Below are 57,671 nucleotides of genomic sequence, written 5' to 3' on the forward strand. Positions count from 1 at the left end.
GAAATGCACATGCATTTCTTTTTTGTCGGCTCTGTTAAATTCTATTGTTGATCGTTTAACAGAGCATTTTTGTTAAATATTAACGCCAAACTCTTTTTTAGTGAGAAGTAACTCTTTCCATACTTTCTACCTGTTCTTGCATACGAAGGCGGTCTCTTTCTAAAATCGGCTTTAAATATTTTCCTGTATACGATCCATCTAGATTTGCAATTTCTTCTGGTGTTCCTGCACCTAAAATGGTGCCTCCTTTGTCTCCGCCTTCTGGACCTAAATCAATAATATAGTCTGTTGCTTTAATAACATCTAAATTATGTTCGATTACCAACACGGTATCTCCATTTTCCACTAATCGCTGCAGCACAACTAACAGCCTGGAAATATCGTCTACATGCAACCCAGTTGTTGGTTCATCTAAAATATAAAATGATTTACCTGTTGAACGGCGATGCAGTTCAGAAGCAAGTTTTACCCGCTGCGCTTCCCCACCGGATAAAGTAGTCGCAGGTTGTCCTAGTTTCACATACCCTAATCCTACATCCACAATTGTTTGCAGCTTCCGATGAATTTTTGGGATGTTTTCAAAAAAGGAAACAGCATCTTCGACTGTCATTTCCAACACATCGGAAATATTTTTCCCTTTGTATTTTACTTCTAATGTTTCCCGATTATATCGTTTGCTATGACATACTTCACACGGTACATACACATCTGGAAGAAAATGCATTTCAATTTTAATAATACCATCGCCTCTGCATGCTTCACATCTTCCGCCTTTTACATTAAAGCTGAATCTTCCTTTTTTGTATCCGCGGACCTTTGCTTCATTTGTCGCAGCAAACACATCGCGAATATCATCAAATACACCTGTATAAGTTGCAGGGTTGGACCTGGGTGTACGGCCGATTGGCGACTGATCAATATCAATGACTTTTTCCAAATGCTCGATGCCTTTTATTTCTTTATGCTCTCCAGGTTTTGCTTTGGCACGATTTAGCTTTTGCGCTAAGCTTTTATGGAGAATTTCATTAATTAACGTACTTTTCCCTGACCCAGATACTCCTGTTACTGCCGTAAATACACCTAAAGGTATTTTGACATCTACATCTTTTAAGTTATTTTCATTTGCTCCGATTATTTCAATATATCTGCCATCATGCTGTTTTCTTTCTAACGGTAATGGAATAAACTTTTTACCGGATAAATATTGTCCTGTAATAGATTTTTTATCTTTCATCACTTGCTTCGGTGTGCCGGTGGAGATAATTTGTCCGCCATGCACTCCTGCTCCTGGTCCAACATCAATCAAATAATCAGCTTCCATCATCGTATCTTCATCATGTTCTACAACGATAAGCGTATTTCCAATGTCCCTCATATGCTTTAATGTTTCGATCAGCTTGTCATTATCTCTTTGATGAAGCCCAATAGATGGTTCATCTAAAATATATAATACTCCTGTTAAACGAGAGCCAATTTGTGTTGCCAATCGAATTCTTTGCGCTTCACCGCCCGAAAGAGTTCCTGCTGACCTGCTTAACGTTAAATAATCTAATCCAACATTGATTAAAAACCCTAAACGCTCTGTTATCTCCCTTAAGATAAGATTAGCGATTTGTTTTTCTTTATCCGTTAACGTTAAACTGCTAATAAAATCATTCGCTTCGACAATGGACTTTTGTGTTACTTCCCCAATATGTATTCCATTTACATGAACTGCCAACGCTTCTTTTTTGAGACGATACCCTTTACATGCTGGACAATGCTGCTGGGCCATGTATTTTTCCATTTGTTCTCTTACATAATCTGAACTTGTCTCTTTGTAGCGTCTTTCTATATTTCTTATGACCCCTTCAAATTGGATGTCATTTTCTCTAATTTGTCCAAATTCATTTTCATATCGAAAATGAATTTTTTCTTTTCCGGATCCATATAAAACCTTATCTAACAGATGTTTTGGAATATCTTTTACTGAAATATCCCTATCAATTCCATAATGATTACAAACACTTGCTAATAATTGGGGATAATATTGAGAACTAACCGACTCCCATGGTGCAATCGCATTTTCATTTAATGTCAGCTGCTGATTAGGAATGACTAAATCTAGGTCCACTTCGAGTTTTGTTCCAAGCCCATCACAGTCTGGACAAGCACCAAATGGACTGTTAAAAGAGAATAATCTAGGTTCTAATTCTCCGATTGAAAAACCACAAATTGGACAAGCATGGTGCTCACTAAACAGCAATTCTTCTTGCCCTATTACGTCAATGATCACTTTGCCTTCTCCAAACTGCAAAGCGGCTTCTAAAGAATCAGCAAGTCTTGCTGCAATCCCATCTTTTACTACAAGACGGTCAATTACAACCTCAATATTATGCTTTTTATTTTTCTCAAGGGTAATGTCATCCCCTATTTCATACATTTCTCCATCAATACGAACCCTTACATAGCCTTGCTTTTTTATTTCCTCTAATACTTTTACATGGGTGCCTTTTCTTCCAGAAATAACGGGAGCCAACACTTGCATTCGCGTTTTTTCTGGATATTCCAATATACGGTCCACCATTTGTTCAATTGTTTGAGAGCTGATTTCGATGCCGTGTTCTGGACATGTCGGTCTACCAACTCTTGCATACAACAACCGTAAATAGTCGTATATTTCCGTTACCGTTCCAACTGTTGACCTAGGATTCCGACTTGTCGTTTTCTGATCAATCGATATGGCAGGAGAAAGGCCTTCAATCGAATCTACATCCGGCTTATCCATTTGTCCCAGAAATTGACGTGCATATGCTGATAATGATTCTACGTATCTTCTTTGTCCTTCTGCATAAATGGTATCAAATGCAAGAGAAGATTTACCTGATCCAGACAGCCCTGTAATGACTACTAGTTTGTCTCTTGGAATGGTTATATCAATATTCTTTAAATTATGTGCTCTTGCACCTTTAACAATTAATTTATCTTTTGCCATTCTTTCACCCCTCTGCTTTTAATTCTAAGAGTAAATCACGCAACTCTGCTGCCCGTTCGAAATTCAGCGCTTTTGCCGCTTCTTTCATTTCTGATTCCATTTGCGCAATCATGACATCTCGTTCTTTTTTGGTCAACTTTTCCAGTTTCACACTAGTTTCATATTCGTCTGGAACTTCCGCTACTTGTGTTGCGCGGATTGATTCGCGAATGCCTTTTTGAATCGTTTGTGGAATAACTCCATGTTTTTTATTGTATGCCTCTTGAATTTCACGGCGGCGTTTCGTTTCACTAATTGCCAACTCCATAGAGTTGGTTATTTTGTCGGCATACATAATCACTTGGCCATTTGCATTTCTCGCTGCACGTCCGATCGTTTGAATTAAAGAACGTTCCGAACGTAGGAATCCTTCTTTATCGGCGTCTAATATCGTCACAAGAGAAACTTCTGGAATATCCAATCCTTCTCTTAACAAATTTATTCCAACGAGTACATCATATTTTCCAACTCTCAGTTCTCTAATTATTTCAATTCGTTCTAATGTTTTCACTTCCGAATGCAAGTATTGCACTTTTATCCCTATTTCTTTTAAATAGTCCGTCAAGTCCTCTGACATTTTTTTCGTTAATGTCGTCACTAATACTCTTTCATTTTGTTTAATTCTTTCCTGGATTTCTCCAATTAAATCATCTATTTGACCTTCAATTGGACGAATATCAATGGTTGGATCCAGCAAACCTGTTGGCCGGATAATCTGCTGTACCATTTCAGGTGTATGTTCTAACTCATAAGGGCCTGGCGTCGCAGAAACACAAATCATTTGGTGGATATGCTTTTCAAATTCGGTAAATGTTAATGGTCTATTATCTAAAGCAGACGGTAAACGGAAACCATGATCCACCAATACATTTTTCCTTGCCTGGTCGCCATTATACATTCCTCTAATTTGTGGAAGCGTAACATGTGACTCATCGATTACAATCAAAAAATCTTCAGGGAAATAATCCAATAACGTATATGGAGTAGATCCTGGGGGCCGCAAAGTTAAATGTCTGGAATAGTTTTCAATCCCAGAGCAAAAACCCATTTCCCGCATCATTTCTAAATCATAACGAGAACGCTGCTCTAAGCGCTGTGCTTCTAATAATTTATTATCCTCTCTTAATTTAGCGAGCTGTTCTTCTAATTCTTTTTCAATGTTTTCAATTGCCAGCTTCATTTTTTCTTCTCTTGTAACGAAGTGGGAAGCTGGAAAAACAGCAATATGATTGCGGTCGCCTATTATTTCACCCGTTAGTGCATCTACTTCACGAATTCGATCGATTTCATCGCCGAAAAACTCTATTCTTACACAATGTTCATCACGAGAAGCCGGAAAAATTTCAACAACATCCCCTCTAACTCGGAATGTACCGCGTTTAAAATCGATATCATTGCGGTCATATTGAATATCCACTAGTTTTCTTAGTAGCTGGTTTCTTTCCAGCTCCATGCCTGTTCGTAAAGAAACAACCATTTCTTTATATTCTTCAGGAGAACCTAAGCCGTAAATGCAAGAAACACTAGCAACAATAATGACATCTTCTCTTTCAAATAGCGACGATGTTGCAGAATGTCGAAGTTTATCGATCTCATCGTTAATACTTGCATCCTTTTCAATAAAAGTATCCGTCTGAGGAACATATGCTTCTGGTTGATAATAATCATAATAGCTGACGAAATATTCAACCGCATTATTTGGAAAAAACTCTTTAAACTCACTGTATAGCTGACCTGCCAATGTTTTATTGTGGGCAATGATTAAAGTTGGTTTTTTTACTTCTTTTATTACATTGCTTATCGTGAAAGTTTTCCCGGTACCAGTAGCACCAAGCAAAGTTTGAAGTTTTTTGCCCGATTGAATGGCTGAGACTAACTCCTTGATTGCCCTCGGCTGATCTCCTTGTGGAGAATAATTGGAAACTAAATCAAATTGCTGACTCACGTTAAACATCCTCCCATTTTATCCCTTTAAATAAAAATAAGAACCATACAGACTGTTGACAACTATCTTTGGTGGTTCCGTTATCCACTTTCTAAAAAACAGAACGCTCTTTTCGTATAGATTGTTGTTATTTACCCCGTAGCCTGAATACACTTCGCTTTCCGCGGACGAGTGCCGAGCCTCCTCGTCGCTATGCTCCTGTGGGGTCTCGTCTTTCTCGCTTTTCCCGCAGGAGTCTACGTGTATTCAGGCTGCTCAGTGCTTCTGCCACGTTTATTATTTATTCAAAAACAACAACTTTTAGAAAACAGCCAAACAAAAAAATGAATCCTTCTATGTACTTACAAACACGCTTCTTTTTATACTGCTTAAAGCATTTAACTTCTGCGGAGTTAACCTATCGTTTTGCTTAAAGAATTCTCCTTAAGCCTTCTATCAATATATTTCCATTCTACCACAAACAAAGGATTTCAAACCAGAAAAACGAACGAATATTCGTTTTTTACTAAGTGGTTGGTTTAGAGAAGCTTATCACTCGCCCCAAGGAAAGCGATAAGCTTCGGAAAACCCCTTTAAACAGAGCATATTTTCAAGGTAGCCACCCATGCAACAAAATTCGCACCATGGCGCATGAAAAGAAGCAGTCTCCCTATTTTTTAGCGCAGAGCAGCCGGCATACACGAAGACTCCTATGGGATTAGCGGGACAGCCGAGACCCCGCAGGAGCGCTAGCGACGAGGAGGCTCGACGCCCGGCCCCATGGAAAGCGAAGTGTATGCCGGCTGCGGACTACTCACAAGAACACCACACTTTTCAGGGTAGCCTTTCAAAAAAGAATGACTGATCAAACCACACTGTCCTTTAACAGCACTGTTCGATCAGTCATTCTAAATGGATTATTTCTTGATAATGTAAACAAATTTTTACTACTGTTTAAGTTTGGAAGTACTAATTTCGATTTCGGTATTATTTTGCTAACAAGCAAATTTGAAAGAAAGGAGATTTATTTAGGGGCTTCTATTTAGAATAGTAGTTATTTAACAATACAGTGGTTTAAATTAGTAAATATGTATGACGTTTTCTAGTAAGTTAGTAGGTTTTCTTGTTCATTTTTCTAAGGTAATATTTACAAAAAGATTATTTTCAGGAAAAAAACATTTTTTAAAGGGGAACATTAAATGGATATGGAAAATACAACAGCCGATATAATCGGGAATCCACTAAGCAGAGATATCTTTTCAAATTCCATACAAGGTCTTTTATTATTAAAAAAAGGGACTATTTTAAATCAAACACATATAAAATTACTCGAAAAACATCATGTAGATCCTTCTATCATTATTTCACCTTTTTCTTCCAATTCTATTTCTATTGAAAAAATGTATCCTACTCTATTACATGAAGTAAAAAAAGTATTTCAACATATCCTCCAAAAAAAAGAGGAAGGGCTAGACCAGCTTCTTTCGCATTTTACCATACTAATGGAGCTATGTTTACAAGACTTTTCTGCTTTAGAAATTATTCATAAGAATGCTTCTCAATCGGATTATATTTACCAGCATAGTATAAATGCAGGCATCATCTCCGCTATGATTGGAAAAATATTAGGTTATTCGAAAAAAAATTGTGAGCTCCTTGGACAAATGGGGTTATTCCATGATATCGGGATGTTATCTATTGATCCGGCTATTGTGAAAAAAAAGGGAAAATTAACTCAAAAAGAATATAAAGAAATGCAAAAGCATACGGTACTAGGAAAAAGCATCCTTTTCCCATTAACAAAATTAGATATCCTTATCTCAAGAGCCGCTCTATTACATCATGAAAAAATTAATGGAAAAGGCTATCCATGCAACCGTTTAGAAAAAGATATCCCTTTTATGATTCAAATTGTCTCTGTTGCAGATATCTTTAATAGTATGTGTACTTCTAATACATATAAGGAGAAGAAATCTTATTTTGAGGCGATTAACGAATTAATAAGTGAAGCATATGGCAACACATTAAACCCTGCCATAGTTATTCCATTTACACAATTTATTATGAGAAAGCAGCTTTTTAAAAAGGTGAAATTAAACAATAATGAAACAGCAGAGATTATTTTTATCCATGCCAACGAACCGCATTTACCACTCATTCGTTTAAAAAATAAGTATATTGATTTACGAAGGGCTGCTCCATTAAAAATTACTAGTTTCGCGTAGTATTCTTTTATGCAAAAGGCTCAGTTAAAAGATATTGTTATTTTTGTCTATATTTGAAGCACCGAGCAGCAGGAATACACGAAGACTCCTACGGGAAAAGCGAAATAGGCGAGACCCCGCAGGAGCGAAGCGACGAGGAGGCTTGGCATTCGCCCGTGGAAAGCGAAGTGTATTCCTGCTGCGGACCTTCTTTTAACATCAACAATAAAAATTAACAAAGCCATGCAAAAAAACGAGGGGGGGCTACTCCTCGTTTTTTTTGCATGAAATTTAGAAACAATCAGATTAAACGCCTTTAAATGCTTTACGATAAATATCAGCCAACTCTGAAACAAGTGGTAACTTAGGGTTTGCAGTTGTACATTGATCCTCAAACGCACGGTCTGCTAAATATTCTACTTTTGCTTCAAAATCTTTTGCATTAACGCCGTTTGCTTCAATGCTCATTGGAATATTTAATTCTTTAGCAAGACGAACAACCGCACGTATAAAGCTTTCTACTCCTTGTTCCACTGTATTTGCAGGCAAACCTAATATTCTTGCTAATTCTGCATAACGTTCATCTGCTTTAAAGTGTTCATATTTAGGGAATGCAGTGAATTTCTTTGGTTTTTCTGCATTATAACGAATAACATGCGGCATTAAGATTGCATTAGAACGTCCATGCGCAATATGGAATTCAGCTCCTAATTTATGTGCCAAGCTATGGTTGATTCCTAAAAATGCATTGGCAAATGCCATTCCTGCAATCGTAGATGCATTATGAACTTTTTCGCGCGCTTCTTCATCTGCTCCGTTTCGATACGCTTTTGGCAAATATTCAAATATTAATTGAACTGCTTTTACTGCAAGCGCATCGGTATAATCATTTGCCATAATTGACACATATGCTTCGACAGCGTGTGTTAATACGTCCATTCCAGTATCTGCTGTAACTGCCGGTGGTACGGTCATAACAAACTGCGGATCAATTATCGCTACATCAGGCGTTAATTCATAGTCTGCTAAAGGATATTTTACGTTTTGCTCTTTATCTGTAATTACAGCAAAAGATGTAACTTCAGACCCTGTTCCAGAAGTAGTTGGAATGGCAACAAACTGTGCTTTCCCTCCTAAACTTGGATATTTATAAATTCTTTTTCTTATATCCATGAATTTTTGTTTTAAGCCAAAGAAATCTTCGTCTGGATGTTCGTAAAATAACCACATTCCTTTTGCAGCATCCATCGGTGATCCACCGCCAAGTGCGATAATGCAATCTGGCTGAAACTTCGCCATCATTTCTGTTCCTCTTGCAACCGTATCTAATGATGGATCTGGCTCTACATCAGAGAATACTTCTACTTGTACTAAGTTTTCTCTTTTTCTTAAATGATAAAGCAATTTATCCACGTATCCGAACTTCACCATATATGGATCAGTTACAATAAACACTCGAGAAATATCGGTCATTTTTTGTAAATATTGCACAGAATTTTTTTCGAAATAAATTTTAGGCGGAACTTTAAACCATTGCATATTATTATTTCTCTTCGCTAATTTTTTGACATTTAATAAATGAACATCCGTTACGTTAGTAGATACAGAGTTTCTGCCATAAGATCCACAGCCAAGTGTTAAAGACGGCATATAAGCGTTATAAATATCGCCGATTGCCCCTTGAGAAGATGGAGCATTGTTGATAATGCGGCATGCTTTCATACGTAATGCAAATGCTTTTGTTACTTCTTCATCCTCAGAATGAATGACTGCAGAGTGTCCTAATCCACCAAACTCTAGCATTTCTTCTGCTCGTTTGATTCCTTCTTCCGTTGAATTCACTTTATAGCAAGCTAGAACTGGACTTAGTTTTTCTCTTGAAAGCGGGTAAGCAGGACCAACGGCTTCTAATTCAGCAATTAATATTTTTGTATCTTCCGGCACTTTTACTCCTGCTAGATTCGCAATATAGTGTGCAGATTTACCAACAATATTAGGGTTGACTGCACAAGTATTTTCATTGATTACTAGCGTTTCTACTTTCTTTTTCTCTTCTTCATTTAAGAAATAGCAATTATTGCGCTGAAGCTGATTTTTCACTTCATCGTAGATCTCTTTATCAATAATTACTGCTTGCTCAGAAGCACAGATCATACCGTTATCAAATGTTTTAGAAAGGATTAAATCATTTACTGCTCTTTTTACTTTTGCTGTTTTTTCAATATAGCATGGAACGTTCCCAGCTCCTACTCCAAGAGCAGGCTTGCCACAGCTGTATGCAGATTTCACCATTCCCGGACCTCCAGTAGCAAGTATTAACGAAATTCCAGGGTGGTTCATTAACGCTTGTGTTGTATCAATAGACGGTTTCTCAATCCATTGGATGCAGTTTTCAGGTGCGCCTGCTTTTACAGCAGCATCCCTTAAGATTCGAGCAGCTTCACTGCTGCATTTTTGTGCAGATGGATGAAAGGCAAACACAATTGGGTTGCGTGTTTTAATGGCAATAATCGCTTTAAACATCGTCGTTGATGTTGGGTTTGTAACTGGGGTAACACCAGCAATCACACCAATTGGATCAGCTATTTCTACTACACCATTTACTTCATCATCATTAATAACGCCAACGGTACGATCATATTTTATATTGTGATAAATATATTCTGTTGAGAAAATATTTTTAATGATTTTATCTTCATACACGCCTCTTCCTGTTTCTTCTACAGCAAGCTTCGCTAAATGCATATGTTTATCTAAACCAGCTAATGCCATTTCTTTTACAATATTATCAACTTGTTCTTGATCTAATTGATAAAATTCTTCTAATGCTTTTTTTCCTTTTGCTGCTATTTCATCAATAATGGCGTTCACGTCTTTTTTTGCTTTTACATCTTTTTCAACAACTGACATCTTAAATCCCTCCATTTTTCATTACAGAATGAATTCCAAAAAATAACTTTGTGAAACAATTCACAAGTATATCCTAAAGAAAAACTACTTGATTAGTAGCTATTTTTCAGGGATGACCACATCCTTTTCTATAGAATTATAGAATAAAAAATGTATGATGGCTTAACACTGCTGCAATAAATAAATATGGTAATATATTGCTTTTATACCAAATTCATCTTTATTTCTCTTTACACCCTTATCATATACTGGATTGAAATAAGCATCAATAGTTTTAATGAAAATTTGCTCAGTATTTCACAAACTTGTTCACATTTTGTTCACAATTACATATTTCTATCTTCTTTTAAACAATAAATCGAGAGTACATGTTCATGTTTCGCCATATTAACAGGAAACGGGACATGCTGATTTTATCAACATGTCCCGTTTTTTTTATTTGGCTGTTTTCTCAAAGTTTGTTGTTTTTTACGTAAAAAATTGGGAGAAGCAATACTCAGCAGCCTGAATACACGTAGACTCCTGTGGGAATGTGAGAAAGACGAGACCCCACAGGAGCGTATGCGACGAGGAGGCTCGACGCTCGCTAAACGGACGAAGTGTATTCAGGCTGCGAAGTTTAAAAGTAACAATCTATACGAAAACAGCCTTTTATTTATATAATTAACGAATAGTCCAATTATTGTATAGTATCTACTTCTCTATTACCAAATAGCTACACTGCCATCTGTACGGGATTCTGTTCCGCCGTAATACACACCTGTTTCTGGATCTCGCCAAATGATTTGCGCTCTTCCACATTCATTCGAATCGATGGACATCGTAATTTCATGTCCTTTTCTTCCTAACCCTTCAATAATATGACGAGGAACATTTGTTTCCAGCATAATTTTTTTGTCGCCAAACCATTGCCAACGAGGGGCATCAATAGCCGCTTGTGGATTTAATCCGAACTCAATCATGTTCATAAGTACTTGCACTTGTCCTTGCGGCTGCATAAATGCTCCGATTACCCCAAAAGGACCAATCGGTGTATCTCCTTTTGTAATAAAGCCTGGAATAATCGTATGATACGTTCTTTTACCAGGTTTTAAACAGTTCACATGATTAGGATCCAAAGAGAAATTATGGCCTCTATTCTGCAGTAGAATGCCCGTTCCAGGAACAACCAAACCAGAACCAAAATCTCTGTAGTTGCTTTGAATAAAGGAAACCATATTCCCTTCATCATCAGCAGCTGCGACATAAACAGTACCGCTATGCTGCGGTTTTCCAGCTTGCGGAAGACTTGCTGTATCTTTAATCTGCTTTCTGCGTTCATCTGCATACTCATCTGATAGCAGCTCTTCCAGTCTTACTTTCATATCTTCCTTTTCGGTAATAAATTCTTTTCCGTCTGTAAAAGCCAATTTCATTGCTTCTAATTGAGTATGATACGTATCGATTTGCTCTTTTTCATGAAACGTATAGCCTTTTAGAATATTTAATGCCATAAGGACAACTGTACCTTGACCGTTAGGCGGGATTTCCCAAATATCATAGCCTTTATAGTTTGTAGAAACAGGCGTTACCCATTCTGGATAAAAATTAGCTAAATCTTCTTTTCTAATCTTACCGCCATATTCTCTTGAAAATTGGTCTATTTTCTCGGCAAGTTCTCCACGATAGAATGATTCTCCATTGCTTTCAGCAATACTTTCTAAAGTAGTGGCAAAATTCTCCGATTTCCAAACTTCCCCTATTTGTGGAATTCTTCCATTTGGTGCAAACGTTTCAAAGAAAGCTTCATGTGCTTCACCTTTTAATTCTTTTTTTAACTTATTCACACCGTTCATCCAGTTTCTTCCTGCAGTTGGAGACAGTGGGAAACCTTCTCTTGCATAAGTTATTGCCGGCTTAAGAACTTCACTTAGGCTTAATTTTCCAAATCGTTTCGAAAGGGCAGCCCACGCAGATGGTGCTCCTGGAACAGTTACTGGAAGAAATCCTCTTTCAGGTACAGAAGAAAAACCAGCTTCTTTCACTGCTTCTACTGTTGTTTTCATTGGAGCAGGTCCACTTGCATTTAAACCATAAAGAGAATTATTCATCCAAACGATTGCAAAAGCGTCTCCGCCAATTCCATTAGAAGATGGCTCCACAACGGTTAAACAAGCTGCTGATGCAATAGCTGCATCCACTGCATTTCCACCCATTCTTAATATTTCCATCCCCGCCTGTGCAGCTAACGGCTGCGAAGTCGCAACCATCCCCTTTTTTGCAATAGAGCATACGCGCTTCGAAGAATACGGATAGGTTAAAAAATAATCATTCATGCTATAAACCCCTCTCTTTATGGCTAAATTGTAAAGTAAAGGCTGCATAGTTTTCTTCGTACTATTACTTACCTTTTGTGTAAATATCTAATGATGCTTGAATTCCTTCGCCTTTGTTCACTTTCACACCATGTCTAATTAAGCATGCTTCTAGACTTGCTAATGCAAATAGAACATTTTCTTTGCGGCAGCTGTATCCCATTGTACCAATTCTCCAAATTTTACCGTGAAGTGGTCCGAAGCTGCTTGCTATTTCTACTCCAAACTCTTGAAGCATCATATTACGAACTGAATCTGCATCAATTCCATCAGGAACGTTAATACAAGTAACAGTTGGCAGCTTATGGCGACTGTCGCCAAATAATTCTAATCCCATTGCTTCTAAACCCGCAACAAGTGCTTTTTCATGGAATTTGTGACGGGCAAATCTTTGCTCTAATCCTTCTTCCAAAAGAATTCTTAAACCTTCATGCAATGCATATAACATAGACGTTGTTTCTGTATGATGATTTAGTCTTCTTGGGCTCCAATAATCCTGCAATTGACTTAAATCCAAGTAATTAGTTCGAATCGGATGGTGGTACGACTTTTCTAGTTCTTGCTCCGTTGCAATACCTCTTTCTACCTTTTTACGTTGTAGAAGAATTTTTTCAATGCGGTCATTGTACGTAAGTGGTGAATTTCCAGATGGAACAGAAATACATTTCTGATTTCCGCCAATCGCTGCATCAATATACCAATTATCTGTTTGAACATCAGCACCGCCAATTGTTGCAACAGCATCGACAACAAATAGAATATCTTGTTCTCTACATGCTTTTCCGATTTCTTCTAATGGCTGCATACGACCTGTTGATGTTTCACCATGAACAATTGCTACGATTTTCGGATTTACTTTTTTGATTTCCTTAATAACTACTTCAGGATCAAAAACTTCTCCCCATTCACATTCAAGTAAATGGATATCTGCACCGTATCTTTCAGCAATTTCTGTTAATAAATGACCGAATCTTCCGTATATAGGGATAAGTACTTTATCACCTGGCTCGATGATACTGCCTAAAACAGCTTCCAACCCAGATCTTGATGTACCATCAACCGGAAATGCCCATTTATTTTTCGTTTGGAATAATTCTTGAATCATCGTCATTACCGTATTCATAATGGAAGTGAATGCAGGATCAAACTGGCCAACTATTGGTGTACTCATTGCTCTTAATACTCTTGGATCTACTTCTACTGGTCCTGGTGTCATAATCGTTCTTAACGGGGTATTAAGTTCTTTATAGCTCATATTTGTTCATCCTCTCTATTAATATGCCATTTTATATAACATTTCGATTAAAACAATTACTCCATTCTTTAAATCTTCTGGTTTTGTATATTCTAATGGAGAATGACTAATGCCATTTTTACTTGGTACAAAGAAAAGGGCTGTTGGACAATATGTTCCAAACATTTGGGAGTCATGTCCTGCTCCACTAATCATTTTACGATATGGGATATCCATATCTTTTAAAAGATTATCAGAAATATTGATTAAATCGGGATCCATTTTCACCGGCTTTACATTTACCCATTGCTCTATATCTAAACCAGTCTCTTTTTCCTCGCAAAAAGCATGAAAATAAGAAAATATTAGACGACAATACTGATCTAAAACAGCCTCTTCATGATGACGTACATCTAGTGTAAATATCACTTCATTTGGAATGACATTAGGAACATTAGGAGAAACCGTTAGCTTGCCGACAGTAGCTACTAAACTTTCATCTATTTCCGAAGCTTTCTTTAATGTGTATGCTATTAACTCTGCAGCAATATGCATACTGTCTTTTCGGTAGGACATCGGCGTCGTACCAGCGTGGTTGCTTTCGCCGGAAATCTTTATATTAAACCTTTTTTGTCCTACTATATGTGTAGCAATGCCGACCGACTGCTTTTCCTTCTCCAGAACTGCACCTTGTTCGATATGAACTTCTATAAAACTAGCTATATCATCGCGTACAGCTTGCCCGCCTGAAGGAGAAAAACCCGCTTGTTCCATTGCTTGATGAAATGGAATTCCATTAGCATCACTCAGCTCTTTACTATCGTTCATGTTGAATTTGCCTGTAATAGAACCTGATCCCCAAAATGCTAATGGGAATCGACTGCCCTCTTCTTCACATAAAGAAACAACTTCAATTGTTTTTTTCGGCAGTCCATAATGTTTATATAAATATTGTACCGCAAGTAAACTTGCAACCACTCCATAGGCTCCGTCGTACTTGCCGCCATCCACGACTGTATCAATATGGGAACCAGTAAGGATTACTCTTTCTTTTTCTTCCGTTCCAGTTAATCTGCCAAACAAATTACCAACGCTGTCAAAATAAGATTGCAACCCAGATTCATCCATTTTCGTTTTTAATGCTAATTGAGTTTTTTGCCAAGTATCATCATATAATAGTCTTGTGACCCCATCATTAGCTGTTTTGCCAAACCCAGCTAACCATTCGACCCACTGTTCCACCTCAGCTGTTTCCATATTAATTGTTGTTTTCATTCTAAATCTTCCTCTCGATGAAGGTATGTGCTGAAACCACCTTTAATTATATATAATACATAACAATTTCGTCCTGTTTTTGATTCGATCTTTTCTGTTATATTTTATAACATTTACTTCCTATTTTAATAAGAATAAATAAACATTTCATTAGAAAAAACGTTAGAATTAGCGAATTTTTTTGTGCAAATTAACCAAGACTACCGTTATAATAAAAATAACATATTTAATTATGTAACTTTTCTTAACACGAACGGAGGATAAAATGAAAATAAACAGCATCCTTAATAAGCCATTTTTCCACAATGTAAAAGTAATCGCAGGAGAATCTGGACTAGATAATGAGATAAAAAACATTACGATGATGGATGCACCAGATATCGTTCATTTTCTTCATCCCAATGATTTTCTTATTACTACTGCCTATCACTTAAAAGATGACCCTAACAGTATTGTTGAACTAATAAAAAATATGCATAAACAGAAATGTGCTGCTTTAGGGATTAAAACAAAACGATTTTTATCTGGCATTCCAGAAGAAGCGATTCAGTTTGCCAATGAGTTTGGGTTTCCAATCATTGAGATTCCATTAGAAACTTCGCTAGGCGAATTTGTAAACGCAACATTAAATTACATTTTAGATCAACGGACAACGGATTTAACAAATGCCTTTGAAATACATCGGAAATTTACACAGGATATTCTAAAAGGAAAAGGCATAAAAAAACTGATAGAAGAATTATCGAATATAATTGGCCAAAAAGTTATTTTATTTGATCAGCATATTCAAATCCATGCATCTTCTTCATCGAAATACCCGATCGAACGTTTTCTTACGCAATTATACTCGGAAGGCTTCCAAATGTTATTGGAAAATACAACGCACACTTGTTTTACTATAAGACATACGGAGGAAACCGTTTGTGTATTTCCTGTTACAACCCATATAGGAAAACCAGCCTATTTAGTCGTTCTTGGCAATATTCCAATAGATGATAAAAGCATTCTATTAATTATCGAACAAGCAATCAATGTATTATCCTTTGAATTAATGAGAGAAAACACATTAAAACAATACGCAAGACGTGCCCGCAATGAATTTTTTATTAATTTTGTGGAAGGTACTTTCACTTCAAAAGAAGAGATTGAAAATAGAGCAAAGGAATTTCAGTTAAAAAGCGAGCAGCCTACCATTACAATCATCGGAAAAATAGATCAAGATGAAAAACGAAAAAGCTTCACCCAATATCAGCTAGAAACAGATTATATTTATGAATTTTTAGAAATGGAAATTACAAAAGCACCTTTTCCTGTTCATTTATTTCTAAAGGGTGATATGTGCATTCTTATGATGGAAGCACCTGAACAAAGTTTCGATATCGATGCTTTCATTATTCCGTATTTAAAGAAATTGCAGGCATACATTAAAAACATCTTTAAAAAAACCATTTCATTTGGCATCAGCAACATCGGGCACAATCTGTTTAATGTTCCAAATATGTATAAAGAAGCAGTAAGCGCCATTCATACTGGCCAGTTGTCTGGCAATGTGCAATTTATTCAAGTGCACCGCCCGAAAGATGTATCCGAAATGCTTCGAATCATTCCAATAAAAGACTTGCAGGAGTTTTATGATCATACCTTTCAAGGATTTAATGTTAATCAAGAAGAAGATGAGGAACAAATACTGCTTACTACTTTATCCGTTTATTTAGAAACCCACTGCCAAATTTCCGAAACAGCCAAAAGGCTGTTTGTTCATCGTAATACTGTCATCTATCGATTAGAAAAATGTGAAGAGTTATTAGGCAGAAGTTTAAAAGATGCAGATATTACGTTTCACTTAAGGTTAGCATTTCGGATAAAGACTATTCTGCAAACAAAATAGCATATACCTTAACAAAATTAGCAAAATATACTATATTTTCTAAAAATTTTGTTTAGTATAACTAATGACAGATTAATACCCTGGATTTTATGATGTTATTAAACCTAACTTATTATGTTAGATAAGTTAACATCACTAAAAAGGGGAGATTTCTAGTGAACAATCAACACGGGGGTATGAAAATTTTTTCTTTAGGCCTACAGCATGTCCTAGCCATGTATGCAGGAGCAATCTTAGTTCCATTATTAGTAGGTAGAGCATTAAACTTAACAGCAGAGCAGCTAGCTTATTTAGTTGCCATCGATTTATTAACATGTGGAATCGCAACACTGCTGCAAGCACGGAAAAATAAATATTTAGGAATTGGACTTCCAGTCGTTCTCGGCAGTTCGTTCGTTGCAGTTACACCGATGATGTCCATAGGAGCTAAATATGGGGTAACTACCATATATGGGGCAATCATTTTCACCGGTATCTTTATTGTCTTATTTGCACCATTCTTTAGTAAAATCACCAAGCTTTTTCCTCCAGTCGTAATCGGGACTGTGGTTACGATGATCGGGTTGTCACTTATTCCAACAGGGATAAGGAATATGGCTGGCGGTGTTGCAAACCCAAACTTCGGAGCGCTGGAAAACCTTGCACTTTCCTTTGGAGTATTGCTATTTATTTTACTTCTTAACCGTTTTGCAAAAGGTTATTTCCAATCCCTATCCGTTCTGATTGGAATTATCTTTGGTACAGTTGTCGCTGCTATTTTCGGAAAAGTGAATTTTGCCGCTGTTGCAGAAGCAAGCTGGTTTCATCTTCCAAAAGCATTTTATTTTGGGACTCCAACATTCGAGGTTGGGCCTATTATTACAATGTTAATAGTTGGAATTGTAATTATCATTGAATCAACAGGTGTATTCTTTGCCCTTAGCAAAATATGTGATACCCCTCTTAACGAAAAAGATTTAACAAGAGGATATCGTGCAGAAGGATTAGCGATTACACTTGGAGGAATTTTCAACGCATTCCCATACAATACATTTGCACAAAACGTTGGGCTCGTTCAGCTTTCTAAAGTTAAAACGCCAAATGTTGTCGTTGCTGCTGGAGGTATTTTAGTATTTTTAGGACTTATTCCAAAAGTAGCTGCTTTTGCAACCATTATTCCAACACCTGTATTAGGGGGAGCAACGGTTGTTATGTTCGGTATGGTTGTTGCTTCAGGAATTAAGATGTTAAGCACTGTTGACTTTAATAATCACGCTAACTTGCTTGTCATGGCTTGTTCCATTTCTATCGGATTAGGAGCTACTGCTGTTCCAGATTTATTTGCACAACTTCCACCAAGTATTCGCATTATCGTAAGTGATGGAATTATTACTGGAAGCTTAGTTGCCATCTTATTAAATTTATTATTTAATGTAAAATCAAGTAAAAAAAGCGCTTCCCAATCAACAGAATCATTTGTAAAAACAAACTAAAATCAAAGCGGAAGCGCCTTGTTCAGCCCCGAAGAAAAATGTTCATTTGACGCCAAAAGTACTTTTTACTTTTGGCTGTTTTCTCAAAGTTTGTTGATTTTACATATTTGGAAAAGTGTTTCATAGCAGCCTGAATACACGTAGACTCCTGTGGGAATGCGAGAAAGACGAGACCCCACAGAGCGTATGCGACGAGGAGGCTCGCCGCTCGCTAAACGGACGAAGTGTATTCAGGCTGCGAGTTTAAAAGCAACAATCTATACGAAAACAGCCTTACTTTTAGAGGCAAAAGGTTATTTTTCACAAGGGGGAGGCGCACACGTCGAACCTCAGTAAATCCACGCTTTAGAAGACAAAAAAACTAGCTGTTACATAAATTGCTAGTTTTTTTTATCTGTAAAATCTTTCATTTTGGTCTTAATGACAATATTTTTATGATGATCTAATGTAACAACATGATGAATTCGATTAACAAACAAACCATTTTCCACGACGCCTGGAATATTATTTATTGCTAACTCCAATTCTTTTGGGTTCTGAATACTGGAAAAACAACAATCAATCAAATAATTTCCATTATCTGTTACGTACTGACCTTTCTCTTTTTGACGGAATGATGTTGTACATCCTAAATGTCGGAGTTGCTTCTCCGTTAATGTTGCTCCAAACGGAACTACTTCTACTGGTAAAGGAAAGCTTCCGAGTGTAGAAACAAGCTTACTTGAATCTGCAATAACGATAAATTTTTCCGCCGCATTAGCAATCACTTTTTCTCTTAACAGTGCCCCTCCTCCACCTTTAATAGCATTAAATTGGCTGTCAATTTCATCAGCACCATCAATTGCTACGTCCAATTTTTCAACCTCGTCTATTTTTAAAAGTGGAATCCCCAATTTGTTCGCCAAATTTTCCGTTTGAACAGATGTTGCTACCCCATTAATACGAAAACCATTTTTTACCAGTTCTGCTAATTTTACAATTGTATAGTATACAGTCGTACCAGTTCCTAATCCAACCGTCATGCCATCTTTTACATATTCACTTGCAGCTTTTTCGCCAACCGCCGCTTTTTCGTTCAAAAACCCCACCCCCGCAAAAAAACTATATTTTTTATGTTTAGGCTCTGTTAAATTTAGTTGTTAATTTTCAAAAGGTCAGGGAATCCACTCCCTTTCCGCTGACGAGCCTGGCAAGCCTCCTCGCTCGTACCTCACTGCGGGGTCTTGTCAGCCCGTTTTTCCGCATGAGTCTCGCAGATTCCCTTCCTATAAACAACATGATCGTTTAACAAAGCCTATGTTTATAATTAATCTTTATCTATTCTAATTTTCTAAATATACTGTAACACGCTTTTGCACTTCCAACATTTTATTTGCATTTTTTTTATACATTTCTTTTGCTTCTTTATTCTCTGTCTGTAATGCGTACATTTCTAAATCTGCCTGTATTTTTTTTATGGTTGCGAGTAAGAGCGGACGTTCTTGCGGTTTTGCCAATTGGATTTTATCATCAAATATATCAACGGTTAGTTCTCCATAGGAATTCACTTCTCCTAAAAATACATTTTCGAGTGTTACTCCCAATTTACTTAATTCTATTTGCAGCCAATCCATTGTTTTGCCTGCTTTTTTTAATGAATCAAACAATACTTTTCCATCCATAATAATGGTTTGCGGGACTTTCTCTTTTGGCATTGTCATGTTTAAATCTTTTGGTGTCAACGGACGGTTTTCTTTTTTCAATTGAACGCTTAACATGCCTTTTGGCTCTAGCACTGCATATTCTACTTGTGATAAACTGAATACATTTTTTTGTCTTAACAGGCTGGAAAAATCATCGATTGTATAATTTTCTTTTTTTAAATTGTCTTCAAGCAATTTTCCATCTTCGATAAGTACTGTCCCTGTTCCATCAATTACATTTCTTAATGTTTTGCTTTTTAAAGATATAAAATCTGCTAAATAAGAAACAATTCCAAACACAAATATTGCTAATATACCATGGGAAATTTTTGTTTCACTTAAAACAACTTCTCCGACAATATCTCCAAGTGTTATACTTGCTATGTATTCAAATAAGGACAATTGTGATATATGCTTTTTTCCTAAAAGCTTGGCGGTTATAAAAAGAATGATGACAAATAAAAATGCACGCATGGCTACTTCTAAACCGTTTATCATCTCTCATCCACTCCTTTTATTAAGATGAACTATATTCGTTTTCTTCTCTTTCTATCTCATATACCCTTAATTGAATTTCATTTTTTATTTCACCAACTAACACCATTGCTTCATGAAAATGAATTTGTGCTTCTTCTTCCCTTGAATGCAAAGCAAAAGTCGATAATTGAGATTCAATCCCTTTTAAACTTGCTAATGTTTGTTTAACATTGGATGCTACCGTCATAAGTTATCTCCTTTTCGGATGGGTATGATTGGCAATCAAAGCCAACCATACCGAAATAAGCATTATTGTTGTGAGTATTGAGGTTCTTCTTGTTCAATCTCTTGTACTCGTGGATTTAAAGTATCAATGATTTGTTGTGTTTGTTTTGCTGCATCTTGATAAAGCTGTTTTGCAGATTCATTATCTGTAGCTAAAGCAAATGTTTCAAAGCTAGCTTGTGCACTTTTTAACCCTGCAACTGTTTGTTTTACATCACTAATTACTGTCATTTATTTCTCCTCCTGTACTGATTTTTGTTACCTTTTTATCATCTCTTTTTACGTTTTACTTATTCAATTTTTTTTTAGGAACTTCTTCTAATTTGACAAAAATAAACCAGTTCCTTAGAAAAATGGTATATAATACATGTGAGACAAGATGTAGGCTAAATTTAAAAAAACTATTTTATTCATGACTCTAGGAGGAATTACGATGACAGGGTTGGTTGCTGTAATTATGATCTTTTCTATCCCTATTATTGCTATTACAACTGCACATTTACGAAAACAAACGAAATTAAAACATAGTATGTTAAAAGATGAAATAGAACTGGAAAAAATAAAGCATACGAATTTCTTGCTAGAAACAGAAAGAATGAAACTAGAATTAGAAAAAATGGATAAAGAAAGTTCTATCATTTTAGGCGAGAGGACTCCCACCTCAAGGAATGTGCAGGACGTAGTCCAATGAGTAGGTGGAAGGTGAATCGCCTTCGGACACGGTCTGCCAACAAAAGATACCGTAAGACAGATTGTTGGCAGATTAAGTATCCGACATGGTACAATATTCCTAGAATCGTTCCTTGAAAACTGAACATAGCAGGTTGTGGCAGGAATCGTTGCTTTGCCACGTAAAATGTTCAAGCCAAACGTCAGCCGAGGCACACATTCGTGTGAAAACCAATAAACTGAAAAGAAGTCCCAAAGGCATCAAAATAAGACCAATGGGATAGAGGGGTTGGGTGTTTTTAGCACACCAATGTGTCAACTCCACTAACGTTAAGCGTTCAGACATGTTCGATACGTTAGAAACCCCCACTTCAAATTTTTGTTAGAAAATTAAGTGGCGGGAGTATTCATAGAGAACAAAAGCATTTTATAACGACTAACATTTGAAGAAGTGAAACTGCTTATTAGTGGAAAATCCGAAAAAAAGATGAATGATTAAAAGGCTTTTTCCTTTTTCATTCATCTTTTTACACTATATAAATAATAATAAACTAACCGCCATCACAGCCATGCCGGCAATTAAGCCATAAATAGATAAATGACCTTCATCGTATTTTTTTGCGGCAGGCAATAATTCATCTAATGAAATAAACACCATGATTCCAGCAACTGCTGCAAATATTAACCCAAACATCACATCATTTAAAAATGGCATTAATATGAGAAAAGCAACAATCGCGCCAATTGGTTCTGCAAGCCCGGATAAAAAGGATAATTTGAATGCTTTTTTCCGATCACCTGTTGCAAAAAAAATGGGTACTGCTACTGCAATGCCTTCAGGAATATTGTGAATAGCAATGGCAACTGCTATTGCTATTCCGAGCCCTGGATCTTCGAGTGCAGCTGTAAATGTCGCAATTCCTTCGGGAAAATTATGTATCGCTATTGCTAATGCTGTAAACATCCCCATTTTCAGAAGGGAATGATCTTGTTTTTCAACTACACTTAACGTATTAATATCCTCTATTTTTTTGGGTTCATGCGGATTGGTTTGCTCTGGTACAAATTTATCAATCAATGCAATAAGCAACATACCGGCAAAAAATCCACCAACCGTTAACCAGTTCCCTAACTGATTTCCTAAAGAATCAACCAATGCCACCTTGGCTTTAACAAAAATTTCAATCATGGAAACATAAATCATCACCCCTGCAGAAAATCCAAGCGTCCATGATAAAAATTTAGTATTAGTTGTAGAGGTAAAAAAGGAAAGCATGCTGCCAATGCCTGTTGCAAGACCAGCAAATAAGGTTAACCCAAAAGCAAATAATAAATTTTCTGGCATCTTTCGTCCCCTTAATATGTACTTTTAATTATATTTTAACTGTATGCTAGTTTTTTTCAATTCCATTTGAATACGAAAGTGCAGTGGCGACGAAATCACATTAGTTTTAACCAACCAAATGTACAAGAATTTAATAAAAATATGAAAGGCTCACCTTTTGGGAGAGGAGCCTTTCACTTTAAAAATAAGTGATAGTATGATAAATATTATAGGAAAGAAGATTCATACGCTAGTATAATGCAGAAACTCTGGGGGTATAATCATGGGCTTTACAATTGGTCAAGTTGCAGATCAAATAGGATTATCTATACACACACTGCGTTACTATGAAAAAGAAGGCATTATTCCCGATGTTAGCCGCAATGAGAGCGGCATTCGCTTGTATGAAACAAAAGATATTCAGTATCTTCAATTTATCTGCTGCCTTCGGGCAACAGGTATGAGCGTGTCTGATTTAAAAGAATTTGTACGTCTCGAACAGCAAGGAGACGACACTATTGATCATCGTATCATTATGCTGCAAAAACAAAAAGACAACCTAGCCTCACAAATAAAGCAGCTCATAACACATCAAGAAAAAATTGATGATAAAATTAATTGGTATCGAAATAGGGTGTTGGAGGGGGACTAAACTCACTTTATACCAGCAAACTTTTTCTTGTAATTCTCCCTCTAATATTACCCCTTTACGAAATTTAGCAGCACACACTTCCAAAACACGAGTACTCATCGTAGTAGAGCGTTTCCAATGAAATAAACGTTCGAAAAAAGAAAAAAGAAAAAAAAAGACAAGATAAGGCAAGTTGGTCTGCCTCGGTCTTTTCTCTTCATTATATATAAACGCTCTTTTCGTATAGATTGTTGTTATTTACCCCGCAGACTGAATACACTTCGCTTTCCGCGGGAGAGTGCCGAGCCTCCTCGTCGCTATGCTCCTGTGGGGTCTCGTCTTTTTCGCTTTTCCCACAGGAGTCTACGTGTATTCAGGCTGCTCAGTGCTTTAGCAATGTTTATTATTTTATCCAAAAACAACAAACTTTTACATTCCCTTATCCATTTTAGAAGCAAGTTTAAGTGGATTCCTCTTCATCTTACGAATAAACTCTTCTAAAGCCCCGGAGCCAAGTAAAATACCTACAATAATAAATACAAATCCTGTAGCTTGTGACAGCACAATCGTCTCTCCTAAAAACAAAACAGCACCAACTAAAGCAAAGAATGGATTTAAGTTGATAAAAATGGCAGCTTCTGTTACGCCGATTTTTCCAACTGCATAATTGTAAGCCATATGACCAAGTGCAGTTGCAATAATAGCAGAGCTAAAGAAAATAAGCCATACACTAAAAGAACCTTTAGCCATGCTTGCTAATCCATTCGGTTCCGTAAATAAACTAATCATAAAAAGACAAATGGAACCGATTATTAACATAAATCCTGTCATTAACCGAGGGTCTAGCGTATTAGATACTTTTTTTATCATAATAAAGCTGATTGCCTGTGATAAGATGCTAATAAACATATATAGATCGCCAAATGACACACCATTCCATCCATTTGCCCCTTTTAGCACGATAAAATACACACCTAATAAACCGAAGAAAACGCCTACCATTTTAGAAACCGTCACCGCACTACGTAAAAAAATGATTGCTAAAATGGTGGACAATAACGGCCCCATCCCTAAAATAAGACCTCCATTTGTAGCAGAAGTATTTTTTAAACCGATAGATAAAAAATAATGATGGCCAACGACATTAAATAACGCTCCTAAACAAACATATACCCACTCTTTTTTTGTTAACATGCGTACTTTTTTCAAACTAAAAAGAATAATAAAGACACAAATGCCTGCAGTAAAGATGCGGAAAGCAGTCATAGTAGTCGGCAGAAAGTTAGCTACCAATACTTTTGTAGCAATAACATTCATCCCCCATGTGACCATTACACATAATAATATGAAATAAATAGTACTTTTTTTCAATTCCTATCCCTCTTTTCCACCACTAATCATCGCACAAAAAAAGGGGGAAGAACATACTAAAATATATAAAAGCCAGTATAAAAAGCGGCAATGCTTTATACTGGCTTTTGTGAATCACAATATATTTAATATAATCAAACTATTTACACCCAACCACGATAATGGGTAGCTTCTGCCATTTTTCTTATTCCAACCATGTAAGCAGCTAAACGCATATCTACTTGATAATTTTGGGCAGTTGAAAAAACTCTATGAAAAGAATCGATAACCTTCGATCGTAATTTTTGTTCCACTTCTTCTTCAGGCCAATAATACCCTTGATTATTTTGCACCCATTCAAAGTAGGAAACAGTTACTCCACCAGAACTAGCAAGTACGTCAGGTACAAGCAGGATATTTTTTTCTGTCAGTATTTTTGTTGCTTCAAATGTTGTTGGCCCATTGGCAGCTTCCACAACAATTTCCGCTTTAATATGTTCTGCATTCGCCTCTGTAATTTGATTAGAAATGGCTGCTGGAACAAGAATATCACATTCTTTTTCAAGCAATTCTTTATTACTAATAACATTTGTAAATAGATTCGTTACTGTACCAAAACTATCGCGTCTATCCAGTAAATATTCAATATCAAGCCCGCTTCTGTCATAAAGCGCCCCGTTCGCATCTGAAATTCCAATCACTTTTGCACCAGCATCTTGCATAAATTTTGCAATATAGCTTCCTGCATTTCCAAACCCTTGGACAATTACTCGTGCACCTTTTAAATCAATCCCTTTTCTCTTTGCTGCTTCTTCAATGCATATAGTAACACCTTTAGCTGTAGCTGTTTCACGTCCTTGTGATCCTCCTAGTACAAGAGGTTTTCCAGTAATAAATCCTGGTGAATCAAATTCTTGTATACGACTATATTCATCCATCATCCATGCCATAATTTGTGGATTTGTAAAGACATCAGGTGCCGGAATATCTTTTGTTGGCCCTACAATCTGGCTAATTGCACGTACATATCCTCGGCTTAAACGTTCTAACTCCCGAAATGACATGTTACGGGGTTCGCAAACAATCCCCCCTTTTCCACCACCATAAGGAAGATCAAAAATTCCACATTTTAAACTCATCCACATCGATAAAGCTTTTACTTCCGTTTCATTTACCTCAGGATGAAAGCGAATTCCTCCTTTTGTAGGTCCTACTGCGTCATTATGTTGTGATCGATAGCCAGTAAATATTTTCGTGGAACCATCATCCATTCGTACTGGAATTCGAACAGTAAGCATGCGAAGCGGCTCTTTCAGCAGCTCGTACATATCGTTGCTAAAGCCTAATTTATGAATTGCTTCCTTAATAATAGCTTGAGTGGAACGGAGTAAACCTATTTCTTCTTCTTGTTTATCTGTTTTTTCCACTTTATTTATAGTACTAGTTGATTCTTTTATCATTTGTGCACCTCGTATGCATTATATTTAATTTTAAAACGATTATTTTTTAGTATAATTTTAATGACTGATATTCAGTTATTTTTAGGATGTCATAAACAGATTTTAAAGTTAATTCATTGCTATGTCTCCTTTATTAGTTGCCTTCATTTTTCGTAAAAATAATTATAACGAGTAATTTAAAAACAACCATTTTTACTATGATAAAAACACCACCATAATTCTGCTTACGTTTAATAAACTATTACTTGAATAACCATGGTGCCAATTATTATTTTATTAACACAATGATTAACTGCAATCATAATATTAGAAATAAGCTGTTCCGTCTACACAGATGTCATAATTTCTGACACAATTTTTATTAACGCAGGATATTTTGTGTCAGAATTTCTCTTGTTAGAGAAAGAAACAATATATTCACTATTATACTTCCAAAAAAATTCCCTATTTCTAGAGATTGCAAACGTTCGATTTCTTCATTATTTTCCTTTCTAAGATGCTCATTACCCAAATAGGAAACATTTAAGTATTATTCAGAGAAATATCTTGATGGAAAAACTATTAATGAAATTAAAAAACTATCAGAAAATTGAGAACAACCCCTTGACAACTTTCACTTTTTTTAATTATTATGAGGTCAAGAGGTCAAACCTCTTAGGTGAAATTCGAGGTGATAATATGAAAAATGCAGAAAATTTGATGCCCACATTACGAGTACGGCCAGGTGAAATCTCAGAATTAGTACTTGTTTGCGGCAGTCCAGATCGAGCCAAGCTGATTGGTGATCAGCTGGAAGATTCGAAAGAGATTGCTTATTTCCGTGAATATCGCACGATCAATGGGTATTACAAAGGAGTTAAAATTACAGTTTGCAGTCATGGTGTTGGTGCACCAGGTGCAGCGATCTGCTTTGAAGAGTTAATTAAAGCTGGAGCGAAAAAAATCATTCGTGTTGGTACAGCTGGTTCTTATCACGAGGATTTACCTCCAGGCAGTCTGATTATTGCTGATTCAGCCGTTCGCGCAGAGGGTCTGACCAAACAGCTTGTTCCAGAAGGCGTTCCAGCAGTGGCAGATTTTAAATTGTTAACCGCTCTTGAAGATACAGCAAAAACAAAAGATATTAAATATGGTTTAGGAACGATTGTCACGCTCGACGCATTTTATGCCGGACCATTAGAATTCCCACATATGCTATATAAAGAATCAGGTGCCTTAGGGGCTGAAATGGAACTAGCTGCTCTATATGTAATTGCCAGGCTTAGAGGTGTTGCAGCTGCAGGTATTTTCGCACTTGATGGATATGCTTTTGCAGATATGAACAACTACAATCCACACAAAGACTTAGTTCATCAAGCGATTCAAAATGAGATTGATATCGCACTCGATACATTCTTGAAAATTTAACTATTTCTTTTAGGACGACAGCCGCTGCTGTAAAATAGAATTTTAATGTCGTTTTAGGAGGGAAAAAAATGAAAGATATTAGCATAGAAAAGAAATCATTAGCAACCATTGCATTTAAAAAAATCGTGGACCTTATTGAAACAGATGTTTTAGCAATAGGAGAAAAACTGGATGCTGAACAAAAACTTGCAAACAAACTAAATATTAGTCGACCAGTTCTGCGTGAAGCACTACAGCGTTTAGAATTAGAAGGTTACATTGTAAGAAAGCATGGTGTAGGTACATTTGTGATTTCAAAATCTCCCGTTTTATCAAGCGGTATTGAAAAACTAGATAGTGTGACTGAACTAGTTGGCGCCCAGAACTATCAGGTAGGGACAATCGCTGTGACCAAACCTCAGTTAAGTAATGATTTACATATCAAAAAACAGCTTCGTATGGGAGAAAATGAGGAACTGTATGTGTTTGAACGGATTCGGACTGCGGATAAAAAGCCTTTTGCTCTGGATAAAGTCTATATGCCAGAACGTCTTTTAATGAATAAAACATTTACAGGAGATGATGATCAGTCTATTTTAGATTATTTAAGTCATGTTCATTCCATTGAGATTTTTAGTTCACAGTGTAATATGTTTGCTGAAAACGCTTCAGAAGAAATTTCCAAAAAACTCGGCGTTATTGAAAATGAAGCGCTGCAAGTACTGGAACAAACTTTTTACGATAATGCAAATCACCCGGTGTTTTACGGTAAAAGTTATATTGCAAGCAACATCATGAAATTCAATTTGGTCCGCAGAAGATAAGGTGGATAGGACATGTATCAAATATTACAGCAAGAAGTTCATGCCTACGCACTAAAAGCTTTTCGTACTGGTCTTATGGCAGGTACAAGTGGTAATTTTAGTGCATTTGACAGAGAGCTTGGCGTCATAGCCATTACACCAAGTGGCGTCGATTACGAAACGATAAAAATTGAAGACATTACTATACTTGATTTGAAAGGAAATTGCATTAAAGGAAAATTTCCCCCTTCATCAGAGTGGCAGATGCATCTTGCGATCTATGCAACAATGCCAGAAGCAGCAGGAGTTGCACATACCCATTCTCCCTATGCAACAGCTTTTGCTGTTTTGAATCAGCAAATTCCTGTTGTCTTAATTGAAATGGTACTTCTAGGAGGGGAAATTCCAGTGGCGCCATTCGCCCTTCCAGGCACTTTAGAACTTGGAGAAAAAGTTGTTGCTACTTTAAAGAAAAATCAAACCTCCGCTTGCCTGCTAAAAAATCATGGTGCGCTCACAATTGGTACCACACTTGAAGAAGCCTACATGAAATCTGTATATTTAGAAGATTCTGCAAAAATTTATCATTTTGCTAAATCTGCAGGTGAGGTCCATCTTGTCAGTGAAAGGGCCATTCAGGAAATGAAGCAGAAAATGGCTATTTGATAAACTGCTGAATTTTTATTAAAGGGGAATTAATCATATGAAAACTATTGAATCTGTAACCTATGATGGTTCAAAAATTACATTTCTAGATCAGACCAAATTACCGAACGAAGAAGTTTATTTGGAAATTGAAAACCTCAAAGATTTGTGGGATGCCATTTTTGAACTGAAAATCCGTGGTGCACCAGCGATTGGAATTGCAGCTGCATTCGGGTTGGCTCTTTTTTCTAATCAACTGGAGACGGACAACAGCTTGACTTTTATTAAACAGTGCCGCGAAATTTCAGAAAAACTCGCGAGTTCCCGTCCGACAGCAGTTAACTTATTCTGGGCACTACGCCGAATGGATGCAATGCTTGACGAATCAAAATCCGTGTCAGAACTAAAAAGTTTGCTTAATAACGAAGCACATGCTATCAAAGCGGATGAAGCTGATATTTGCAAAACAATCGGTGATTACGGCTTGACATTATTAAAAGATGGGATGACACTTCTCACTCACTGTAATGCAGGTGGAATTGCAACAGCAAATAAATACGGAACAGCGCTTGCACCTATATTCCTTGCTAAAGAAAAAGGCATGAATATTAACGTTTTTGCTAATGAAACAAGACCGTTATTACAAGGAGCTAGGTTGACAACATGGGAACTTATGCGGGCTGATATCGATGTGACTCTCATTACTGACAACATGGCCGCAATGGTAATGAGGCAAGGGAAAATAGATGCTGTCATTGTGGGGTGTGACCGTATTGCAGCAAATGGGGATACAGCGAATAAAATCGGCACTTACGGATTAGCTGTTTTAGCAGAAAAACATGGGATTCCGTTCTACGTAGCAAGCCCGCTATCTACCATTGATATGGAAACAAAAACAGGGGAAACTATTCCGATTGAGGAACGAAAAGCAGAAGAAATCACAGAAGGTTTTGGTAAACGCACCGCACCTGAAGATGATGTTGTGGTTTATAATCCGGCCTTTGATGTTACGCCGAACGAGCTAATCACTGCTATCATTACCGAAAAAGGGATTGTCACTGCACCATTTGAAAAAAATTTGAAACAGCTTTTTAAATAAAATAACTTTTACAAGGAGGACATAATGAACTTATATCTGATTATCAATATTATTGGAGTTGCTGCTTTTATCGGTTTTGCATTTCTTTTTTCAAAAAACAAGAAAAATATCCAATGGAAATCTATAGGAATATTAGTAGTCTTTAACGTATTTCTTGCTTGGTTTTTAATGGTGTTTCCAATTGGAAGGTGGATTATCAGCCAAATTGCCGTTGGGTTCAACTGGTTGATGGAGACAGCCTACTCTGGTATTGGATTTGCTTTTGCCAGCATGGTGCATGTTAAAAATATGGATGTTGTATTTAGTGCCCTCATGCCGATTCTGTTGATTGTACCGCTTTTTGATATCTTAACTTATTTCGGAATTTTACCGAAAATTATACACAGCCTAGGTTGGGCGCTTTCCAAATTAACTGGACGACCTAAATTTGAGTCCTTCTTTGCTATTGAAATGATGTTCCTCGGAAATACTGAAGCACTCGCTGTTTCAAGTGGTCAGCTCAAATCCATGAGTTCCGAGCGTCTATTTACCATTTCCTTGATGTCGATGAGCTGTGTATCTGCGGCAATGATTGGTGTCTACACGCAAATGATTCCTTCACAGTTTGTTCTGACAGCTATTCCGCTTAATATTATTAATACAATTATTGTCACAAGTATTTTAAATCCAGTAAAGGTGCCAAAAGATGAAGATGTGATTTTCGAATTGAAAAAAGAAGAAAAGCCACCTTTTTTCTCTTTCCTTGGAGATTCCATTTTAGGAGCAGGGAAGCTAATTTTAATTATTACAGCAATGCTGATTTCTTTTATAGCACTTGCAGCTTTGATCGATAAAATTTTACAAATTTTTGCTTCCTGGTTGACGCTTAGCAGTATTCTTGGGACAGCGATGATGCCATTTTCGCTTCTGCTCGGTTTGCCAATTGATGAAGCTTTTAAAACGGCCCAATACATGGGAACGAAGCTTGTTACCAATGAATTTGTCGTGATGGCTGATATTATGCCAAAGTTAAATACTTTTTCACCACACATGAAAGCTGTCTTATGTACGTTCCTTGTTTCTTTTACCAACTTTTCAACGATTGGCATGGTCCTCGGTTGTTTTAATGGGATTGTTAGTAAAGAAAAAGCAACTAATTTATCTCGTGGTGTCTGGATGATGATTCTTTCAGGGACACTTGTTTCACTAATGAGTGCAGCTATTGTTGGTTTGTTCGTCTGGTAAGATAAATGTTGAGTATTACGCTATATTTACTCAATTTTAAGATAAAGTGAAACTAAAATACAGTGGGAAGGTTTCTCCTCTCCCACTTTTTAGTACATTACAATCCGCAGGAAGTAATCAGTCAATCATTACTAGGAGGAACAATTATCGTGAATACGAGATTTTACAATGGCTACATATTATCAATGAAAAAAAACATGGAGATTACTTTTGGTGAAGTATGGGTAGAAGGTTCTACGATTTCTTATGTTGGACCTAAGAAAGAATGCTCCATAGTGTGGGATCGCGAAATTGATTTAAATCATAATTTGATCATGCCTGGATTTAAGAATGCTCACACGCATTCAGCGATGACCTGCTTACGATCGATGGCAGATGATAAACCATTAAAAAGCTGGTTAGAAGAAAGTATTTTTCCTTTTGAAGCTAAATTGAATAAAGATGATATCTATCATTTATCTAAACTCGCAATCTTAGAATATCTAACAAGTGGAATTACAGCAAATTTTGATATGTATTTTTACCCTGAAAGTATTGCTCAAGCATCCTATGATTGCGGTATGCGTACGGTCATATTAGGTGGATTAAATGATTTTGTGCAAAGTCCGAGTGAGATAGAAGAAAATTATCTAAAGTTAAACAATAATAATCGATACAACGGTTTAATAACGTATGAGATGGGTTTTCATGCTGAATATACCACCTCCCATCATATATTAGAGGAGCTTTCTATAATCGCTAAAAAGTATAAAGCTCCAGTTTATACTCATATTTCTGAAACGAAACAAGAAGTGGAGGAATGTATAAGAAGACATGGCATGACTCCTGCAGTATATTTAAACAGTTTAGGGCTATTCGATTATGGTGGTGGTGGATTTCACGGAGTCCACTTAACAAAAGAAGACATTAACGTATTTAAAGAGAAAAAACTATCCATTGTTCTAAATTGTAGTGCTAATTTAAAATTAGCAAGCGGAATAGCTCCAATTAATGATTTTATCGCAGCGGGTCTAAATATTGGGGTGGGAACAGATGGACCAGCAAGCAATAACAGCTTAGATATGTTTAAAGAGATGTTTTTAGTGAGCGGATTAGGAAAGGTACAGTCTGATCCATCATCAGTTTGTGGTAGTGAAGTATTAGCCATGGCTACACAAGGAAGCGCAAAAGCTATGAATTTAGTAAATTGCGATACCCTTTCAAAAGGGAAATTAGCAGATTTAATTGTTATTGATATGCATAAGCCAAACATGCAGCCCGTTAATCATATTGTAAACAACATCGTATATAGTGGAAGTAAAGATAACATTAAATTAACAATGATTAATGGAGAAATATTATACGAGAATGGCGAGTTTTCACGTTTTAGTACAGAAGAGGTCGAAGAGATTTATAGAAAGTCGAACCAAATTGTTAATAGAATTAGAAACACTTAATAATTCATATTAATGTTGCAGTAATTCACTATTCATTAAATAATGAATAATTAGGTTTCTTTTAAGAAGTCAAAATCAAAATAGAAAAGGCTGAACTGATTATGAGAAAAAAAAGAACCATGATAGAATTAGTAAGTATATTATTAATAAGCGTTTTATTTATCTCAGGTTGTACTAAAACCGTTAATGATCATGAACAACAACAGACGAAAGACACGGTTACGATTAATTCAGAAATAAAATCAAGTGATACCCTTCATGATTCAGAAGAATACTTGGAAAAGTTTTTTGATGTAGAGTTTAAAGAGAATGTAACAAAAGAAGATGTGAATATAGGTATTAAAAAGGTATTTGGAGAAAAAGCCCCACCCATTGACCAAAACTTAAATGGATTGACTTTTATTAAAACACTTAACCAAGCAAGTGGTTTTAAAGAGTTATCTTTAACGTATAGTGATAAAAAGGTTAAAGAAAGCTTGAAAAAAGCGGGGATAAATAAAAAAATTGATAGTAATTTAGCTAAATACGTTGCGTCTTCGATAGATACTAAGCTATTAGATGCTGTAACTGTAAAAGAACTTGTTTCTGCAGATAAAATCACCTCAGATATTGCTACTACTAGCTTTATGGAAGCAGTCAATAACAGCGGTCTCGGAAGGAATTACCTCGGTTATTCAAACGATTCAAATATTTATCGAAAAATAGATGATAGTTGGAAATCTTTTATTTTATACAACGATAAAGAATTGTCCAAATTTGGTGCAAAACTTGTTAAAAATAATACTATTACTGGATATAACTTAAAATTAAACTCCTATAACCCACACTTTTTACCGGAAAAAACGATAACTTATGGACACAATAATATTAACCATGCAATCCAATTAATAGGGCTGCTAAATAGTGAAAACTTAGTAGCTAAGGTGCAGCTCGAACCAAAAGTCTCCATTTTTAAATATTTGCCAGAATGGGGTCCAATTAACGAATCAACACCGATGTATCGGGTTGATAAAGTGGATGGCTTACTATTAGCTAATGCGGTAGAATACGACTTATCCTTAGAATTTTCCTCTATAAAAGATTTGGAAAAATTTGATCAAGTGATAGATAAATATGCTAAGAGAAATAAAGAAAATAAAGGAAAGGGTTTAATTACTACTTCTTGGTGGCAGCCATTCCTTTTAACCTCTAATAATAAAATGCCTAAAGATCGTTTCTTTGAAGTATATGAAGCTAGCGCATCAAATGAACTGTATTCATTGAGAACTGTACTCTTAAAAACTGATAAAGATGAAATAGAGCATAAATTTAAAGAAGTAAATGAATTTGCTAAAACAAAGATTGAAAAAAAGTATACTAATTTAGCCTTTTTTCATTATTTGCAAGGAAAAGATTATGAATAAGTAAAATTTAGTTTTTTCTAAAAGATACATAGATTCCTAATCGAATTTCAGACCGTCGACAAACCCCACACTAGCATTTTTATTAGTGTGGGGTCTTCCTTTGGCTCTGTTAAACTTGACTGTTGATTGCAGCGAGAGGCGTTCGCTTTCCGCGGGCGGTCTGGGAGCCTCCTCGGCGCTGTGCGGAGGTCACTGAAAAAGTGGATGCTATGAAATATATATATAGTGAATATCCAAGCAACGCAGAGATTTCGTTCGGTTTTCCGAGGCTTACCACACGCTTTCCGCGGGGCGAGCGCCGAGCCGCTTCGTCGCTACGCTCCTGCAGGGTCTCGCCTGTCTCGCTAATCCCGCAGGAGTCGTGCGGACGCATCTCCTAACCAACATGATGGTCGTTTTCTAACTCTCTATACCATTTTTATCCTACTAAATATAAGGGTTGCCCCTATAATTTATACAATAAAACACTTTTTCAGTGGCTTCGCTGTTTGCCTGTGGGTTCTCCCTTTGACTCGCTTTTCCCGCAGGAGTCTCACGCCTTCTGCTCCAATCTTCAAAGTGTCAATATCAACATTTAACTTTAACACAGCCTATTAATTATGGAATCTGATACAATCACGCTGTAATTTTTCATAATATGATTTCTAAATTTCCATTAAAAGAGGTTTAGTTAAAGTTCTTTATATATTTTTTAACCACTTAGCTGGATTTCCGGCAACAACTGAATTTTTCGGTACGTCCTTTGTTACAACAGAACCGGCTGCAACAATAGAGTTATCACCTATCGTTATTCCGGGTAGTATGACACTGCTTCCACCAATCCAGACGTTATTGCCAATATTTATGGGGATTGCATATCCATTTTTATTTCTATTTTTTGGTTCAATTGAATGTCCTGCCGTATATAATCCTACATTAGGACCAATCATGCAATCATCACCTATTCTTACCTCTGCTATATCAAGAATCGTACAATTATATCCTGCATAGAAATTATTACCGACATAAATGTTATATCCTAAATCACAATGAAAGTTATGCTCAATAGCTACGTTTTCTCCAACAGAACCAAACAATTCACGAATGATTTTTTCCCTCTTTTCAAAATCTTCTATATCACAAATATTATACTGTTGTACCAATTTCTGTGCTTTAATATTCTTATTTTGTAGTTCTCGTGTTCCTCTTTGATAGTAGATTTTATCTTTATTTGTTTCTGTCATTCCTTTTCTCCTCTCTGCCAAAATAGAAAATCAAAAGTAGAAAAAACTTGAAATCATCTTCTACCTCCTAGATTATATTAAATCTAAATAACTTTCTAAAACTATTTTGTGAAATACCGGACTTATTAATTTAAATGTATCAATAATTTCACGTGTATACCCGTTTTTCTCCAACTCTTCTTGTAGCGCTTTAAGATTTAAACGCTTAACCTTTCTTTTTATTTTTCTTATTTACTGTTAAGAAAATGGTAATAAGGATTACTTAACATTTTTATTAGTATAATTTTTTGGATTAGATAGATACTAGGAAAAGAAAATATTATTTTCTTGAAGGGAGGAATAAACTTTGAAAAGAAAGAAATACTTACTTGTACTATTATCTTCTATTATGTCCCTAGGATTTCTATTTGGGTGTAATGGTGTTGATGAAGATGAACCAGATCCAACTGAAGAACCTTCTGAAGAACAAAACAATGAAAATGAGTAGTAATAATTATTAAAAAGATCAATCATAGTGATAAAATGTGTATAATCAGGAATATTTGTTATGTCGTCCTATTTTTTACTAGGAAACGTAAATAATCAAAAGGATAAATCTCTTGCAGAGAATGATCATTTTGTGCAAAAAGGTCGAACTGGTTAAAAATTTATCTATAAGTCAAATTTTTCTTTATTCCAGAAAAGGGCTTATCTGGAGTAAGAAAAAAGCTCTTTTCCACATCTAATTGTTCAATCCAAGAATAACCAGCTAATATCCCTTCAAGATATTAGCTGGTTTTTGTTACTGATCAAAATAATAAAAACTACGACACTTTCAACTTAATGAATACATTCCGAAAATTACACTCACACCGCCGCATTTCCTTCAAATTTCGTCTCTTGGATAAGAAGCAATCCTAACTCGTGATGATCGCCTTCGTATAATGCTCGCTGCACAAAGCGGACTTCTCCGTGTATATCAAGCACTTCTAGTTTGCAGTGGGCAGAGTTTCGCTGTAATGCTTTATACAGCTCTTTTTTGTTTTGCACAGAAATGTTATTTACTTTTGTGATGATTTCTCCTATTTTCAACTCCATTTTATCTGCAGGGGAATCGGGGACAATTCCTAAAATCTGTACGCCATTGTTTTTTCGGGAAAAATAAAAGGATTTATTTTTTTCTTTATTTTTTTGTCTGTTCGAAATCCATTCACGTCCGATAATAGCAAGCAAAACACTGGCAATCGCGGCAACAGGCAGGAAGTAGGATGCAACGGCACTTAATGCAATGATAACACCTAATCCTACAATATTTTTACCAACCGATCTAACCGCTAAAGCGGGATGCATGCCGATTACTTCTTGTTTAAATCCCAGCAAAAATGGTACGAGAATAAGTGAATAGGTGTGATCACCTACCGTAAATGCCGGCCACCCCTCGATTGGAATAGAAAGAACCCCATGTGGAATAAAAAGGAATAAAGGCACTAGCCATACTCGCTCGGAAATATGTACTCCGATAGACTGACCTCTGTTGCTTTTTTTCAAGCGAGGTGAAGTGCTGTTTACACCTTTTTTTTGGATGAAGATTCCTTCCGCAACAAGCAAAAAACCTAATAAAACAACAGCGGTCGGAAAAATATAGGTTTCTTCAACATAACGCTGCGAAAATAAGAAATAATCCCATTGTTGGTATAACGATGCAATACTTAATAAAATTCCCAATCCTACTGTATATACAGGGGAAAGCAGCCGTGCTTTCAAAAGCAAGCTCAATAAAATGGTGATGACACTAACATAGATCACCAATTCCATCGGTACTACAAGTACAAATAAAACAGATAATATGGATAAACATAATCCAATAATTAATCCTAACGGCAATACTTGTTTTATTTCAAAATATGCATTTTGAGCTCGAACGGTAAAATATTTACGCTCCTTTTTGACTCTCGACACTCCCAAATATGCTGCCAATAAAAAGGAAAAATAAAATACTGGATTCAAAAAAAACTTGCTCATTCCTTTTAATAATTCAAAAAGCCAATCTTGCCCCATTAAGGCCACCTACCTTTTTCGACGACTTCCTATTGTAACTTTTTCTGTTTATTCTTTTTAAAAGAGGTATACTCCTATAAGTAAGCGCTAACAGTTATTTTTTTATCTATTATTCTATTATATTCCACAAAGCTTTTAATAGAAAGACTGTGCGCTACTTTTTCTGCAAAAAACTTACATGGGAGACTAGTTACTCGTCTTCACCATCTAACTAGGAAAATGCAGATTCTAACCCTAATAAAGGCGGTGTGAGCGGAGCCACTCCAAACCCTCTATAAGAATAAAACAAACCACAAAGCACCATCACTTTTGTTTTCCTATTGAAGTTGGCGCAGCTCCGACCCCTTTACCACAAAAAAAAATACCAGACCTTCACTAAAAAGTGATAAAGGTCTGGTACATAAACAAATTATTTTGTTTTAGCTATAGCTGCTTTTACTTTTGTCACTACATTTTCTACTGTAAATCCATATTCTGCAAATAACTTATCTGCAGGAGCGGATGCACCAAAATGATCAATCGTAATAAGTTCCCCTTTTGCGCCGACATATTCTCTCCAGCCTAAAGAAGCACCTGCTTCAATCCCAACTCGTGCCGAAATGTTTTCTGGAAGAACCGTTTCTTTGTACTCAGCAGACTGTTTTTCGAATAAATCCCAGCTTGGCATGCTGACAACTTGAGCAAAAATCCCTTCTTCTTCTAGAGCAGTTTGCGCTTTAACCGCCAACGATACTTCAGAGCCCGTTGCAAGAATCAGCGCTTCTGCTTCTTCTTTTGCTTTGGATACGATATAAGCACCATTTTTTACGCCTTCATATGCTTCTGCCTTTGTCACATCTAAGATCGGCAATGCTTGACGTGTTAATACTAATGCCGTTGGTGTATCTTGACTTTCTATCGCAACTTGCCAAGCAGCTGCCGTTTCTTTTGCATCAGCTGGACGAATAATAGATAAACCTGGCATTGCACGTAAAGATGCAAGCTGTTCAATCGGCTCATGTGTTGGACCGTCTTCCCCAACTGCGATGCTGTCATGTGTAAATACGTATATTACAGGTAATTTCATTAATGCAGCAAGTCGAATAGCAGGACGCAAATAATCGGAGAAAACAAAGAATGTTGCGCCAAATACTTTTACCCCACCATGAAGCGCCATTCCATTTAAAGCAGCACCCATTGCAAATTCACGAACACCGAACCAAATATTTTTAGCTGCATACCCGTCTAAAGCAAAATTTTTCTCATGCCCAATTAATGTTTTATTAGAACCAGCTAAATCTGCAGAACCACCTAAAAAGGCAGGAATCGCTTTTGCAGAAGCTTGAATTGTTTTCCCTGAAGCGTCTCTTGTTGCCATTTGTTCTCCAGCTGTAAATTCAGGAAGACTTTCTTGTAAATCAGCAGGCAATTCTCCTTTAAGCGCTAATTCCAACTGTTCTGCAAGCTCTGGATATTCCGCTTTATAACTTGCAAATAGTGTATTCCATGCTTCTTCTTTTTCCTGTCCAGCTTGAACGAATGTATCATAGTGGGAAGATACTTCTTCTGGCACATAAAATGCTTCCTCATACTCCCATCCATATGCTTGTTTAGCAAGCAATGTTTCCTCTGCTCCAAGTGGTGCACCATGTGAAGCAGATTTTCCGCCTTTATTCGGTGAACCGTAGCCAATAACAGTTTTTACTTCAATTAATGTTGGCACATCAGATTTTTTTGCTTGAGCAATTGCTTCTTGGATTGCTTTTGTATCATTGCCATCTTCTACACGGATTACTTCCCATCCGTATGATTCAAAACGTTTTTGCACATTTTCAGAGAATGATAGATTTAAATCACCGTCTAATGAAATATCATTTGAATCATATAAAACGACTAAACGACCTAATTTTAAATGACCTGCAAGGGACGCTGCTTCTGCCGATACCCCTTCCATTAAATCTCCGTCTCCACAAATGCTGTATGTGTAATGGTCGACAACTGGATAATTTTCTTTATTATATGTTTCAGCTAAATGTCTTTCTGCCATTGCCAATCCAACAGCCATTGCAATCCCTTGACCAAGTGGACCTGTTGTCGCTTCTACTCCTGGTGTATGACCATACTCAGGATGTCCTGGCGTGTTGCTTCCCCATTGACGGAAATTTTTCAAATCATCGATTGTGACACCATATTTAAATAAATGCAATAAGCTGTACAATAACATTGAGCCGTGTCCTGCAGATAATACAAAGCGGTCACGGTTAAACCAATTAGGATTATTTGGATTATGGTTCATTTCTTTTGCCCATAGTGTATAAGCCATAGGTGCTGTACCCATTGGCATTCCCGGATGTCCAGAATTTGATTTTTCAATTGCATCAATGGACAGTGTTCTAATTGTGTTAATGGCAACTTGTTCTACTTGGTTGATTACTACGTTTGACATATTTCACCGTTCCTTTACTTATTAAGGTTGTTCAATCATTTTCAATTTTTACTTATCCATTTATTTCTTTAAAAATAATTCCGTCTTTTTGCACGATTAACTGGCCTGTTTGCTTTTCATTTGCAGTCCACAGCAAAATGCCTTCTGCTAATTCATTTGCCAATATTCGGTCCATTGCGGTTGGGTTCGTACCCATGCATAATGCTTCATCGATTTCTGCATATTTCCAATCAGCATCTATTTTACTTACTACTTCTTTTTCAACTACATCTGCTAATGATACACTATAAATCAAAACATTTGAAGTATTCAAATTATCAAAAGATTTAGTAATATTTTCACTTAATTCTATTACTTCGCCTATTTCATAATCATTTGCTAAAAAATATCCATCAACTGCGATCGCTATATCTTGCAGCATACTTGTCGGCGGTTGTCCTTCAATGGAAAAACCAAATAATCTTGGCTTATCGTATTTTAAAGAATGAATGGTATCTTTTACCTTTAAAATATTTTGTGTAATACTGTTCAGCGCTGTATCATAACCTAATGACGAATCAGATTCCTTCATATTATTGTAAATCGAAGCTGGTACAAATAGTGAACGGACTTTTTCGCTAGAAGCCAATTTAACTTCCCATGTTTCTTTTGCTTGTTGATCTCCGATAATAATAGCAATATCCATATCGGAAAAAAGTTCTTCCCAATTGGAGACATCATCGATTACAGATAATTTCAACATAGAATGACCTAAATAAGGAGAGTCACTTGTCGGCTTTAATTCCCGATAAGAAACCTTTTTATCATGGCCTACTTCCAGTCCAATTACGTCATGCTTTGGTGATAATTCATGATAAAGCTTATAAATAATTTTTTTTACTCCTGCTGGAAAAATTCCTAATACGATAACTCCAACTTTCAAATTCGTTACCTCCTACTTTTCATCTCAAGTTGTCATCCTACACGTATTATATAGGAAAGTTCTGAAAATGGGTATCACCTTACACCATCCAATTTTTTTCTCCTTCTGTTTCAATCTATGATGGAAGTCGTAGACAGTTTATATCTTCTTTAACTAGCCCATTTAAAAAGGCCGTCTTATAAGTCGGTTATACCAACTTACAAGACAGCCAAAGATTAATTATTTGTTTTATCTATTAAAAATCGAAGTTATCTGGGTCTGGACCTACTCTTGTATCTTGATTTAATGCATCGATTTGATCCATTTCCTCTTTTGTTAATTCAAAATCAAATACATTGCCATTCTCTATAATACGGTGTTCTTTAATAGATTTTGGAATCGTAATGATGTTATTTTGTAAATCCCAACGAATAATCACTTGTGCAACTGATTTATTATATTTCGCAGCGATTTCTTGTAATTCTTCATTATCTAATAATTGGCCTTGCATTAATGGAGACCATGCTTCTACTTGAATACTATGTTTTTGGCTAAAGCTTATAAGTTCTTTTTGCGTTAAGCGTGGATGTAGTTCTATTTGGTTAATCATTGGTTTTATTTCTGCATCTTTCATCAAATCTTCTAGGTGATGAATTTGGAAGTTACTTACGCCGATTGCTTTTATTTTTCCATCTTTATATAGTTTTTCAATGGCTTTCCAAGCATCTTTATATTTTCCTTCTTTTGGCCAGTGAATAAGATATAAATCTAAGTAATCCAACCCTAATTTTTCTAAACTTACTTCAAACGCTTGTAACGTTTCTTCGTATCCTAAGTCGTCATTCCAAACTTTTGTAGTAATAAATAAATCTTCTCTTTTGATGCCGGCAGCAGCGATTCCTTCTGCAATTCCTTTTCCAACACCTGTTTCATTATCATAAATTGCTGCTGTATCGATGCTTCTGTAGCCATTTTTTATCGCGGTGGAAACAGAATAAGTAGTTGTTTCTCCATCTTCTACTTTAAAAACTCCTAAACCTAACCACGGCATTTTTACTCCATTTGCTAACGTAACTGTAGATTGTAAATTCATTTTTTCCATTCCCCTTTTCTATAATAGTTTTTTAAAGTATAGGCTCTTTTCCTATAGATTGTTGTTATTTAACCCGCAGCCTGAATACACTCCGCTTTCCGCGGACGAGTGCCGAGCCTCCTCGTCGCTATGCTCCTGTGGGGTCTCGTCTTTCTCGCTTTTCCCGCAGGAGTCTACGTGTATTCAGACTGCTCTGTATGTCAACAATGTTTATTATTTATTCAAAACTACAAACTTTTAGAAAATAGCCAAAGTATAAAATGAGAAGCAGCAAATCTCTCGCTGATGCGTTTTTACAAGTACATAGAAGTCTGCTATTCAGAAACTCTACCGCCTCCCACTTTCCTCATTCTGTACTTCGTTTTATGCTTCTACTTCAATTTGTACCGTTCTTTTTTCTAACATTAAACTATATCCAGTTAAAATAACGGCTAATGTAACCATTAATCCACCAACCCAAGTAGTATGAATGAGGCCAAGCTGATCTGTAACGATTCCTCCTAAATAGGCACCTATTGCTATGCCAGCATTAAATGCTGCTATATTGATTGCCGATGCCACATTTACTGCGGTAGGAACAAATCGTTCTGCAAGCATCACGACGTACACTTGCAATCCAGGTACATTCATAAATGCCAACAAACCCATAAAGAAAATCGTTAGTAAACCAGCAACTTTAAATGGAATGGCAGCCATTAATATAAATAAGACAACCGCTTGCACGATAAACATATAAAACAAGGCCAATAAAGGATTTTTATTAGAGAGCCTGCCGCCAATCACATTGCCGATTGCAATAGCAATTCCGTATAAAAGCAATATCAAAGCAACCGTTCCTTCTTTAAAACCTGCTATCTCACTTAATAATGGCGATAAATACGTAAAGACAACAAATGTCCCACCATATCCTAATGCTGTGATGATAAACATAAGCAACAAACGCCCGTTTTTCACCAATTTAATTTGATCGCTAAATGTTACCTTGCTGCCTTTATGCAAATTGGATGGCACTAGTATCGTGTTGGCGATGAATGCAATAAGGCCAATAATCACAATCGCTAAAAACGCCATTCGCCAACCGAACTGCTGACCAAGAAATGTACCAAAAGGAACACCAGTTACGATTGCAACCGTTAATCCTGTGAACATAATCGAAATAGCCGTTGCCCTTTTATCCTTTGGTACTACATCTGCTGCAATAGTGGAGCCTATCGACATGAACACACCATGTGAAAATGCAGAAATGATGCGAGCAACAAGCAAAACAGTTATATTGGTAGCAATAGCAGCTATACCATTTCCAATAATAAAAATAATCATAATCCACAGCAGCAATGTTTTTCTTTGCATATTAGATGTTAAAGATGTTAAGACAGGGGCACCTATTGTAACACCTAGCGCATAAACAGATACTGTAAGACCAGCCGTTGTAATCGATATGCCCATATCATTTGAAATGAGCGGAAGCAAACCAACACTAATAAATTCAGTTGTTCCTATCGCAAAAGCACTTATTGATAAAGCTAACAGTGCTAATATACTGCTTTTTGGTAAAGCCATAGTATCCTCCTCCTTTATTTATGAAAAATAATAATCGTTCCTACATGTTTTAGGGTAAAACAATATAGATATAACTTTTCTCACTAGCGATAAATAATCAATTGCAATTCTACCGGTTAGTGTTATTATGAATCATATAGGAAGATAAAAAAAGTACGTACTTTTAAGTAATGAAGGCACCAAAAAGATATATAGGTACTTTTTAGTGCCTATCAGACGTCGAAAAGCATACGCTTTTGATTAACCTTATTTCCCATTGATAATATTTTGTTAAAATAATAAAAAAGGAGTATAGCTGAAATGACGAATAAAAAATTAGAACCAACTCAAAAAAAATATAATATTTCGGTAGAAGCAACACTCGAAGTAATCGGCGGTAAATGGAAGTGTGTGATTCTTTGTCATTTAACTCATGGAAAAAAACGGACGAGTGAATTAAAACGACTAATGCCAAATATTACCCAAAAAATGCTCACCCAGCAGCTGCGAGAATTAGAAGAAGATGGCGTCATTAACCGAATTATTTACCAGCAAATTCCGCCAAAAGTAGAATATGAATTAAGTGAATACGGAAAAAGCCTAGAAAGTATTTTAGATGACTTATGCAATTGGGGAAAAAAACATATCGCTAAGGTGTATGGCGATGAAAAGTTGATGCTAGAGGATAGTATTTTAAATAAATAATCTGGATAAAAATCAAAAAATTCCATAATAATCATTCTCCTATTATGTAAACAGTTATAGAGATTCTCCTATTTCATTGGCTAATAGGATAGAAAGTTGAGAAGACACTGTCAAAAAATTGATAGCCTTCTCAACCTTCTAACATTTTCAAATATAATTAGTCTATATGATTTGAAAAATGTTGTTTCGTAAATTATTTATATGTTCCTCTATTTGCTCTCTAAAATATTGTAAAGTGGGGTCTTTTTAGTATTAAAGGCTATAATGAAATTTAAAATATAACAGCAACAATTCCATCCAACCATTAATAAAAATTCAACTAAAGCTTTGCTCAATGCTTACACACATTAATAAGATGTATTATATAATTTCGTAATTCTGAAGCAACTCTACCCTTCCATTATTTTCAAATTCAATAAGTGCTAAATTTGATATCGTTTGCTTAAAAGATGGTGAAAAATCAATATGTCTTTGTTTAAAGCTAGCGAAACTCGTCTCCATTAGATCATCCATTGCAGAAGTAATATGAGGAATCCAATTTTCACAGCATTTTGCTAATAAACTGTTAATTTTCTCATGTATATCAATTAGTTCATTAAATAATAAACTTGACTAAAATGAAATAAATGGTATATTCCTAACAAAAGAAGTAGGGGGTACTTATAGTGAAAATGAATTATTCTATTGTTGATGTATTTTCACAAGGAAAATATACAGGCAATCAACTTGCTGTTTTTAAAAACGCTGGAAACATTTCGAGCAATGACATGCAGCAAATAGCGAAGGAAATTAATTTTTCGGAGACTACTTTTATTTTATCTAATACAAAAAAAGACGACGGTTATGACGTTCGAATTTTTACACCTAATGAGGAGGTACCTTTTGCAGGACATCCTACTTTAGGAACGGCTTTTATTATTCAAAACGAAATATTAGAGAAACCTTTGGAGAAGCTTACATTAAATTTTAAAGCTGGACAAATTCCAGTTACGTTTGACAATCATGAAGAAATTCTATGGATGAAACAAAATGAACCGACTTTTGGTAAAGTTTTAGATAAAAATCAGGTTTCTGATATTTTAAATATTAATCAAGAATACATAGACAATAGATTTCCTATTCAAGAAGTTTCAACTGGACTTCCAGTGATCATTGTACCTTTAAAGTCTTTAGAAGCTGTAAAAAAAGTAAAAATAAATAAAGAAAAATACTTTGAGTTAATTGCACAAACAGACGCTAAAGCTATAATGGTTTTTTCTCCAGAAACGTATCATACAGAGAATGATGTAAATGTTCGAGACTTTGCAGATTATTATGGTGTTCCTGAAGATGCTGCAACTGGAAGTGCCAATGGTTGTTTAGCTGCTTATTTGGTTAAATATCGGTATTTCGAAAAAAGTGAAATAAACATACGTGTAGAACAAGGATATGAAATCAACAGATCTTCTTTATTGTTTTTAAAAGCTAATATTGATAATGGGAAAATCAACATAAATGTAGGTGGTAGAGTAGAAAAAATTGCTCAGGGTGAATGGTTTTTATAATATCCTTTTTACGATAAGGAGAATTTCTACTATTAACCAGTTATTCTAAAAATATCAGCCTAATTTTTTCTATCCTATTGTGAATGAAAACCACTTTATGCCGGAAAAAAGGCTGATATTTTATAGAAGTTTTTTCAAACCTTTACCTTACAATATACCGCAGCGCCATTTGCAGCTGAATATCATTTTCTTCTTTTTTCATTTCTGACCGAACTTCTTCCTGCAATTTTGAAGCAGTATGTGCATCAATCATTCCGGTTGCCTGCAGCCCATTCTGATTTTGAAATGCCTTAACAGCCGTTTCCGTTTGTGAGCTGTAATATCCATCTTCCCGATCCGTTCTATATCCTAAGCTTGTTAATATTTCTTGTGCGTATTTTACTTGCTCATCATTATTTTCCCTTTTTAATGTTTCTTTTATCTGCAATGGATGGGTTTGATATAATGCTGTTTGTTCTACTACTAAATTAGGTTGGATTCCCTTTTTATGAATCCAATTCCCATCTGGTGTTAACCATTTAAACAACGTTAATTTGATTTTGCTTCCATCTCCCATTGGAACAGCTTGTTGAACCGTGCCTTTTCCAAAAGTTCTTTCGCCGATTAATGTATAGTTTGCTGCTTCTTTTAAGGCTCCTGCTAAAATTTCAGAAGCGGATGCACTGCCTTTATCGACAAGGACTACTACTGGATAGTCTTTTTTGGTTTTTAAATGTGAGTAAAACTTTTCTTTTTTTCCATCTCGACGCTCGATTTGTACATATGGTTTTTGTGCAGGTACAAACTCTTCTAAAATACTATTTACACTCGGAAGAAGTCCACCTGGATTGCCGCGTACATCTAAAATCAAGCCAGAAATGCCTGTTTTTTCTAAAGATTTCATGGCAGTTTTGAACTCAGAAGCTGTTTCTTCTGAAAAAGAGGTGATTTGCAAATAGCCGATATTCTCTCCACCGTCTCTTTTTATCGATGAATAAACAGTAATTTGCGGCACTTCATCACGTACAACAGTCACAGAAATTGGGTTGTCTACACCAGGTCTTTCAATCTCTAAATCTACTTCCGACCCTTTTTTCCCACGTATCTTTTTAATGACTTCGTATAAATCCTCCCCTTTTATATTTTGTCCGTCCACTTTTACGATTTCATCATTTGGTTTTATTCCTGCTTTTTCTGCCGGAGAATCTTTTATAGGCGAAACAATCACGATTTTTCCATCTTCGGTGCTTATCTCTGCTCCTATCCCCTCAAATGAAGGGTCCAGTGCTTGATCAAACTGTTTCGCTGTATCTTTATCCATATAAACAGAATAAGGGTCATCTAAAGTGGAGAGCATTCCTTTAATCGCCCCTTCTTCAAGCTTCTCTTTGTCCACTTTTTGTACATAATTATGAAAAATCAACTCGTATGCTGTTTTTACCTTTACTAAAGAGTCTGTCTCACTATCTTGTGTATACGTGTTCATCTCCTGTTTCTCTTTATTAAAAGCACTCATTCCAATATAGGTACCACCTGCTCCTGTCAGAAGAGAGCCTGTCATACAAATTGCCAGCCATTTTCGATTCATCGTGATCGCCCTTTCTACATTAACTGAAACTTCCTCCCATACATTGCTTCAATTATATGTGGAACACGGACAAGTTATGATGAAATGATTTGTCTCTGTATATGGAATCTTGTAGTAATTTCTTTTTACCGTTATTGCACTCCTTTTTCTCGCCGTTGCACCATAAAGAAAGGAGTTTCCCTATTATAGAAAGCTCCTTTCTCGATTATATATTCTTCACTTTCAATACTCTCATTGCATTTAGAACCGCGAGCAGCGTAACTCCAACATCAGAAAATACTGCTTCCCACATCGTTGCAATCCCAAAGGCTCCTAATAAAAGAAATACTCCTTTTACGCCAAGAGCAAATACAATGTTTTGCCAAACAATGCTTCGCGTCCGTTTCGCAATCTTAATGGCTGTTGCTATTTTGGACGGTTCATCTGTCATAATGACAATATCAGCTGCTTCAATTGCCGCATCAGAACCAAGGCCGCCCATTGCCATGCCAACATCCGCTCTCGCTAATACAGGTGTATCATTAATGCCATCACCCACAAATAAAACCTTATCATTTTGCGCTTTTAACTTGTCTAATCTTTCAATTTGTTCTACTTTATTTTGTGGTAATAGCTCTGCGTGAACTTCATCAAGTTTTAACTCTTTGCCAACTTTTTCAGCAACTGTTTTGCTATCCCCTGTTAACATAATCGTCTTTTTTATTCCGAGCTCTTTTAACGCTTTGATTGCTTCCGGAGCATCATCTTTTATTTGATCCGAAATAACGATTGATCCAATGAATTGTTTGTCTACAGCAACATAGATAACTGTTCCAACTTCTTGAACAGGAATAAAATCAATTGTTTCTTTTTCCATCAATTTATGATTTCCAGCTAAAATTTCTTTTCCATCCACCATTACTTGTATGCCATGTCCTGAAATTTCCTGATAATCTTGTACTTTTTCTGCGTCAATTTCTTCCGTATAAGCCTTACGAATCGATAAAGCGATCGGATGATTAGAATGACTTTCTGCATAAACAGCGTGTTTTAACAGTTCTTCTTCTCTTATCCCACTAACAGGTTGGATAGATGCTACTGCAAATACTCCTTTTGTTAATGTACCTGTTTTATCAAACACAACATATTTCACATCATTTAACGCTTCTAAATAGTTGCTTCCTTTTACAAGAATTCCTGATTTAGATGCTGCGCCAATACCGCCAAAAAATCCAAGCGGTATAGATACAACCAATGCACATGGACAAGAGATAACTAAAAAGATCAATGCCCGGTACACCCACTCCGAGAAAGTGGCGCTGCTAATCAATAACGGAGGAATGATAGCTAACATAGCCGCAATAATAACTACTACCGGTGTATAAAAACGCGCAAATTTTGTGATAAAATTTTCTGTCGGTGCTTTGCGGCTGCTTGCATTTTGCACTAATTCCAGTATTTTCGAAACAGTTGATTCGCCATATTCCTTCGTTACTTCTACTGTTAATACACCGTTTTTATTAATAAAACCACTTAAAACCTCGCTGCCTGTTTCTACTTCTCTTGGCAGTGATTCTCCGGTTAATGCCGATGTATCTACCATCGAATTTCCTTCGATTACTTTTCCATCAAGAGGAACCTTCTCTCCTGGTTTCACAACAATCGTATCGCCAATGCCTACTTCTTCAGGGGAGATTTGCTTTATATCGTTCCCTACTTTTATATTGGCATAATCAGGACGTATATTCATTAAGCTGCTGATTGATTTGCGAGAACGGTTAACGGCAATCCCTTGAAACAATTCGCCAATTTGATAAAAGAACATCACTGCGACACCTTCTGGATATTGCTGCACAGCAAATGCACCAATTGTGGCAATCGCCATTAGAAAATGTTCATCAAACCATTGACCACGCATGATATTTTTAACCGCTCGCAAAACAATATCTCCGCCGATGATAAGATAAGCAAGGAGAAAAAGAAGAAACTCCGTAAAAGCAGAAAGTGGTGCAAATAAACCGATGCTTGCCACTACAGCTCCCATTCCTAATCGAACAATCATCTTCTTCGTATTTTCACTTCCATGATCATGGCTATGTTCATGTCCATGATCTTTTTGATTAGCGTGGCGCACTGTTACTTGTGGTTCTATACGCTTTATTATAGCGGTTGCTTGTTCTATCAAGTGATCAAGCTCTCGGCGTGGTGCTTCTATTATAAGTTTTTTTGCGACAAAATCGACAGATGCAGCAGCAACACCGTCTATCTTTACCACTTCTTTTTCTATTTTTGCGGCGCAGTTTGCACAATCTAAGTTTTCTAAAACCAAGGTTGCGCTGGAAGCTTGGTTTTTCTGTTTTTCTTTTACTTTAATATGCGGTTCTAATGTATGAATTTTTTTTTGTGTTTTCGTTATAATTTCCTCTTCATCCTGCTTATTTACTTGCATCGATAAAGTTTGTGTAGCAAAGTTTACCGAGCAGTTGTCCACTCCAGAAATAGAGGCAATCCCTTTTTCGATTTTCATCGCACAATTTGCACAATCAAGACCTTCTAATAAATATTCTTTTTTTGCCAGCTGTTTCGCCTCATTCACATTAATCTCCTCTTTCTTGTGAATTCTCGTTTACTCTATTAAAATTGGATGATTTTATTTCCATGAAAATATTTATTTAAACAACTTCATTTTGAATACCAAACAATATATGAACATTTACTCATATATACATATTTATTATATGAAGGAATCTTACAAACTGTCAATGTATATTCCTATTATTTTTTAAAAGGGACGATATTATTCACTTTATTGTCATAATAAAGTGAATAGTATCCCCCCCTCACCAGTCATTCTACCTAATTAATGATGCATCGCGTGATCAATCATTTGTTGTAATACTCCCATTACATGTTCATCATCACAAGAATAAATCATCGTTGTTCCTTCTCTACGATATTTAACAAGGCGGAGATTCTTTAAAAACCGTAATTGATGAGAAACGGTTGATTGCAGCATTTCCAGGCTTTCAGCAATTTCGTTAACAGAATGGGGTTTTTCTGAAAGCAAATGAAGAATTCTGATTCTTGTAGGGTCGGATAATGCTTTAAAAGTTTGCGACACAATAAATAAAGTTTCTTCATCCAGTTGATTTTTCGAATCGTCTATTGGCCGATCATTATTATCAAAGGTTGTCATCTTTTCCACTTACTCCTCTGTTTTAAAGTAGGTGTTCAAAAAGGAGGATAAAAAGAGCCGAAAACTTCATGGAAGTCTAGCTTAGAGCACCGAAGCGTAGGAGCGGTTGAAGCAAACTGACGCAGAAATTCGACAGCTATTTTTCCCGGACTTTTTGAACAACCTAAAAACATTTTCTTTATTATAACATAGAAAAGTTTTTCCTCATTTCAAAAGAACTTGTCACACCCATCCCACCCCTTCTTATAGAGGCGATAGTCAATTACATTGCCTTCTTTCCTCTTAGCATAACAAAAAATCCTTTTATCTTCTTTTTTATTGGTTTTATCTTCTATTTTCTATATTTATCTTCTTTTTTGTCGGATTTATCTTCTTTTTTTCCGATTTATCGATTTTTTGACAAAAACCGCTAAAATCCGACATTCTCTCTTAAAGAAATGTACAAGCCTGAAGCTAGACAGCCATCTAATTAAAAAAACAGCCGGTTCATATAACCAGACTGTTTTGATGATATTTCTGTATTTAGTTTTTTACATCGGTACAATGCCAATTGGATTGATGGCATTTGATTTTGCCGCATTCCATTCGCCCTTATGTAATTCAAAATGTAAATGCTGACCGAAAGATTCACCTGTATTTCCCATTAAACCAATCTGTTGACCTTTGTGTACCACTTGTCCTGTACCAACAGCTCTGCTTCCAGATTGTAAATGAGCATAAACAGTTGTATAAACCTGTCCATCAATGTAATGAGAGACAAAAATAACTTCTCCATAACTGGATGATGTATAAGATCGAATCACGACACCATCTGCAGCTGCCACAACTGGCACCGTACCACTTGCTGCAATATCAACTCCAGCATGGAATGAACCCCAACGCATTCCTAACCCCGATGAAATATAACCGCTTGCCGGTCTTGTAAAACTGCCAGCTGAAACTGCAGGTGCTGGTACGGTCTCAGTATAAGAACTTTCCGTGCCGGAGCTAGTGTCGGTGTCGGAAGAAGAACTAGAGTCACTTGTACTATTTGCTTTTGCAGCAGCTTCTGCCGCTGCCGCCGCCGCTGCTTTTCTCTTTCTTTCTAACTCAGCTTTTCTTGCAAGCTCTGCTCTTCTTGCTGCTTCTGCAATACGTACCTTCTCGAGCTGAATCGCTTTTTCCATCGCCACTTTTTGATCTGCTAAAATCGCTTCTTCTTCTTCTAATGACAGCATTTCTGCATGAATATGATTTTCTTCTTTTTTCAGCTTCGCCATTAAATTATCTTTTTCTTTTTTTTGTCCATTTAAACTAGACTTCATGTTCTCTAAGTCACTTAACATTTTTTCAAGTGAACTTAACTTTGTTTTTAGTTCCGCTTGTGATTGTTCTAACAGCTTCTTATCCGCTTCTTGTTCTCTTAGAATATCCTGGTCTGCTTCTAAAATAGTAGCAACCGCACCCATTCGGTCAATAAAATCACTAAAGCTTTGTGAGCCCATTAGTACATCGATATAACTGACAGCTCCACCTGTTTCTTGATACGATCTGGCTCTATCTTTTAACAGCTCATTTCGTTTTTCTATTCTTTCTTTTACCTCTTTAATTTGTGCTTCTAATTTTTTAATCTCTGCTTTCGTAGTAGAGACTTGTTCTTTTTTTTCAATAATTTTCACTTGTGTACTGGAGATAGCGGTATTTAGCCGTGCAATTTCCGCTTTTACATTTGATTGTTGATCTTTGACATCACTAATTTCTTCATGTTTATCAGTTAATTTCGTTTCCACATTATTTTGTTTGTTTTCAATCTCTTTTTTCTCTTGATTGAGTTCATTTAAGGAATTCGCAAACGCAATAGTATTTGGTGCCTGTGTTACGACGACGCCAATTCCAAGGGTCGCAACAACCGTTAATTTCACGATAGATTTTTTCAAGGGTACAGCTCCTTTCCCCACTTCGTTACGATTATGTAAAAGTCTATTTACTTTTTATGTATAATCATTTCGCAACATATAAAATATCCCCACATGAGAGACAGAAACTATCATGCGGGGTAAAAACCATTGATATATCGTCTTTCTTTTGTATCTATAAAATTAGTTGTTTTAAAGACAAAAAGTCCGGGAACCATTGCCGTCCAATCTCTTCGTTGTCGTCTCTACAGTCCTTACGTAGCACTCCACTACGTTCCGGGCTTCGTGACTTCTGCGCCTCGACCTTCACAGCTCTGTTTGTCCTAACTTTTTGAACTTCTATATTCTTAAAAACTTACGAATACTCATAACACTTCCCCAAATTCCGATAACTGCCCCCATAAAAAGAAGCAATATAGAAACTTGATATACAAACGGTGTAAAGTTCAGTATATCAATAAAGTTTGAAGCTAGTTTCGGTTTTACATATTGATATGCATAATAATAAATGGCCGAGACAGCGGCAATTGGTATAATCGATCCTAATACCCCTAACCACATGCCTTCAAGGAAAAATGGCCAGCGAATAAACCAGTTTGTTGCACCTACTAATCTCATAATCTCAATCTCACGCCTTCTTGCAACAATCGTAATTTTAATCGTATTAGAGATTAAAAACATCGCAGTAAACAACAAGCCAATAATTAATACAATTCCAACATTCCTACTGACGCTTATCACTTTAAATAGTTTTTCAACAGAACCTTGTCCGTATTTTACTTTCGATGCATGGTCAAATCCTTCAATTTCTTCTGCAACCTTGATCGTGTCAGTTGGATTTTTCGTTTTTATGATAAATACATCGTTTAGTGGGTTATCTTGTTCAAACAGTTTAAATGCGTCTCCATCTTCCCCAAGACTGACAATTAAATTATCTAATTCCTCTTGCTTTGGAGAAAATTTAACACTTTTGACTTCTGGTATCTGTTTAATCCGATCCCGTAATACATCTTGCTCTTTTTTATTTGCCGCAATATCGATGTGTACACGAATTTCCACATTTTCCTCAATGGTTGTCGCAACTTTATTTAAATTCATCATAATAACGAAAAAGACACCGACAAGAATTAAAGTAATGGTTACCGAACTTATGGAAGCAAATGTCATCCAGCCATTTCTAAATAAGCTTTTAAAGCTTTCCCTTGCGTGTCTACGAACTGTCCTAACCTTCATATCCGTATTCACCTCGCTGCTCATCCCGAACTATTCTTCCACTTTCAATGGCTATAACACGATGTTTGATTGTATTGACAATATCTTTATTATGTGTGGCCATGATAACGGTTGTCCCTCTATTATTAATCTCTTCTAATATATTCATAATTTCCCATGTAGTCTCTGGATCCAGATTCCCTGTAGGCTCATCGGCAATCACCAATTTAGGTGAATTCACAATCGAACGTGCGATAGACACACGCTGCTGTTCACCACCGGAAAGTTCTGTTGGCAGCATTCTTACTTTATGTTTTAGACCAACAAGACTTAATGTTTCCATCACACGTTTTTTTATATACTTTGGATTTTCTTCAATAACTTCAAGAGCAAAAGCAACATTTTCATAAACTGTTAAGGTTGGAAGTAGTTTAAAGTCTTGGAAAACAACCCCCATATTTCTTCGTAACAACGGAACTTTACTTGTTTTTAATTTTGCTAAATTAATCCCATTTATCATAATCGTACCTTGTGTAGGTTTTTCTTCACGATACATCATTTTTATAAAAGTAGATTTCCCAGCTCCACTCGGGCCTACTACGTAAACAAATTCACCTTGACCTATTTTAACATCCAATCCATTAACGGCTATTACACCGTTGGAATATTTCTTTACCACATTTTTCATTTCTATCATTTATTATCACACCTGATTTTTATTTGTTAGAAACTTTGCAAAAAAAAACATAATTCGACAAATATTAACCGACTAAAAAAGACAAGCAAAAAAAAAGACAGCTTGCTTTTTCATTACAGAAGTTATTATATCATCATAATACGGTAAATTATATGGAAAAAATTATTACAGTTTCTTTTCAAACATATCAAAAAGTACTATTATTAACACAAATTAGTAGCTATATAACTTAAATAGTACTACTCATCGACCAAATTCGTCTTTTTTCGTTCTAACTTTCATCAATATAGATATTTTAACCCATTTATTCAGGATAAAAAAGGAAAAAGGAACGTATTTTTATAAAAAAGTCACATAGAATTTTTCCACAAAAAAAGAAGTCGTTATTCTTTAGGTAATGAATAAAAAATAACGCACTCCTTTTTTTATTTTTTTTCCGCTAACCATGCAGCTACTGCCTTTGCATCTTCCCCTTCTAAAACTCCTTTAGGCATCTTCCCTCTTCCTTCGCGGATTATCTTCTCGATATCTTCTTCTGAAAGCTTGGACCCAATCGTTTCTAATTTTGATCCATTTATATCGCCATGGCAGATAGAACATTTTTGATTAAAGAGTTTTTCTGGGTCGCCTGCTTTAGCAGAGCTAGAGGATGAATCATCCTTTTTACCGCAGCCAGATAGGACGATTAATATTAGAAATAGGATGGCTATTAGTTTCTTTTTCATCCTGCTCAACTCCTTTTTGAGGATATTCAAAAAGCTACCAAATGATAAGCGGCGAATCTCTTCGTTGGCTTGCTTTTCCGCTACTCACGTATTTAATTGTATACGTTCTGTTGCTCAAAGCTACGCCGCCTCGACCTTCTTGCTTCTAAATCGGTACCTTTTTGAACACGTACATTAAGAGCAAATCATAACTTTATTATACCAATTCTATTTTCATCCCGCATTAATAAGTAGGGAAAAAATACCTTATAAGCTTACGAAGAGCAAAGAAGGTGAAGAAAGCTATTGTTAAATATTTATTTAAAACCCTTCCCTAGCACTTCTGATGCATCCATCACAATTACAAATGCCGAAGAATCAATAGACTGCACAAGAACTTTCAGCTTAGTAAACTGCGATTGATGTACGACACATAAAAGGATTGGCCGTTCATAATCTGTATAGCCGCCATGTGCTGTAAGCCTCGTGACCCCTCTATCCATTTTTGTTAATATTTGTTCTCTTACTTCTTCTTGTTTTTCCGTGATAATAAGTGCCATTTTGGAGCTTCCGATGCCAATTTGTACAAGGTCGATTGTTTTACTTGTGACAAATAAGGCAATAAGCGCATATAATCCTTGTTCAATATTAAAAACAATCGCAGCAGATATAACAATTAACCCGTCAATCATCGCAACACATTTTCCTAAAGACATTCCGGTATATTTATTAATCAGCTGTGCAGCTAAATCTGTTCCACCTGTAGAAGCCTTCCCTTTAAAAACAATGCCTATACCAAGCCCTACCCCAATACCGCCATATATTGACGCTAATAAAGGCTCGTTCGTCCAAGGCTCAATATCTTTTGACAAAAACACAACAAATGGCAGAAATATAGTTCCGACTAATGTTTTTGCTCCAAATTTCTTCCCTAATAAAATAACGCCAGCAATAAATAATGGAATATTAAATGCCCATTGCACAAAGGCCGGCTCCCATTGAAATAATTCATCTGTTATTGTACTAATCCCACTTACTCCACCAGATGCAATATGGTTTGGCAGTAAAAATAAATTAAACGTTAACGCGACAATCGCTGCCCCGATTAACACGTAAATATACTCACGCACGAAACGACACCTCTTTAAAATTTTGTCTATTTCTGTCTCAACTATTTTTCATCAAAATACGACAGATTTCTTCTCATTATTTTTTCCCAAGCAGAGAGTATATCATCCATTTGGAGAGGTGTAAACCGCGTTAGATTAGCGTGTTAAAGGGGTGAAATATAGATTTATTTTGTTTTGCACGAGAAAAAACCACCACAATTTTGTGATGGCTTCTTCGTACAATATTATTCACTAATACTCAGTTTCGAACGAAGATACGCGTTAATAAATACATCTAAGTCTCCATCCATTACCGACTGGGTATTCCCTACTTCTGTGTTTGTGCGATGGTCTTTCACAAGGGAATATGGGTGGAATACGTAAGAACGGATTTGGCTTCCCCAGCCTATTTCTTTTTGCTCTCCGCGAATTTCTGCTAATTTTTCTTCTTGCTCTTCAATTTTCTTTTGGTAGAGCTTTGCTTTTAACATTTTCATAGCTGTTTCTCTGTTTTTAATTTGCGAACGTTCTGTTTGGCAGGAAACGACCACACCAGTTGGGATATGGGTAATCCGCACCGCAGAATCGGTCGTATTGATATGCTGTCCACCTGCACCACTTGCACGGTACGTATCAATTTTCAAATCTTCCGTGCGGACTTCAATTTCAATTTCATCATTAAATTCCGGCATTATTTCACAAGAAACAAAGCTCGTATGTCTGCGCCCTGACGAATCAAATGGAGAAATGCGCACAAGACGATGGACGCCTTTTTCTGCTTTTAAATAGCCGAAAGCGTTATGACCTTTAATCGCTAATGTAACACTTTTAATCCCTGCTTCATCACCAGGCAAATAATCTAATGTTTCCACTTTAAAGCCCTTTTTCTCCGCCCATCTTGTATACATTCGAAGCAGCATGCTTCCCCAGTCTTGAGATTCCGTTCCGCCAGCACCTGGATGCAGCTCTAAGATGGCATTATTTTTATCATAAGGTTCACTTAACAGTAAATTAAGTTCAAATTCGCTTAATCGCTTCACTAACTGTGTAAGCTCGCCTTCTAATTCTTCTCTTAAATCTGCATCATCTTCTTCTTTCACTAACTCATATGTTAATTCTAGGTTTTCATATGTTTCAAAAAGATCATGAAATTCATGTACTTGATCCTTCAATGCATTGCTTTCTGAAATAACGGTCTGTGCAGCCTGCTGATCATTCCAAAACTCTGGCTGCAGCATTTCATCTTCCAGCTCAGCAATACGCGCCTCTTTGTTATCTAAGTCAAAGAGACCCCCTAAAGTTTTCTAGTGTTACCTCTATCTTTTCTAACTCATTACGAATATCTGCTAATTCCATTAATCTGTCACCCTTTGTTTAAATATAGTTCAATTATCGTTTTAAAATTGCTACCTTCTTGTATTATATGGCTTTTTGCAAAAAAAAGCATGTATTGCTGTGAAGTTTTGATTTTCTGTTACTTAGTAAAGGGATTTTGCTAATAACATGTATAGTTTCCACTTCACAAAAGCTAGCTTGTTTTCTAGAATCACAATAATAATAGCCACTTTCGCAAAATACTCCACACCAAAGAAAAACCTGCCTCTTATTTAATTAAGAGACAGGCTTCCTTTCAACTATTAAACGTTACTGCCGCAGCAGTTTTTATATTTTTTGCCGCTGCCGCAGAAGCAAGGCGC

The 57,671-nt window shown here is 36.2% G+C and carries 44 protein-coding genes (1 of these 44 running past the window's edge); 15 read left to right on the plus strand and 29 right to left on the minus strand.

The genetic code is table 11. The annotated features are described in order from the left end of the window. Positions 1 to 97 precede the first annotated feature (97 nt). Positions 98 to 2,974 (minus strand): excinuclease ABC subunit UvrA, encoded by a 2,877-nt coding sequence (uvrA, locus tag ACTYA4_RS09140; RefSeq protein WP_443482364.1) that lies wholly within the window; start codon positions 2,972 to 2,974, stop codon positions 98 to 100. Between the two features lie 4 nt (positions 2,975 to 2,978). Further along, complete coding sequence (uvrB, locus tag ACTYA4_RS09145) at positions 2,979 to 4,958, minus strand: excinuclease ABC subunit UvrB (RefSeq protein WP_443482365.1); 1,980 nt, start codon at positions 4,956 to 4,958, stop codon at positions 2,979 to 2,981. A 1,178-nt stretch (positions 4,959 to 6,136) separates the two neighbouring features. Between uvrB and ACTYA4_RS09150 the strand changes: the two genes are divergently transcribed. Next, positions 6,137 to 7,162: an HD-GYP domain-containing protein gene (locus ACTYA4_RS09150; protein ID WP_443482366.1), complete on the plus strand. Its 1,026-nt coding sequence runs from the start codon at positions 6,137 to 6,139 to the stop codon at positions 7,160 to 7,162. 285 nt (positions 7,163 to 7,447) lie between these two features. Here ACTYA4_RS09150 and adhE read toward each other — a convergent pair whose 3' ends face one another. The 4 genes from adhE to allC form a co-directional block, all read right to left on the minus strand. Next, complete coding sequence (adhE, locus tag ACTYA4_RS09155) at positions 7,448 to 10,051, minus strand: bifunctional acetaldehyde-CoA/alcohol dehydrogenase (RefSeq protein WP_443482367.1); 2,604 nt, start codon at positions 10,049 to 10,051, stop codon at positions 7,448 to 7,450. Positions 10,052 to 10,755: 704 nt separating this feature from the next. Next, positions 10,756 to 12,366 carry a gamma-glutamyltransferase gene (ggt, locus tag ACTYA4_RS09160; RefSeq protein ID WP_443482368.1) on the minus strand — a complete coding sequence of 537 codons (1,611 nt, stop codon included), beginning with the start codon at positions 12,364 to 12,366 and terminating at the stop codon, positions 10,756 to 10,758. 64 nt (positions 12,367 to 12,430) lie between these two features. After that, positions 12,431 to 13,660 carry a (S)-ureidoglycine--glyoxylate transaminase gene (pucG, locus tag ACTYA4_RS09165; protein ID WP_443482369.1) on the minus strand — a complete coding sequence of 410 codons (1,230 nt, stop codon included), beginning with the start codon at positions 13,658 to 13,660 and terminating at the stop codon, positions 12,431 to 12,433. 18 nt (positions 13,661 to 13,678) lie between these two features. After that, positions 13,679 to 14,914, minus strand: coding sequence for an allantoate deiminase (gene allC / locus ACTYA4_RS09170; RefSeq protein ID WP_443482370.1), 1,236 nt, complete (start codon positions 14,912 to 14,914; stop codon positions 13,679 to 13,681). Positions 14,915 to 15,179: 265 nt separating this feature from the next. On the opposite strand from allC, the gene ACTYA4_RS09175 reads away from it, so the two are divergent. Together ACTYA4_RS09175 and ACTYA4_RS09180 are read left to right on the plus strand one after the other, a co-directional pair. Continuing rightward, entirely contained in the window at positions 15,180 to 16,802 is a 1,623-nt protein-coding gene (locus ACTYA4_RS09175) for a PucR family transcriptional regulator (RefSeq protein ID WP_445505596.1), read from the plus strand. Between the two features lie 176 nt (positions 16,803 to 16,978). Beyond that, positions 16,979 to 18,274: a nucleobase:cation symporter-2 family protein gene (locus ACTYA4_RS09180; protein WP_445505621.1), complete on the plus strand. Its 1,296-nt coding sequence runs from the start codon at positions 16,979 to 16,981 to the stop codon at positions 18,272 to 18,274. 380 nt (positions 18,275 to 18,654) lie between these two features. On the opposite strand, the gene rpiA is transcribed toward ACTYA4_RS09180, so the two are convergent. From rpiA to ACTYA4_RS09200, 4 genes are all read right to left on the minus strand, one after another. Next, positions 18,655 to 19,353, minus strand: coding sequence for a ribose-5-phosphate isomerase RpiA (gene rpiA, locus ACTYA4_RS09185; RefSeq protein ID WP_443482372.1), 699 nt, complete (start codon positions 19,351 to 19,353; stop codon positions 18,655 to 18,657). A gap of 243 nt (positions 19,354 to 19,596) precedes the next feature. Continuing rightward, a complete protein-coding gene (locus tag ACTYA4_RS09190) occupies positions 19,597 to 20,454 on the minus strand; it encodes a DUF421 domain-containing protein (RefSeq protein WP_443482373.1) in 858 nt (285 codons plus the stop codon). Between the two features lie 19 nt (positions 20,455 to 20,473). Next, the gene (locus tag ACTYA4_RS09195; protein WP_443482374.1) at positions 20,474 to 20,680 is read right to left on the minus strand and encodes a DUF1657 domain-containing protein; all 207 of its coding nucleotides are present in this window, start codon (positions 20,678 to 20,680) and stop codon (positions 20,474 to 20,476) included. A 62-nt stretch (positions 20,681 to 20,742) separates the two neighbouring features. Continuing rightward, a complete protein-coding gene (locus tag ACTYA4_RS09200; RefSeq protein ID WP_443482375.1) occupies positions 20,743 to 20,949 on the minus strand; it encodes a DUF1657 domain-containing protein in 207 nt (68 codons plus the stop codon). A gap of 202 nt (positions 20,950 to 21,151) precedes the next feature. On the opposite strand from ACTYA4_RS09200, the gene ACTYA4_RS09205 reads away from it, so the two are divergent. Then, the gene (locus ACTYA4_RS09205; RefSeq protein WP_443482376.1) at positions 21,152 to 21,409 is read left to right on the plus strand and encodes a hypothetical protein; all 258 of its coding nucleotides are present in this window, start codon (positions 21,152 to 21,154) and stop codon (positions 21,407 to 21,409) included. A 510-nt stretch (positions 21,410 to 21,919) separates the two neighbouring features. On the opposite strand, the gene zupT is transcribed toward ACTYA4_RS09205, so the two are convergent. Beyond that, a complete protein-coding gene (gene zupT, locus ACTYA4_RS09210) occupies positions 21,920 to 22,732 on the minus strand; it encodes a zinc transporter ZupT (protein WP_443482377.1) in 813 nt (270 codons plus the stop codon). A 262-nt stretch (positions 22,733 to 22,994) separates the two neighbouring features. Between zupT and ACTYA4_RS09215 the strand changes: the two genes are divergently transcribed. Then, the gene (locus ACTYA4_RS09215) at positions 22,995 to 23,363 is read left to right on the plus strand and encodes a MerR family transcriptional regulator (protein ID WP_443482378.1); all 369 of its coding nucleotides are present in this window, start codon (positions 22,995 to 22,997) and stop codon (positions 23,361 to 23,363) included. 408 nt (positions 23,364 to 23,771) lie between these two features. Here the strand turns inward: ACTYA4_RS09215 and ACTYA4_RS09220 are convergent, their stop codons facing one another. Beyond that, entirely contained in the window at positions 23,772 to 24,713 is a 942-nt protein-coding gene (locus ACTYA4_RS09220; RefSeq protein WP_445505597.1) for a DMT family transporter, read from the minus strand. 143 nt (positions 24,714 to 24,856) lie between these two features. Further along, positions 24,857 to 26,152, minus strand: a complete 1,296-nt coding sequence (locus ACTYA4_RS09225; RefSeq protein ID WP_443482380.1) for a Glu/Leu/Phe/Val family dehydrogenase — start codon at positions 26,150 to 26,152, stop codon at positions 24,857 to 24,859. A gap of 678 nt (positions 26,153 to 26,830) precedes the next feature. Between ACTYA4_RS09225 and ACTYA4_RS09230 the strand changes: the two genes are divergently transcribed. The 7 genes from ACTYA4_RS09230 (at position 26,831) to ACTYA4_RS09260 (ending at position 34,148) form a co-directional block, all read left to right on the plus strand. Continuing rightward, positions 26,831 to 27,559: a nucleoside phosphorylase gene (locus ACTYA4_RS09230; protein ID WP_443482381.1), complete on the plus strand. Its 729-nt coding sequence runs from the start codon at positions 26,831 to 26,833 to the stop codon at positions 27,557 to 27,559. A gap of 68 nt (positions 27,560 to 27,627) precedes the next feature. Beyond that, positions 27,628 to 28,362 carry a GntR family transcriptional regulator gene (locus ACTYA4_RS09235; RefSeq protein ID WP_443482382.1) on the plus strand — a complete coding sequence of 245 codons (735 nt, stop codon included), beginning with the start codon at positions 27,628 to 27,630 and terminating at the stop codon, positions 28,360 to 28,362. A 12-nt stretch (positions 28,363 to 28,374) separates the two neighbouring features. Next, the gene (locus ACTYA4_RS09240; protein ID WP_443482383.1) at positions 28,375 to 29,007 is read left to right on the plus strand and encodes a class II aldolase/adducin family protein; all 633 of its coding nucleotides are present in this window, start codon (positions 28,375 to 28,377) and stop codon (positions 29,005 to 29,007) included. A 37-nt stretch (positions 29,008 to 29,044) separates the two neighbouring features. Next, entirely contained in the window at positions 29,045 to 30,085 is a 1,041-nt protein-coding gene (gene mtnA, locus ACTYA4_RS09245) for an S-methyl-5-thioribose-1-phosphate isomerase (RefSeq protein WP_443482384.1), read from the plus strand. Positions 30,086 to 30,109: 24 nt separating this feature from the next. Beyond that, on the plus strand, positions 30,110 to 31,309 hold the full coding sequence (locus ACTYA4_RS09250; protein ID WP_445505598.1) for a NupC/NupG family nucleoside CNT transporter: 1,200 nt from the start codon (positions 30,110 to 30,112) through the stop codon (positions 31,307 to 31,309). Between the two features lie 149 nt (positions 31,310 to 31,458). Then, a complete protein-coding gene (locus ACTYA4_RS09255; protein WP_443482386.1) occupies positions 31,459 to 32,745 on the plus strand; it encodes an amidohydrolase in 1,287 nt (428 codons plus the stop codon). Positions 32,746 to 32,846: 101 nt separating this feature from the next. Beyond that, entirely contained in the window at positions 32,847 to 34,148 is a 1,302-nt protein-coding gene (locus ACTYA4_RS09260) for a hypothetical protein (protein WP_443482387.1), read from the plus strand. A 680-nt stretch (positions 34,149 to 34,828) separates the two neighbouring features. Here ACTYA4_RS09260 and ACTYA4_RS09265 read toward each other — a convergent pair. Then, the gene (locus ACTYA4_RS09265) at positions 34,829 to 35,371 is read right to left on the minus strand and encodes a sugar O-acetyltransferase (RefSeq protein WP_443482388.1); all 543 of its coding nucleotides are present in this window, start codon (positions 35,369 to 35,371) and stop codon (positions 34,829 to 34,831) included. A gap of 346 nt (positions 35,372 to 35,717) precedes the next feature. Here ACTYA4_RS09265 and ACTYA4_RS09270 point away from each other — a divergent pair, with 346 nt between their 5' ends. Beyond that, the gene (locus tag ACTYA4_RS09270; protein WP_443482389.1) at positions 35,718 to 35,858 is read left to right on the plus strand and encodes a hypothetical protein; all 141 of its coding nucleotides are present in this window, start codon (positions 35,718 to 35,720) and stop codon (positions 35,856 to 35,858) included. A gap of 359 nt (positions 35,859 to 36,217) precedes the next feature. Here the strand turns inward: ACTYA4_RS09270 and ACTYA4_RS09275 are convergent, their stop codons facing one another. The 5 genes from ACTYA4_RS09275 to ACTYA4_RS09295 all read right to left on the minus strand — a co-directional run bounded on the left by ACTYA4_RS09275 (position 36,218) and on the right by ACTYA4_RS09295 (position 43,387). Beyond that, positions 36,218 to 37,408: a PDZ domain-containing protein gene (locus tag ACTYA4_RS09275; protein WP_443482390.1), complete on the minus strand. Its 1,191-nt coding sequence runs from the start codon at positions 37,406 to 37,408 to the stop codon at positions 36,218 to 36,220. A 409-nt stretch (positions 37,409 to 37,817) separates the two neighbouring features. Then, entirely contained in the window at positions 37,818 to 39,833 is a 2,016-nt protein-coding gene (gene tkt, locus ACTYA4_RS09280) for a transketolase (protein WP_443482391.1), read from the minus strand. A gap of 52 nt (positions 39,834 to 39,885) precedes the next feature. Then, positions 39,886 to 40,755: a 6-phosphofructokinase gene (locus tag ACTYA4_RS09285; protein ID WP_445505599.1), complete on the minus strand. Its 870-nt coding sequence runs from the start codon at positions 40,753 to 40,755 to the stop codon at positions 39,886 to 39,888. Positions 40,756 to 40,990: 235 nt separating this feature from the next. Beyond that, entirely contained in the window at positions 40,991 to 41,836 is an 846-nt protein-coding gene (gene pgoN / locus ACTYA4_RS09290) for a glyoxal/methylglyoxal reductase (protein WP_443482393.1), read from the minus strand. Between the two features lie 354 nt (positions 41,837 to 42,190). After that, the gene (locus tag ACTYA4_RS09295) at positions 42,191 to 43,387 is read right to left on the minus strand and encodes an MFS transporter (RefSeq protein WP_443482394.1); all 1,197 of its coding nucleotides are present in this window, start codon (positions 43,385 to 43,387) and stop codon (positions 42,191 to 42,193) included. A gap of 300 nt (positions 43,388 to 43,687) precedes the next feature. Between ACTYA4_RS09295 and ACTYA4_RS09300 the strand changes: the two genes are divergently transcribed. After that, positions 43,688 to 44,071: a winged helix-turn-helix transcriptional regulator gene (locus tag ACTYA4_RS09300; protein WP_443482395.1), complete on the plus strand. Its 384-nt coding sequence runs from the start codon at positions 43,688 to 43,690 to the stop codon at positions 44,069 to 44,071. A gap of 662 nt (positions 44,072 to 44,733) precedes the next feature. Continuing rightward, positions 44,734 to 45,615: a PhzF family protein gene (locus ACTYA4_RS09305; RefSeq protein WP_443482455.1), complete on the plus strand. Its 882-nt coding sequence runs from the start codon at positions 44,734 to 44,736 to the stop codon at positions 45,613 to 45,615. A 142-nt stretch (positions 45,616 to 45,757) separates the two neighbouring features. Here ACTYA4_RS09305 and ACTYA4_RS09310 read toward each other — a convergent pair whose 3' ends face one another. The 10 genes from ACTYA4_RS09310 to secA all read right to left on the minus strand — a co-directional run. Then, positions 45,758 to 47,182, minus strand: a complete 1,425-nt coding sequence (locus ACTYA4_RS09310; RefSeq protein ID WP_443482397.1) for a S41 family peptidase — start codon at positions 47,180 to 47,182, stop codon at positions 45,758 to 45,760. Between the two features lie 205 nt (positions 47,183 to 47,387). After that, on the minus strand, positions 47,388 to 49,757 hold the full coding sequence (locus ACTYA4_RS09315) for a heavy metal translocating P-type ATPase (RefSeq protein WP_443482398.1): 2,370 nt from the start codon (positions 49,755 to 49,757) through the stop codon (positions 47,388 to 47,390). 264 nt (positions 49,758 to 50,021) lie between these two features. After that, a complete protein-coding gene (locus tag ACTYA4_RS09320) occupies positions 50,022 to 50,357 on the minus strand; it encodes an ArsR/SmtB family transcription factor (RefSeq protein ID WP_443482456.1) in 336 nt (111 codons plus the stop codon). A gap of 530 nt (positions 50,358 to 50,887) precedes the next feature. After that, positions 50,888 to 52,273 (minus strand): murein hydrolase activator EnvC family protein, encoded by a 1,386-nt coding sequence (locus ACTYA4_RS09325; protein WP_443482399.1) that lies wholly within the window; start codon positions 52,271 to 52,273, stop codon positions 50,888 to 50,890. A 318-nt stretch (positions 52,274 to 52,591) separates the two neighbouring features. Then, positions 52,592 to 53,485, minus strand: coding sequence for a permease-like cell division protein FtsX (ftsX, locus tag ACTYA4_RS09330; RefSeq protein ID WP_443482400.1), 894 nt, complete (start codon positions 53,483 to 53,485; stop codon positions 52,592 to 52,594). Next, entirely contained in the window at positions 53,475 to 54,161 is a 687-nt protein-coding gene (gene ftsE, locus ACTYA4_RS09335; RefSeq protein ID WP_443482401.1) for a cell division ATP-binding protein FtsE, read from the minus strand. Before ftsE ends, ftsX begins: the two co-directional genes overlap by 11 nt. A gap of 425 nt (positions 54,162 to 54,586) precedes the next feature. Beyond that, positions 54,587 to 54,886, minus strand: coding sequence for a c-type cytochrome (locus ACTYA4_RS09340; RefSeq protein WP_443482402.1), 300 nt, complete (start codon positions 54,884 to 54,886; stop codon positions 54,587 to 54,589). 296 nt (positions 54,887 to 55,182) lie between these two features. After that, positions 55,183 to 55,995, minus strand: coding sequence for a YitT family protein (locus ACTYA4_RS09345; protein WP_443482403.1), 813 nt, complete (start codon positions 55,993 to 55,995; stop codon positions 55,183 to 55,185). 224 nt (positions 55,996 to 56,219) lie between these two features. Next, positions 56,220 to 57,330, minus strand: a protein-coding gene (gene prfB / locus ACTYA4_RS09350) for a peptide chain release factor 2 (RefSeq protein ID WP_443482404.1) whose coding sequence is annotated in 2 segments (ribosomal slippage) — positions 56,220 to 57,257 and positions 57,259 to 57,330 — 1,110 coding nt in all. Because the reading frame shifts where the segments join, the coding sequence is not laid out codon by codon here. Between the two features lie 281 nt (positions 57,331 to 57,611). Then, positions 57,612 to 57,671, minus strand: partial view of a preprotein translocase subunit SecA gene (gene secA, locus ACTYA4_RS09355; protein WP_443482405.1) — the end only. It continues 2,457 nt past the right edge of the window; 60 of the gene's 2,517 nt are visible here — the last part of the coding sequence; its start codon lies off the right edge, out of view — the gene reads right to left on this strand; its stop codon occupies positions 57,612 to 57,614.

This window comes from Niallia yueguangensis (assembly GCF_052663115.1).

Coding starts and splice junctions, on each gene's coding strand:
- ACTYA4_RS09175 (WP_445505596.1), top strand. CDS start 15,180: ATGAAAATAAACAGCATCCTTAATAAGCCATTTTTCCACAATGTAAAA.
- ACTYA4_RS09195 (WP_443482374.1), bottom strand. CDS start 20,680: ATGACGGTAGCATCCAATGTTAAACAAACATTAGCAAGTTTAAAAGGG.
- ACTYA4_RS09275 (WP_443482390.1), bottom strand. CDS start 37,408: ATGGGGCAAGATTGGCTTTTTGAATTATTAAAAGGAATGAGCAAGTTT.
- tkt (WP_443482391.1), bottom strand. CDS start 39,833: ATGTCAAACGTAGTAATCAACCAAGTAGAACAAGTTGCCATTAACACA.
- ggt (WP_443482368.1), bottom strand. CDS start 12,366: ATGAATGATTATTTTTTAACCTATCCGTATTCTTCGAAGCGCGTATGC.
- ACTYA4_RS09250 (WP_445505598.1), top strand. CDS start 30,110: ATGAACTTATATCTGATTATCAATATTATTGGAGTTGCTGCTTTTATC.
- ACTYA4_RS09340 (WP_443482402.1), bottom strand. CDS start 54,886: ATGAAAAAGAAACTAATAGCCATCCTATTTCTAATATTAATCGTCCTA.
- ACTYA4_RS09215 (WP_443482378.1), top strand. CDS start 22,995: ATGGGCTTTACAATTGGTCAAGTTGCAGATCAAATAGGATTATCTATA.
- ACTYA4_RS09225 (WP_443482380.1), bottom strand. CDS start 26,152: ATGATAAAAGAATCAACTAGTACTATAAATAAAGTGGAAAAAACAGAT.
- ACTYA4_RS09295 (WP_443482394.1), bottom strand. CDS start 43,387: ATGGCTTTACCAAAAAGCAGTATATTAGCACTGTTAGCTTTATCAATA.
- ACTYA4_RS09235 (WP_443482382.1), top strand. CDS start 27,628: ATGAAAGATATTAGCATAGAAAAGAAATCATTAGCAACCATTGCATTT.
- ftsX (WP_443482400.1), bottom strand. CDS start 53,485: ATGAAGGTTAGGACAGTTCGTAGACACGCAAGGGAAAGCTTTAAAAGC.
- ACTYA4_RS09200 (WP_443482375.1), bottom strand. CDS start 20,949: ATGACAGTAATTAGTGATGTAAAACAAACAGTTGCAGGGTTAAAAAGT.
- ACTYA4_RS09260 (WP_443482387.1), top strand. CDS start 32,847: ATGAGAAAAAAAAGAACCATGATAGAATTAGTAAGTATATTATTAATA.
- zupT (WP_443482377.1), bottom strand. CDS start 22,732: ATGCCAGAAAATTTATTATTTGCTTTTGGGTTAACCTTATTTGCTGGT.
- ACTYA4_RS09310 (WP_443482397.1), bottom strand. CDS start 47,182: ATGAATCGAAAATGGCTGGCAATTTGTATGACAGGCTCTCTTCTGACA.
- ftsE (WP_443482401.1), bottom strand. CDS start 54,161: ATGATAGAAATGAAAAATGTGGTAAAGAAATATTCCAACGGTGTAATA.
- pucG (WP_443482369.1), bottom strand. CDS start 13,660: ATGAGCTATAAAGAACTTAATACCCCGTTAAGAACGATTATGACACCA.
- adhE (WP_443482367.1), bottom strand. CDS start 10,051: ATGTCAGTTGTTGAAAAAGATGTAAAAGCAAAAAAAGACGTGAACGCC.
- ACTYA4_RS09190 (WP_443482373.1), bottom strand. CDS start 20,454: ATGATAAACGGTTTAGAAGTAGCCATGCGTGCATTTTTATTTGTCATC.
- ACTYA4_RS09240 (WP_443482383.1), top strand. CDS start 28,375: ATGTATCAAATATTACAGCAAGAAGTTCATGCCTACGCACTAAAAGCT.
- ACTYA4_RS09265 (WP_443482388.1), bottom strand. CDS start 35,371: ATGACAGAAACAAATAAAGATAAAATCTACTATCAAAGAGGAACACGA.
- allC (WP_443482370.1), bottom strand. CDS start 14,914: ATGAAAACAACAATTAATATGGAAACAGCTGAGGTGGAACAGTGGGTC.
- ACTYA4_RS09180 (WP_445505621.1), top strand. CDS start 16,979: ATGAAAATTTTTTCTTTAGGCCTACAGCATGTCCTAGCCATGTATGCA.
- ACTYA4_RS09150 (WP_443482366.1), top strand. CDS start 6,137: ATGGATATGGAAAATACAACAGCCGATATAATCGGGAATCCACTAAGC.
- ACTYA4_RS09320 (WP_443482456.1), bottom strand. CDS start 50,357: ATGACAACCTTTGATAATAATGATCGGCCAATAGACGATTCGAAAAAT.
- ACTYA4_RS09300 (WP_443482395.1), top strand. CDS start 43,688: ATGACGAATAAAAAATTAGAACCAACTCAAAAAAAATATAATATTTCG.
- ACTYA4_RS09230 (WP_443482381.1), top strand. CDS start 26,831: ATGAAAAATGCAGAAAATTTGATGCCCACATTACGAGTACGGCCAGGT.
- pgoN (WP_443482393.1), bottom strand. CDS start 41,836: ATGGAAAAAATGAATTTACAATCTACAGTTACGTTAGCAAATGGAGTA.
- ACTYA4_RS09205 (WP_443482376.1), top strand. CDS start 21,152: ATGACAGGGTTGGTTGCTGTAATTATGATCTTTTCTATCCCTATTATT.
- mtnA (WP_443482384.1), top strand. CDS start 29,045: ATGAAAACTATTGAATCTGTAACCTATGATGGTTCAAAAATTACATTT.
- uvrA (WP_443482364.1), bottom strand. CDS start 2,974: ATGGCAAAAGATAAATTAATTGTTAAAGGTGCAAGAGCACATAATTTA.